We start from the raw sequence: 57,671 nt of genomic DNA, 5'->3' as shown, positions 1-57,671 counted from the left end.
AACGAGGACGGTAATGGAATCGGTCTGCGGAATGTGGACCAACGTTTAGTGATGAGCTATGGGGTGGAATATGGGATTCGGATCGAAAGTCAGGAAGGAAGCTATACACGCATAATCATGACTTTGCCGTACCGGGTCATGGGAGGGGGATAGGACATCTATGATTAGCTTGCTGATCGTCGACGACGAGAAGATCATTCGGAGGGGCTTGCAATCAGTCATTGAGAGGCAGTTCCCCGATCTGTTTAAATATCGATTTGCCGAGAATGGAGAAGAGGCGCTGGAGCTGCTGCGCCAGGAGCCTGCGGATATTATGTTTACGGATATCCGAATGCCCATTATGGATGGGATCGAACTGCTTGACCAACTGCAAGACCATCCGGTTAAACCCGAGGTTGTACTGCTGTCTGGCTATAATGACTTCGTATATGCGCAGAAAGGGATCCGCTTTGCTGTGAAGGATTATCTCGTAAAGCCTGTGATTCGGGAGGAGTTGTTTGCCGTCCTGGAGCGATTAATGCTGGATATAAAGAAAAGAGAAGAGCGAGCAGACCAGGCGGGCGAAGATGCCAGCCTTTTTGCTGCCGAGCTGGTTACCCTGCATTTAACCCAGAAGGATGTGGATGATGCGATCACACCGAACAAGCTGAAGCAGGCCGGCTTAAGCTGGTTGGATGCAGGATATACACTGGGCTTGGTTACGCAACGTGGTGGAAGTTCACAGGCAAGCAGTACGGATGCAGCTTCTTTCAGGAATCAAATCGCTGAGCTGTTACAAGGGCATATGAATTGGATGCTGACGCGTGATGGAAAAGGCGGAACGATTATGATAGCAAGCAATCCCGATATGTTCTACCGGTTGGCGGAACAGTGGGGGTTAAGTGAGTATGAGACACAGCTGCGAATTGCGATTAGTGATTCCGTTCAAGGGATTGAGCAGATAAGGTGGGCATACAGTCAGGCGAAGCAAACTATGAAATACGGGATTCTGCTTCCAGATCTCGATGTGCTGGATTACGCTGGCATAAGTGATCGCAATGAGCGGTATGTCGTCCCTATGGAGTTGATTGGGCGGATATTGAATCTCCTTGGAATGGGACGCGGGGATGAAATCAAACAACTTCTGGATCAAATCCTCGATGTTCGCATCATTAGCAGCAGTGAAATCGGCTATCTGGAACGTATTAGTCAGCTGCTGAACGAGGAGCTGTTCGATAAGTTGTTCCGCATCTACGGCTTTAAGGTATTCGGTCTATTAATGAAGTACGCTCCTGTTGGTCACATCGGAAATTTCGATCGATTTGAGGATTATTACCAATCCGTCGAACAGCTTCTCGATCGTCTGGATCGGTTCATCCAAGATCGGAAAGAGCAGGTGCCAACGGAACAAAATACGATGCAAAAAGTACTCACCTACCTGCAGACGCATTATGCCGACAATTTAAACATGGCGGTGGTGTCCAACCATTTCTCACTCAATTACTCGTATTTCAGCCAAGCCTTCCAAGAATTTACCGGTGAGAGCTTCTCGAACTATGTTCGCCGGTTAAGGCTGGATAAGGCGAAGGAACTTCTGGTGCACTCCGATTTGAAGGTGTACGAAATCAGCGATCAGGTTGGATTCGAAAATGTGAAGCATTTTACGAGAATATTCAAGGATACCGAAGGCATCACAGCGCTGGAATTTCGAAGCCAGCGGAGACGGTTTGAAACCGAGTGATGAGAAAGACTAAAACACAAATGACCCATAAGAGGGTCTTTTTTTTGTGAAAAAGCATCCTCTCATGGGTCAAAGTTCACACCTTTCAATCATTCAGCATTCAGAAAGTTAATTAAAGCTGTATTGAATTCTTCAGGGTGAGTCGCGTTTAGACCATGAGGTCCCCCTTCGATGACGACGAGCTGACTACCTGGAACCGCTTCGTGGGAAAGTTGACCGCTGACTTCAAGCGACACAATTGCATCGGAATCCCCATGGATAACAAGCAGTGGGATATTAAATTTTGCCAAATCGCCACGGAAATCCGTCCGGCCGAAAGCCTCAACACAATCCAGCGTCCCTTTTGGCGAAGCAGAAGAAGCAATTTCAAGGTTGTAATGGCGGAAAGATTCGCTAACCAGATCGGTTCGATCCCCTGCTTTAAAGAAATTGTGAGTGAAGTCGTCAAGGAAGGCGACACGGTCTTTTTTCAAACCGTCTAGGAAGCCTTGAATCGTGGCTTCATCCAGACCACCTTCCGGATGCTCGGCAGACTTGTAAAAGAACGGTGGAACCGCAGCGGCCAGCACGGCTTTTTTGACACGGCTTGTTCCGTATGTACCGATGTAACGGGCTACCTCTCCGCCACCCATCGAGAATCCGACCAGCGTTACATCCTTAAGGTCCAGCTGTTCGATAAGCTTATGAAGATCCGCTGCAAACGTATCATAGTCATATCCGTTCCACGGTTGGGAGGATTGCCCGAATCCACGGCGGTCATAGGTAATCACGCGGTAACCTGCATTGATGAGCGCTGGAACCTGATTCTCCCAAGAGCGTCCGCTCAGCGGCCAACCATGAATCAGAATGACAGGTTTGCCTGCGCCAACATCCTCAAAATTCAACTGAATAGGGTGCCCATTTTCTTCTCCGACTAATAATTTTGGCATGTTTCATTCTCCTCTGTTTTTTAATGATGATGATTAGTTGTGGCTCCCGCCCTCGTGGCCGCCAAACATCGTTTGGGCATATACAATGCCCGCGCCATAAGCACCGGTGTGCTCCTTAGCGATCGACATCACGGCGTCATAGGTTTCCTGGCGAGCCCAATCGCGTTGGTACTCAAGCATAACAGAAACCCAGGTAACGGGGATGGCTCCTGCTTGGATCATGCGTTGAACGGCCATGTTATGCGCTTCCGCAGTCGTCCCGCCTGAAGCATCCGTTACAATGTACACTTCATATCCGTCTTTAATAGCTCCAATAACAGGAAAAGCAAGGCAAACCTCCGTCCAGAGCGCTGCCATGACCAGCTTTTTACGGCCTGTTTTCTTCACGGCTTGTACCAGGTTGTCGTCTTCCCAAGAGTTCATTGTTGTACGGTCGATCGGTACCTGATCTGGAAATACCTCTTGAATTTGCGGATGAATCGGGCCTGAGAATGATTCTGCAGCCACCGTTGTAAGAATGGTGGGCACATTAAAGACTTTCCCGGTTTTGGCCAACCCAACCGTGTTGTTAATGATGGTTTGACGATCCGCGCTTTGAACACCAAAGATCATTTGAGGCTGATGGTCAATAAGAATAATTGCAGAGTTTTCAGCCGTCAGTAAATCTGTCTTGTCATTAAACATAGAGGATCCTACCTCCTAGATTTTGGTTGCAACAGGGCCCGATCCGTTGGAGTTTCTGCTGCATGTATTCAGTCTATGGAAATACCAATGTGCAAACAATCTTCAGTTTTCTATATTTTTCATAGGAAAATCCTATATACTTCGAAAGTTCTATAAGGAATATACATAAGCAATTCCTATGGCTGTTATAGAAAAAGCCATATTGTTAGTAAAAATGTCGACTTTTAGACTTATGGATAAAGGCAGTCTAGCAAGAACATCACAATTCGTATTAAAGGAGGTATTGACTATGAGCACAGGTTCTATAGGTTCTATGGCCTTAGCTCTTGCCGCAGGTATTGTCATTGGCGTTGTTTTTCAATCGCTTAAGATCCCGTCGCCAGCACCGCCTTTTTTAGGACTGCTCGGTCTCGCCGGAATGTTTGTAGGCCAGCGGTTGATCCCGTGGATCCAGCAATGGCTAAACCACAAATAATGCAATCGAAAAGGAGAGCGGAATCATGTCTAGAAAAACGAAAGATGTTGAGGCCAGTCTAGTCATTCACAATGCCAGCATCGTAACGATGGACGATGTAAATCCTACCGCATCGGCAGTTGCCGTTAAGGACGGCCAGTTTCTGGCTGTGGGTGATGATGCCGAAATTATGAAATATGTAGGATCCTCCACGCAGGTTGTCAACGCCAACAAACGAATGTTGATACCGGGCTTGAACGATTCACATATTCATCTCATTCGCGGTGGTCTCAACTATAACCTTGAACTTCGCTGGGATGGAGTGCCATCCGTAGCGGATGCATTGCGAATGCTGAAAAAGCAGGTTGATCGTACACCAGCACCTCATTGGGTCCGTGTTGTAGGCGGATGGACGGAGTTCCAATTCATCGAACGCCGGATGCCAACTCTGGATGAAATCAATCGAATTGCTCCGGAAACCCCCGTTTTTATCCTTAATCTTTACCGCCAAGCCTTTTTGAACAAAGCTGCCTTACGGGTAATAGGGTATACGAAGGATACGCCTAATCCGCCAGGCGGAGAAATCCAAAGGGACAGCCGGGGCAATCCAACAGGAATGCTCATCGCCAGGCCTAATGCAACGATATTGTACGCCACCTTAGCTAAAGGGCCAAAGCTTTCTTATGAGGACCAAATGAATTCAACCCGACTCTTTATGAGGGAATTGAATCGATTTGGTGTGACAAGCGTGATCGACGCTGGAGGGGGCTTTCAGAACTATCCCGATGACTATCAGGTGTTTGAGGAACTGGATAGACGTGGAGAAATTACGGTTCGCACGGCGTATAATTTATTCACCCAGCATCCCAAAAATGAATTAAACGATTTTAAAGCATGGACCGCTTCATCGCAGCCGTACACGGGCAGTTCTTATTATCGTCATAACGGTGCAGGTGAAATGCTTGTGTACAGCGCAGCAGACTTTGAGGATTTTGTTGAGCCTCGCCCGGAGCTTCCAGCTGTACTCGAAGATGAACTCTTTGAAGTTACCCAACATCTCGTTCAACAACGTTGGCCGTTTCGTCTTCATGCCACTTATGGAGAATCCATAACACGTTTTCTCGATGTTTTTGAACGCGTCAACAAAGAGGTGCCGTTCAAAGACTTGCGCTGGATTTTGGATCATGCCGAAACGATTCATGAGAAGGATTTGGAGCGGGTCGTCGAATTAGGAGGTTCGATCGCGGTTCAAAGCCGAATGGCTTTCCAGGGGGAATATTTTGTCGAAAGATATGGGGCAAAAGCAGCGGAGAATGCTCCTCCGATAACCAAGATGATGAAGTCCGGACTGCGCGTTGGTGTGGGAACGGATGCCACCAGAGTAGCAAGCTATAATCCTTGGGTGGCCTTATATTGGCTAGTGACGGGCAAAACACTGGGAGGATTAAGCCTGTATCCTGCTTCTAATCGTGTAGAGAGACACCAAGCGCTTCGGATGTATACGACGGGGAATGCATGGTTTTCAAAGGAAGAAGATGTGAAAGGGCAGATCAAACCGGGTCAATATGCTGATTTTACGATCCTTTCCGATAATTTCTTTCATGTCTCGGAAGAAGCAATTAAAAAAATTGAATCTGTCTTTACCGTCGTAGGTGGTAAGATTGTCTACGGTACCAGCGAATTTCAGTCTTTGTCGCCTCCAGCTCCCAAAGCCAGCCCAGACTGGTCTCCGCATAATGTCTTTGGCGGCTATTACAAGGGGCCGGAATATGGAGGTGGTGGATCAGGTGCCCATACGCCTAAACAGGTCCATCTTCATCATAAGTGTAACCATCATCACGGCAGCGGTTTCTGCGACTTGGATTGCTTTGTCTTCTAAAAGTAAATAAACCTAAGGCGATCCTAGGTCAGACAAAAGGTACAGTCCCCTCATTGAAAATGGGGGACTGTACCTTTTGATTTAGAAGATTTCATCAGCGGCCCCGATCAAAACAGGAGCCATCTTTTCAATGATGCTCAACGTTAGTTTGATTGGGCGGATGGATTGGGGTGGCGGCGGTTTCCTTTTTCTCCAAGCGAATGAAGAATGGGACAATCGTACTTAGCAGCAGTAATCCGGCCAACACCTCGAATGTGAACACATGACCTTTGATGCCGGTCAGATAAACCGAGACGATGGGGCCAAGTGAGGCTCCGATAAATAGCATAAACATATGGAAAGAAAGAGCGCTAGCCCGTAACTCTCCAGCTAAAGTGCCTATTAGAGACAACAAGGCGGGAAGAGCCATAGCTATGCCAGCTGCAAAAACAATACTCGCCAAGATTAAAAACGCAAGGTTCTCCCAGGCGCCTACCAGACCTAGGCCAATACCGGCCAAGATCAGACCGCAACATAGTACATTTTTTACGCCAAACCTAGCAACGAGCTTTCCATCAAACGGGGAAACGAGCATGCCGATGATACCGGCTGCGCGAACCCATAAGATTTCCTGGTGGCTCAGACTGAAGGGAGCGCTGCTTAGATAACTTCCAAGCGTAGAGAAAAAACCGACGAGTGCAATAAAGAGAGTTGAGGAAATGATGTAACAAAAGGGCAGGCTTTTTTTCTTGAAAATACCGCCAATGCGCTTTAACGGAGAAAAGAAATTGCCCTCCGGCTTCTGGATGATATCTTTAGGTATGCATAAGGTAATCAGAAAAAACGAAATAAAATACACGATGCCAAGGATGTAAAATACATATCTCCAGCTTAGTTCCAATATGACGGTGCTGCTATAGATCTGTCCAACGATACTGGCCATCAAAAAGGCGGTGCTTATAAATCCGAGGATCGTTACTCTTTTTTTCGTTGGGAACATCTCTATTGCGTAGGCTAACACAGAAGGGGGAAACATGGATGCTGCCAATCCTTGGATAACCCTCAGCACAATAAGCCACTGAAACTCATGGACCGTTCCAATAAAAGGGGTTGATACCGCGAGCAGGCATAATCCGGATATCATCATTCTTTTCCGTCCGTAGCGGTCGGAAAGCCCCCCGAACAGGAGTCCTCCGCCGGCAAAAGCAAATGAAAAGGCGCTTCCTGCCCAAGCTGCTTTGGAAGATGAAATCTGGAATACGTCCTCAAATAAGGGAAACAGGGGGATCGTTAAATATAGGGATGAGACGACAATTAATGAGCACCAGAATAGAATCAGGGTCGTAAGGTTATAACGTGGTGCCGCTTGCTTTGCTGGATTAATCAATCGTGATTCCCCTTTCTTCTGCAGGCGTCCCTTTTGTTACAGCTGCATTGGTTTCCTTCACATTTAAAAACACGTTGACAGCAAAAACAAGAATGCCGCTTCCGGCAACGGATTCACCTATACGTTTAATCGTGGATAACCATTCCTGATCATAGCCGTTTGCAATAAAGGACAGAGAGACTAACATGATTGGCAAACCTATGCCCTGCAACCAGAAGTGCCATTGGGCCAGACGGGACGCTGCGGCTTTGGGAAAGCGCAGATAAGTAAATCCGCAAAGGGCTAAAGTTGCCCATCCGAAAAGGTTGGTGTGGGCATGAACGCTAGTCAATGCAAAATTCAATGTTGCACCCATGTAGATTCCAATGCCAATACCGAGAACAATATAAATAACAGCCATTTTTAAAAAACGTACTCCCATCCAAACTCTCCTTTGTATTTTACGAGATTCATTCTCCAGTCAAGGAGTTCTATAGATATTGAATTCCAAGAACCAGATATGTATCACAATCGTATTAAACAGCGGTTCGCACGATCAATATCGATATTTCTATGTCTCATATAGCTTTTTCTTATAATCATCGCGACGGCTTGGGAAAATCCTCGGCCTTTTGCGTTATGGGTTTTTCGTACAAAAGATATAGTAAATTCGCTATGCAAGTATAGAAATAATGGAATGGTTCGCTGCTGCTCTTTTCTCTATGATTTGAATCAGGAGTGCTTTTCAGTTATTAGCAGGATCGCAAAAACCTAACAAAAGGAGTCTGGGAAGGATGGGGAATATCATAAAGAAAACGGCAGGCATCCATCATATTACTTGTTTCGTGAAGGATGCGCAGAGAAATGTAGATTTTTATGCTGGAGTTCTAGGTCTTCGTCTTGTGAAAAAAACAATTAACTTTGACGCACCCGAGGTATACCATTTGTACTTCGGCAATGAAAAAGGCAGCCCCGGAACGATTATGACGTTCTTCCCGCACGAACTTTCCCGCAAGGGTCGCATTGGAGGAGGACAAGTAGGTACAACAACGTACGTAGTACCCATAGGCGCAATTGATTTTTGGAAAGCACGCCTCATGGCGTTTGATATTTCCTTCACGGAAAGTACCCGCTTTTTTGAAAACTATATCGAATTTTTAGATCTTGACGGTCTGCAGTTAGAGATTGTTGAACGGGAAGACGGAGCGCTCAGTACGTGGTCATTCGGAGGTATCCCGGCGGATAAGGCGATCAAAGGATTTGGGGGCGCCGTGCTATACAGTGTTGCATCCACCAAGACCATGCAGGTACTTGAGGACGTTTTAGGTCTTGAAAGGGTAGGGCAGGATGGCGACTTTATTCGCTATAAGGCTGAAGGGGACATCGGCAACCTCATTGATGTGAATGCGGAGCCCATGGAATGGGGGATCCCAGGTAGCGGCACCGTTCACCATATCGCGTGGCGAGCCAAGGATTTTGAAGACCATGATGCCTGGAGAAGCCATGTGGAAAGCAGCGGTTTACAGCCTACACCGATTATTGACCGACAGTATTTTCATGCGATCTATTTTCGTGAACAAGGCGGCATTTTGTTTGAAATTGCGACGGATCCGCCAGGTTTCGCAAATGATGAGCCTGAGGATCATCTGGGCGAGGCCATCATGCTTCCTTCATGGTATGAAGACAGCCGCGCTGAAATTGAAAAGAACCTGCCACCTATCCAAGTGCGCGAATTGGAATCAATCAAGCAATGAAACACCCGTTTGATAACGTAAAAAGAGCAGTTACACAGGCTATGATTAGCTGTGATAACTGCTTTTTGTTTAATAGGATAAAGTCTCCATATCTCTTAAACCAAGCCCCGTAGCAACCGCATTTCCCCATTCAGGATCGGCTTTATAAAAATGGGCGATTTGACGAAGTTTGATTTCATCCTTTTCAACCGGTTTCATGGCATTCACAATATTATTTACCAAGCGCCCGCGTTCTTCTGCACTAAGTAACCGATACAAGTCACCAGGTTGAGTGTAATGGTCATGATGGTCATAAGGGACACTGTCGGCTGAACCGGATACCTCAAACGTAGCTGTCTTGTATGCTGCAGATTCAGTCGCCCCGTTGTAACTATTCGGTTCATAATACATTGAACTTCCTCCGTTGCGATCATAACGCATTTGACCGTCACGCTGGTTATTATTCACTTCGATAACGGGTTTATTAATAGGAAGCGTGTTATGATTTGTTCCAACCCGATAGCGGTGTGCATCGGCATAGGCGAATAAACGACCTTGAAGCATTTTATCCGGAGAAGCTTCAATACCGGGTACGAAGGCTCCAGGAGAGAAAGTTGCTTGTTCGACTTCAGCGAAATAATTCTGCGGATTACGATTGAGGACCATACGTCCAACCTCGATAAGAGGGTAGTCTTTTTGCGACCACACTTTGGTTACATCAAACGGGTCGAATCGATAAGTATCCGCATCTTCCAGCGGCATGATTTGAACATACAACTTCCACGCGGGGAAGTCTCCTTTTTCTATAGCTTGAAACAAATCCTCAATGTGATAATCCGGATTTTCGCCGGCCAGTTTAGCAGCTAGTTCGACATCCAGATTTTTAACACCCTGTTCCGTTTTGAAATGGTATTTTACCCAAACTCCTTGCCCATCTGCATTGACCCACTTAAACGTATGGCTTCCATAACCATGCATATGACGTAAAGTAGCAGGGATACCGCGATCAGACATCAAGATGGATACTTGATGCAAGGACTCGGGAGACAATGACCAGAAATCCCATACCGCGTTTGGATTTTTAAGGTGGGTTTGAGGATGTCGTTTCTGAGTATGGATGAAATCCGGGAATTTAATGGCATCTCTTATGAAGAAGACAGGCGTGTTATTTCCTACTAAGTCATAGTTCCCTTCTGCGGTGTAAAACTTGACGGCAAATCCACGAGGGTCACGCACGGTATCTGCAGAGCCAAGTTCGCCTGCAACCGTCGAGAAGCGGATAAATAAGGGCGTGCGTTTACCAACCTCGGATAAAAAGTCGGTTTTGGTATATGAGGACACATCGTGGGTTACTTCAAAATATCCGTGTGCACCGGCACCTTTGGCATGAACAACCCGCTCAGGGACACGTTCACGATTGAAATGGGCCAGCTTTTCAAGAAGATGGACATCTTGAATGAGTGTTGGACCTCGAGAGCCGGCAGTCATAGAATTCTGGTTATCTCCAACCGGGGCTCCCCAACTTGTCGTTAATTGGCCATGCTTGATTTCCAATTTAAATACCCCCAATATGTAAAATTAGTACATTAGAAACATCTTATTATCCATTTTGTATTTTGATCAATATCGGTCTATCTATATTTGACATAGTTATCGTTTATATCTTTTTAGAAGTCAGTGTAAGAAGAGGTGAAGGAGCTGAATTCCCCGCAGATATAAGAAATCCCCATGACAGATATTGACAAAGGCTTATTGATAGATACGAGTGGGAGGATTTAAGCTGTTACTACATAGATAAGCAGACAAATGAGAGGTCCGTCCTGCGATGCAGGGCGGACCATTATTTTTAGCTGTTTACATATTTTTCTGCTGAACGTTTACGAAGGCCGAGGGCGGTAATGCCAATCCCGAGAAGGGAAGCGGCAATCGGAACCATCATCGCTGTGCGGTAGCCGTCGAGCAGGGCTTGCGGGGATTTGTCCAAACCTGTAGCGCCAATCTGCACAGCGGTCACGACCGCCAAACCGAGTGCGGCGCCAAATTGGAAGGAGGTATTCAATAAACCGCTGGCGAGCCCTTGCTCTTCTTCCGCTATTCCGTCCGTGGCGGCGATGGTTAAAGGTCCGTAAGTCAGCGAAAAGGCGAGGCCCGTCAGGATCATCGTCGGGAACATCGCTGCATAGGTCCAGTCCAAACCGATGGGAAGAAAAAGGGCGTAGGCTAATGCAGCGAGGCAGAACCCGCCGAAAATCACCGGAATATTGCCGAAACGGTTTACCAGCTTGGGGGTCAGGGTAGGTGCGAGTATGGAATCGACACCGACGGCGAGCAGGGCAAGACCCGTTTCAAGAGATGACCAGCCGCGCAGTTCTTGGAGGTAGAGCACTGTCACGAATTGGAACCCGAAAAAAGAGCCGGCAAACAACATGGCACCCAGGTTCGCGCGCACGAGTGAGCTGGCAGAAAATATGCCAAGGCGTACCAAGGGGGAAGCCGAGCGTCGTTCGATCGTTGCGAAGAGACCAAAAAGCAGGGCACTGCAGGCCAGGATTCCGGCGGTCCAGCTCCAGCCCAGGTTGGAGGATTCCACGACACCGTAAACCAGAAGCAGCATGGCCGCCGTGACGCTGACTGCTCCGGCCAGATCGAAGCCTTTGGAGGAGGCCTCCGGCCGACCAGAGGCCGGTATGAGGCGAATCGCGGCTAGAAGAATCACGAATGCCAATAGAACCGGACCAAAGAAAACCCAACGCCAGTTAATCTCACTTAAGATGCCGCCGACCACAAGACCGAGTGAAAACCCGGCGGCCGCTGTCCCGGCATAAACGAGTAAGGCCTTGTTACGTGCAGTCCCCTCCGCAAAGCTTGTCGTGATGATAGATAAGCCGGCCGGAGTCATGAACGCTGCACTAATGCCTGTAACAAACCGGGCGGTGATCAGCATCCAGCCTTCGGTCGATAATCCGCCTAACCCGGAGAAAGCAAAGAAAACCGTGAGCCATAGCAGAAACATTTTTCGGCGCCCGAACAGGTCGGCTGCCCGGCCTCCCAGCAGCATGAAGCCGCCATACCCGAGTACATAGGCGCTGACTACCCATTGCAGCGAACCGGTCGACATGCCCAGTTCAGCACGGATCGAGGGCAGAGCCACGCCCATCATCGACACGTCGATCCCTTCCAGAAAAATTGCGCCGCACAAAACGAACAATAAGCCCCAGGAAAGCTTGCCGGAACTTTGAGACGTTTGACCGTTTGCCTTCATTTGATATGTCCTCCTCATTATGAATAATCATCCATTTTCGGAACCGGCTCGATCGGGTCTGCCGATTTCCTTATTGGCACAAGGAGATTATGTATCATATAATCGAGGAACAGAAGTACGCACTTTTTTGTGTCATTTTCACCAAAAGGTAATATAGGAACCAAAAAGTACCTATTTTGATCGGGGGAAAAAGTGCCATGAAAACGAGTATGCCGCAAGCTTTTAATATACCGATAGAAGCGACCCTGGAAGTCATCGGGGGGAAATGGAAAACGCTCATTTTATGCCATTTAACCTATGGAGCGAAACGAACGAGCGAGCTGAAAAAGTTGACCCCGGGCATCACGCAAAAAATGCTGACTCAGCAGCTTAGAGAGTTGGAGGAGGATGGGGTCATCATCCGGACGGTATACAACCAGGTCCCGCCGAAAGTCGTTTACGAATTGAGCGAGCTGGGCCAATCTCTTCGGCCGGTCATCGATGTGATGTGCCAGTGGGGAGAGCGGTACATCCAGGGATCAACCGAGAACCAGGCAAGCTCGAACATGTGACGTAAGCCGCGGAGAAACTAAAAAAAGAGCTCAGCCACCAGGCTGAACTCTTTTTTTTTATTCTATATTTATGAGTGGCGAATGTTATGAATCCGACCAACAGGCACATTTAGGATTGATAAAAATACAAAATAATGGCGGCGGCCACAAGCACGCAGAAAAGGGTGAAAAACGTAATTTTCCATCCGCTGCGCGGGACCTTGCCGCTGATGCTGCCCGTCTCTCCGTTGACCATATACCGATAAACCTTCTCCTTGTACGTATAAGAGGCATTCCAAAGCGGCAGCAGGATATGCTTGTAGGTCCGCTCGGAGTATTGGGTATCGATGCTGAGGTTGCGCAGTTCGTCCCCGCCGATTTGCCGGCGTATCGAATCTTCCAGGCTGTCGTCCATCCGGGATACCGCGTCGCTCCAACCCTCACGCAGGGGCACGGTATACCTTTCGGCCACAAAACCGCTTAAATATTCAGGCTTGTAGGGTCGGAGGTCCTCCAGGCTGAAATCGTCAAACTGCTCCATCAAGCGGGTGTCGTGCTGTTTGGAAGCAGGAACAAGCACATCGTTGAAAAATCGATCGTAGGAGCCGGATGTCCAGTGCCACACGGTGTACCGAACCTGCTCCTCGTACGTCTCTGTTTTCCCGTCAACAGTTCGGGTACGCGTCTCAGTGCGGTAATGATAGGTACCCACCTCTGCCGAATAGTCGGAATCGGTTTGGGCATCAAAGGTCCAGAAGGGGACATAAATGCCGGAAACATTCGAGCGGGTCTGCTGCTTTTTGAAGGCATTGGGCACGAACCATTTTTTCTTCTTCCACTTCAGGAACAGGGCGTTCGCCTCATCCTTCGAGATGTGAAAGGGGATGATGGATTCGGGCCGTATGCTGTCCGGATCCCCTTGGGGCAGGACCTTGGGGGAACCGCAAAATGCGCATAGAGCCGCCGTCTGCGCGACAGGCAGGAGCATTTGGGCCCCGCAGTTCTCGCATTGGACCGCCTGCTGCTCGGTCCCCCAGTCTTTCAAGGCCTGATCTTGTTCATCCGCAAAATCGAGCTCATACTCGGTGGGCTCGGACAGATAACGGGGCTGTTCAATGGGAGCCAGGCTTCCGCAATACGTGCATTTCATCTGCTGGGTTTCGGTATCAAAAATCATTTGCGCCCCGCAGCCCGAGCAGGGGAAGCGGATCGGTGCTTCGACGGACATAAGCGCTCTCCTCTACACTTTATTGCCGCAGCTCGGACAGAACTTCATCGTGCTGCTCAAGCTGCCCCCACACTCTGTGCAAAATTTTTTCTCCAGCCGCGGCGTACCGCATTCCGGGCAAAATTTCTCGGAGGGTTTGAGCCCGTGTCCGCATTGGGCGCAGGGCTCGGTATCAACGGGGGACGCCGGATGGGCAGGCGCGGCAGACTGGGGCTCCACAGCATCCGCCGAGGGCTTCATCGCTTGATTGAACATTTGCCCCATGGCCATGCCCGCCCCGAGGCTTGCCCCGGCGCCAGCAAGCCCGCTGTCGGGATTGTTGGCTGCATCGCGAAGCGATTCGGCGGCCTGAAACTTCATGTACTGATCGAGATTGCCGGCAATGCTCATGGATGATTTCCGGTCAATCATCTTTTCAACTTCCTCCGGCAAGGAGATGTTTTCGATAAAAAATCCGGACAGGGACAGACCCATGCCATTGAAAATCGGCTCCAGCTTGGTCCGGAGGGCGGAGCTCAGCTCGTCGTACTGCACCGCAATATCCATGATCGGAATTTTGGCCTCGCCAATCAGGTCACTCACACCGGACACGATCACCGATTTGAGATAACCGCCGATTTGATCCGAACTGAATGAGGACTGGGTCCCGAAGATTTCCTTAAGAAACAAGGCCGGGTCCTGCACGCGGAACGCGTAGCTGCCGAATCCCCGCATCCGGATAGCTCCGAATTCAGGATCCCGCATCATAATGGGGTTGGTCGTTCCCCATTTCTGATCCGTGAAATTACGCGTGTTTACAAAATACACATCTGCCTTAAACGGCGAATTGAATGCATATTTCCATGACTTTAACGCCGTCAGAACCGGCATGTTCTGCGTGCTTAAGGTATACGTGCCTGGGCCGAATACATCGGCGATCTGGCCCTCGTTCAGAAAAATCGCGGCCTGCGATTCCCGCACCGTCAGCCTCGCACCCATTTTGATCGCTTTGTCGTAGACCGGAAACTGGTGCACGATTTCATTGGTGTCGTCCGTCCATTCAATAACCTCGATAAATTGGCCTTTAATAAAAGAAAACAAACCCATCGTTCAACCTCCATCTTGATTCCAGTTATCTCCATTATACGTGATTCCGGTTTGTCCGTCTCAACGAATCGACGAAGGTTCAGCACCATACGCCACCATTGGACAAAATATGTCGGGGATGATAGGGGAAGTTTACACATTCTTATCTCTAAAAAAAGAACGACCTGTATGGCTTCACCCATACAGGTCGTCTTTATGTTCGCATCCGGAGAACCGGGATAGGCGACTATTCGAGATACATCCGCTTCAGCTTTGTCTGCTCATCTTTGCTTAGCCCCAAGCCTTTTTCCAGGAAGCCCTGGATCGAGCCGTATTTCTTGGCCATTTCGTCGAAAGCAGCGTTGATATATTCCGGGCGGACGTCCATTAACGCTGTGATGACTTCAATCGCATTCTCGTCCGTCAAATTAAACTGCTTCACCATGGCGTCCACAGCCGCCTTGTTGTATGCTTCGCGGTATTTGTTGCTGAGCATGAAATCCTGGACTACGGTTTCTTTCGGAACGCCGAGTGCAAGCAGCATCAAGGCCGAGCCGAGGCCGGTGCGGTCTTTACCTGCGGTGCAGTGCTGTACGAGCGCCGCGGATGCCGGATCCAGCATCATGTCGAACAATTTCACGTAAGCCGAAGGGGAGTCGACCATGTCGCGGTTGGCGGCGGTCAGCACGTCGCCAGGCTTGCCCATTTTGTCGAACTCGCCGCTCTCCATGAAGCTCATGATGTCAGTGCCGCTGCCGGATTGGCCGAAGACCGGGTTGCGGACATAGGCAGTGCCGGGAATCGCCGGATCGGGCTTGGATTTCACTTCATCGTCCGTGCGGTAGTCCACGATCGTCTTCAGGCCGCTCTTTTGCAAATAGGCGATGTCGCTTGCCGTCAGGCCGGCGAGTTCATCCGAGCGGAACAGCTTGCCCCACTTGACTGTTTTGCCGTCCGCCGTTTTGTAGCCGCCGAGATCGCGGAAATTGGTGGCGCCTTGGAGCGGCAGCAGGCGTTCGGCGGTTGTGATGGCGCCGCCGCTTGCCGCCTTCACTTTAAAGTAAACCCGGCTGCCCGGATTCGGATCCTTCGTTGGCAGGCCGCCAAACGAGGCGTAGGTACGGGCAAGCTCCTTCCAGCCGCTGTCCGGACTCTGGCTCCAGTAAACTTTAACCGGTCCCAGATTGGCGGTGGTCTGCCAGTGCAGCGTCAGCGTACCGTCTTTGGCCCGTTCCACGGCAGCCCCGGTAAAGCTGCCCTGCTTGGCCTTGGCTTGAATACCGGACGCGGGCGCTTTGCCCGCAGGTGCAGCTGCGCTGGCCGTGGCTGCCGACAGCGGCGCAGCCGAAAGCAGCAGGGCCGTGCCCAGCAGAATCGTTTTTTTCATCATGGTCGTTGTTCTCCCCCTCTGGTCTTGGAAAAATGCATGTTGTCCTCTTTATGATGAGGGAGAAGTGTTGGCATCATGTTATCCGAGCATTAGCGGAAGGTAAAATTGTGTCAGTATTTACATAAATCACGATAAAAGGTGTCAGATTTAAACGAACCATGATACAGAATTCTTGCGGATGTGGGTCTGAGCAGAGGAAATTCGGCATACAGGGAGGGGGTTCCCGACCAGTGTCGAATAGTTACTTGGAAGTAAAAGGAACAGGGGGGATGGAGATGAAAGTAAAACGGATTGTCACGAACATTCATACGGAGGATCTGGCGGCTGCCCGTACTTTTTACGAGGACGTGCTCGGTTTGGAGAAGTGGATGGACCACGGATGGATCGCCACCTATGGGACCGATGCCCGTATGGATGTTCAGGTCAGCGTCGCATCGGAAGGGGGCTCGGGCACCCCGGTGCCGGACCTGTCCATCGAAGTGGATGACGTCGACGAAGCTCTGAACCGTATGAAGCAGGCGGGCTTTCAGATCGAATACGGTCCGGCGGATGAGCCGTGGGGCGTGCGCCGTTTCTATGTACGGGATCCTTTTGGGAAACTGATCAATATCCTGGCCCACAAGCCGTAAAATAACAACAAGGAAGTGTGATACATCCATGATTCGAAGGTTTTTCGCGTACTACAAGCCGTACAAGGGGCTGTTTATCCTTGATTTCGTGTGCGCGGTGTTCGCCGGGCTGCTGGAGCTGGCTTTTCCGCTGGCCGTCAGCCATTTTATCGATAACCTGCTGCCCAGCAAGGACTGGGCGATCATCGTCGTCGCCTGTCTGGCGCTGCTGGCCATTTACGGGCTCAATATGGTACTGCAGTATATCGTGACCTACTGGGGTCATATGCTGGGCATCAACATTGAAACGGATATGCGTAAAAAGCTGTTCGACCATATCCAGAAGCTCTCGTTCCGTTTCTTCGACAATCATAAAACCGGGCATTTGGTCGGGCGGATCACCAATGATCTGAACGACGTCGGCGAGGTGGCCCACCACGGGCCGGAGGATGTCTTTATTGCGGTTATGACGCTGATCGGCTCCTTTGCGCTGATGGCTTCCATTAACATGGAGCTGGCGCTGCTGACCTTTATTATTATTCCGGTCATGGCCTGGGTGATCATTCACTTCGGGGGACGAATGACCACGACGTACCGGCGGCTGTTCGGGAACGTGGGGAATTTCAATGCCCGGATCGAGGACAATGTCGGCGGAATCCGCGTCGTGCAGTCCTTTGCCAATGAGGAGCATGAGAAGAAGCTGTTTGACGTCGACAACCAGAACTTCCGCCAGACCAAGCTGATGGCTTATAAGACGATGGCGAAAAGCATGTCGGTGACCTACATGATGATGCGGCTCGTCACCGTGTTCGTAATGCTGTGCGGCGCCTGGTTTTTCCTCAGCGGACGGATCGAGCTGGGCGAGTTCATGGCGTTCCTGCTGCTGTCCAACGTCTTTTTCCGCCCGATCGAAAAGATCAATGCGGTCATCGAAAGCTACCCGAAAGGCATCGCGGGCTTTCGGCGGTATTTGGAAATCATGGATACCGAGCCGGACATTGCGGATGCTCCGGATGCAGTGGAATTGGATCGGGTTGTAGGGAATATCCGTTACGAAGGCGTCACCTTCGGTTATGATCCGGCCAAACCGATCCTGAACAATATTGATCTGTCGATCCGGGCGGGGGAGACCGTCGCGTTTGTCGGTCCTTCCGGAGCGGGGAAAACGACGATCTGCAGCCTGCTGCCGCGCTTCTATGAACTGGATGGGGGACGGATTACGATCGACGGCATCGATATCCGGGACATCAAGCTGGATTCGCTGCGGCGGCACATCGGCATCGTGCAGCAGGACGTGTTCCTGTTCTCCGGGACAGTGAAGGAAAATATCGCATACGGCAATTTGAATGCCACCGATGAGGAAATTTGGAAGGCGGCGGAGCGCGCATCGCTGGCCGAAGTGATCCGCTCCATGCCGGAGGGCATGGATACGGTCATCGGCGAGCGGGGTGTGAAGCTGTCGGGCGGACAAAAGCAGCGCTTATCGATCGCCCGGATGTTCCTGAAGAACCCGCCGATCCTTATCCTGGACGAGGCAACGTCTGCGCTCGACACCGAGACGGAAGCCGCCATTCAGCAGGCGCTGACCGAGCTGTCGCAGGGGCGCACGACGCTGGTCATCGCTCACCGGCTGACGACGATCCGCAACGCAGACCGCATTATGGTCGTGAATGAACAGGGTATTGCCGAGGAGGGCATGCACCAGGAGCTGATTGCCGCCGGCGGCATATACAGCCGGCTGCACCTGGCCCAGTCGCAGCATTCGTAATATCGGATTGAACCGCATTTAGCGGAGGCATTTCTTGCGATATAAGGAAGCCAATTCTCCGAAGCCGATACCTTCCTTAATCATCAAAAAGGAGCTCCACGATTCCCGTGGGGCTCCTTTACGTTATTCATCTTTTTGGGCCAAGCTGACTTTGTGCAGCAGCAAGATCAGCTGATCATGCTCCTCCGGGGTCAGATACCGGGCTAGAGTCCGGTTGGATTCATCCAGGATCGCATGCAGCTGAGGCTGTACTTCCTTGGCTTTGGAGGTGGGAAACAGCAGCTGGGAACGCCGGTCATCCGGGTCCGGCTTGCGCTCGATATAACCTGACGCCTCCAGCTGTTTAATGGAACGGGCCGTGGTGGCTTTGTCGAATTTCAACTGCTGGGTCAGCTGTTCCTGCGTAATTCCCGGTTGATGCAGGATGGCCTTCAGGAAGCTGTGCTGTCCGCCGCCGCCGATGCCGTAAGGAGCCAGTTCCTTGGCGAGCCTTTTCTGGTTCTGGCGATGGATGTACGAGATCAGCTTGCCAATCGGTTCTTTGTCTGGCATTACATCGGCACCTTCTTTCATCATGAAGTGGAGGGACAACGGGAACGATAAACTCAAGTTCAGCAAATATTTTATCTCAAAATGGTTGCAAGCGCAACTAATATAAGGTACACTGTTACTGCTAATTAGTTGCGCATGCAACTAATAATGATGAACAGGAGCAGGAGGTACCACATGAGTTCAATACAGCGGACGTACCAAGAAGATGCGAATATCCAGAAGAAGCGCTGGATCATCCTCATTGTTCTGAATTTATTTACATTTATGTCCACACTGGATGGAAGCATCGTCAACATCGCCCTGCCGGTGCTGTCCAAACAGATGGGATTGCCGATCGCCCAGATCGAATGGGTGACGACGGGGTACCTGATGGCGATCTGCGCGGTCATTCTTTTCTTCGGAAAATTGGGCGATATCGCAGGCAAGATCCGTATTTTTAAAATCGGCACGATCATCTTCATTATCGGATCGCTGCTGTGCGGGTTCAGCACAACGCTGCCGTTCCTGATCGTCTCCCGGGTCATTCAGGCGCTTGGAGCGTCGATGACCATGGCGAACAGCCAAGGGATTTTGACTGATATTTTTCCGGCGAAGGAGCGGGGGAGGGCGCTGGGGTTGATCGGCACGTTCGTTTCTCTCGGGAGCATTGCCGGGCCATCCTTAGGCGGCATCATCATTTCATCTCTCGGATGGGAGTACATTTTCTGGGTTAACGTACCGATCGGTTTGATCGCGATCATCATGGGGTGGAAGGTGCTGCCGGCGGATTTGATCCGGGTCAAGGCCAAGATCGACGTGCCGGGAAGCTCGCTGTTCGCGGTATTTATCATCACCTTGTTCGCAGGACTGCTGCTCGGCCAGCAGGCCGGATACGGCAACGTCTGGATTCTGCTCGCTCTTGCCGTCGCGCTGGTGGCGCTGGTCATCTTCCTTCGCACCGAAGCGGTTCGCAAGGACGCGCTGCTGGATCTGTCGCTGTTTAAAAATCCGCTCTTCTCCATCAGCATTCTGTGCGGCTTTCTCGTCTTTACGGCCAATTTCTGCTTCAACATCATCGCGCCGTTTTACGCCCAGAACATGCTGAATTTATCGCCGTTTGCCGCCGGCTTCCTGCTGATGCTCTTCCCGATCTGCATGGTCATCGTGGCGCCGGTGAGCGGCGCTTTATCGGACAAAATCGGCTCGGAGCTTCTCACCTTTGCCGGCTTGGTCGTGATGGTGATCGCCCAATTCGGCTTGGCCTGGCTGCATGAAGGAAGCAGCCTCGTGCTCGTCGGGCTGTGGATCGCCATGCTCGGCATCGGCAGCGGCCTGTTCCAGTCGCCGAACAACTCGCTCGTCATGTCCCAAGTGCCGCGCACGCAGCTCGGCTCAGCCGGGAGCGTCAACTCTTTGGTGCGGAACGTGGGCATGGTCGTCGGCATTACCGTAGCAACGACGATTTTGTTCCACGTCATGAGCCTCCGCGCCGGCCGGCGGGTGACCGGGCTGGTGCCGGGGCATCCCGACATTTTCTTAAGCGGCATGCACGCCGTGTTCAGCACGTCAGCCTGCATCTGCCTGGTGGCCGCCGCCTTAACGGGCTGGCGCATGTACCGGGCGAAGGCGGGGAAGCGCCGGGAGGTAAAGGCTTAATTTTTAAGATGAAAAGCCAGTTTAATACTGAAAACAACCGTCCGAAAAAGGACGGTTGTTTTTTAGGTATAGGAAATAGCGCAACAAAAACTTCAGCAAAATGGGTCCCGCATTACCCCGCGTTAACCTCTGACAGCTCACCGGGTGCTTTTTTAGCCCGGGTGCTTTTTCCAAGCTTGATCCAGATTACAGCCGCGCAGGCCGCCCATACCGCAATGGTAATGATCCCGCCCTCCCCGGCCACGTAAGACCAGCCCGAAGCTTTATCGAAGAACAGCTGCTCCAGCCAGCTCCGCGACAAATTGATGACCATATGAATGACAACGACCGGCCAGATGCTGCGGCTGCGCCAGCGGACCCAGCCCATAAATACGGATAACGGAAAGATCATGACGGTAAACAGCACAAGGTTGATCCACACATTCCCGTCCGTATTGTATTGGTTCAGATAAAAAGGATAGTGGAAGCAGGCCCACACGGCGGCGGTGATCAGAATGGACTTTCGGATACCGTAAGCCTCGGTCAGCTTGGGCTGCAGATAGCCGCGCCAGCCAATTTCCTCTCCGAAGGAAAAGATCAGCATGCTGATCAGCATCTGAGGAGCCCAGGAGCTTTTGGTGATATACCAGGCATATTCGGAAACGGTGAAGCGGGCGGTGCCTTGGCTTAGGAATTCGGCTGACGGAAGTTGAACGATCCCGAAAGCCCACGCGGCAAGAAACCCGATTCCAATCGGGACGATGGACAAGATGGCGGCAAAATACCAGCGGAGACCGCCAAACGTGCGGAGCCCCGATGAACGGAGAGAATCTTTTCTTCCGGATACAAAGATCAGCATCAGCAGCACGGTGATCATTGGAGCAAGCTGGCTGATGGCGACGAGATTCATGCTTCCGGACAGATTGGCCAGCAGGGTAAGCAGCAGCACAGTCACACTGAATGCCGCCGCGGAGCGAACAGATGTTATTTTCATGAATAACTTCCTCTCTTGTTAGTTGTTAATGTTATGGTAAGGGGCAATTATCAAGAATTTATAAAGCTCTGGAGATCATTTGCGGCCTTTTCGAAATACGACATGCAGAGGGAAGACCGGGGTATGCTACAATGGGGTTATACGATATGCGATAGGCTCCAAATAACGGATCGGCGATCCTGGCATAAGGAGAGGTGACTGGGGTGGAACGGGAAGATCAGAACAAAGAAGCGAAAGATCAAGACGAAAAGGCCGAAGCGGAAGACCGCTACCAGAACATGTCCACACGTTACGGGCTGGTGGAATCGGCTATTGACGATTTTGCGAAGCGTGGCGGGTTTGACGATTTGCCGGGCAAAGGCAAGCCACATAAGATCGACGACGAAGACGTGTTCAGCAGCATTTTGAAGAAAAACAATTATCAGCCTCCTTGGGCTGAGCTGCGGAAGGAAATCGCCGCGGATTTGAAGCGTCTGGCTGACAATCCCCGCTCGGATCACGAGCTTCGGGCCGAACTCGAAGCGGTTAACGACAAAATCAGAACGTATAACCGGATCGTGCCGCACCCGATGCTGCAGAAGGGGCTGGTGTCCAGAGCGAATTTGGAGAATGCCTACCCCAAATGGGTTTAATGCTATAAAACGTTCATCCACTTTATGATTAAGGAGATTTATCATTGCAGACACAGGCGGAATTGAACGACGTGAAAACGGCCAAGCCGGCCGGCCGCAACTATATGCTGCAGCTGGCGACCGTTTTTATCGGGTTCATCATTTTTGGGTTTTCGGAAAATATCAAGGGTCCGGCGATTCCCCGCATCCAGGCGGATTTCGGACTCGACGAGCAGCAGCTTGGAACCCTGCTCTCGCTCAATTCGCTCGGGTATCTGCTGGCTTGTTCCTTCACAGGGTATATTACCCGCAAGATCGGGATCAAATGGGTCAGCATGATCTCGTTCGGGTCGATGGTTCTCTCGGGCGTCTTCATCTTATTGTCGCGAACATACTCTCTATTTTCGGCGTCCTATTTTTTCATGTACATCGGCAACGGCATGCTGGAAATCGGCCTGGCGATTCTGGGAGCGCGGATTTTCGTGCGCAATACCGGGACGATGATGAACCTGTCGCACTTTTTCTACGGGCTCAGTTCAATCGTGGCGCCGATGATCGCCTCAGGTTTAATGTCCGTTTCGATCATGGGCGTGACGCTCGGCTGGCGTGAGATGTATATGGTGATGCTTGCGCTGGCGGTGATTCCGATGATCCCGGCGCTGCTCGGCCGGTTTCCGGGCGACGATACCGTCCAGGAGGACCGGATCTCGCTGTGGATGCTGACCAAGGACCGGGCCTTGTGGATGATCGTGCTGCTGCTGACCTTCGGGGTCATTTCGGAAATGGCCGTAGGCAGCTGGCTGGTGAATTTTCTGGAGAAAAGCTATCACTGGGACCAGACCGCAGCTTCGGGCATGCTCTCGATCTTTTTCCTGTGTTTCTCACTGGCACGCCTTTTCCTGGGCCCGGTAACGGACCGGATCGGTTTTATTCTGTCGCTGATGATCCTCTCCGGCTTCTCGGGGCTGTGCACGTTCGCCGCCATTGTCAGCGGGGAAGGGGGCGCGTTCCTGTTTGCGGCCGCAGGCATCGGCATTGCTCCGATTTATCCGACCGTTATGGCGGTTATCGCCAAGCGTTACGTGAAAGGAAGCGATACGGCCATCACCTTCACCGTCACCCTGATGGGGGTCGGCAGCGTGATCGGCAATTATCTGATCGGCGCCATCACGAGCGGCGTAAAGCATATTTTTGGTGCCGGCACCCCTGAAGGCCTGGTCCGGGGACTGCAGGCCGGATATTCGTTTATCGGCTTATGCGCCCTGATCTGCTCGGCGGTCAGCTTCGTGCTGTACCGGTATTTGAAAAAAAGAAACGAACTGCTGTAGGGAAAGCGTGGGGGTTCCTCACGCTTTTTCCTAACGCTCTCTCAGGAGACGATGAACAATCATGAGTGTGAACCAAACTATAAACGATATACAGTGGCAAGAGCTGATCCGCAGCGTTGCGGAGTATTATAACGACCTGACGATCAAACGCGGATTTCAATATTATAAACAGGGCCGGGTGGCGGAGCTGTCGATCGGCGGGGATGGCGAAATTGAGGCCGTGGTGAAGGGCGGGGAGGCTTACCGTGTCCACCTGAATCCCGAGTCGGTTCAGGACAGCCGCTGCAGCTGCCCGGTCGGGGAACGATGCAAGCATTCCATCGCCGCCCTCCTGGAGTATGTCAGCCGGCAGGGCCGGTCCGTGCATGCAATTGTCAATGCGCATACGACCGTCAGGCTCCAGCACCATCTGCCGGAGACGGAAGCTGAAGAAGACCTCGGGCCTGTGCAGCGGGGAAGTGCGGCGGATGCTTTAAAGGAGAAGGCGGCCCATTTGGCGGAGATGAGCCTCTCCGAATGGCATGCCTTCTTCAAGCTGTGCATCACTCCGCTGGAATTTACGAGCCAGAACTCGCACTATGCCCGAAACGCCATACATGCGATCAACGCCGTCAAGCCGGACCTGACTCCGGCCATGGAGCAGCTGTATCAGCTCCATGCCAGGCTGTATATGCTGATCAAGCTGATCAAGCCAATTGTGCCGGGCGGACGGTCTCCGGCATTTTTGGGGTACCACGTGCAGGTGGCCGCGGATGAACTGCGGGGAGGCATGCTGCAGCTGCTTGGCGAAGGGATCGATCTGGCCGCCGAGCCAGATCTGTGGCCGCGCGTGACCAAGACGCTGAACTACCTGCGCCGGCAGATGCTGACGGAAACGGGGCAGCAAGGTTATCTGTTCGATATTTATGACCGGTTTTGGCTGAAATGGATCCATCCGAACGTCACAGACACCCGGATGCATGAGGAAGAGATGCGGAAACTGCAAAGCGCCGAAGAGGAGCTGGGCGATACGCTCTCCCGGCTGCCGTGGATGCTCGCCCAGTCCCGTATTGCGTTCCTGATGGGGGAAGACCGGCTGGCCTGGTCCTGGCTGCAGGCAGCGGACAAGGCTTCCATCATCCCGCACGGCTTCCTGACCTCCTTTCTGGACGAGCTGTCCGCTTCGGAGGATTGGGCCCGCCTGCAGGAATGGCTGGTGCGGCTGGCTCCTCTGTTCAGCAATCACCGGAAGGAGCCTCTGCACGAATATGCCGCCTATTGGAACACCTTTGTCCGGCATGTGCCCGAAGCGGAGGAGTCCATGTGGCATACCCTCGCTGGGATGCTGCCGTATTCCAAGGAAGTTTATGAAGATAACCTGCTGGCTCACGAAAAATGGCGCTTGTGGATGGACGTGCAGCTCAGCTCCGGCAAGGACCCGCTGGAGTTTCGGGTCAGCGTGCTTGCGCCGATCGAGAAGCAGGCACCTGAGCTGCTGCTGCCCTTCTACCATCAAGGCGTGGAGCGGCATGTCCTCCTGAAGAACCGCTCCGGCTACAAAGCCGCGGTCAAGCTGCTCAAGCGTCTGGCCAAGCTGTACAAAAAATTGAAGCGGGAGGAGCGCTGGGAAGAATTCATCATCGTGTTTTCCAGCCGCCACAGCCGGCTGCGCGCGCTTCAGGAAGAGCTTCGGAAAGGAAAGTTGATCCCATGATTCCATACACCGACACCATCACGATCCATACCCGGCTCAGCGGGTACGGCGACGCGCTCATCTACGGCTCGACGCCAACGCGCCGGACCGTGCCCGGCATCGACCTGAAGCATAGGCTGTTCGCCTGGCATGAAGAGACTTTGTACGGTACGCAGCTGGACGTTCAGCAGGTGCAGGACATCGAGCTGGTCATTCTGCCGGCCGAGTACGTCATCGCGTTCTTCGCCCAGCTTGACCTGCTTGCCCACATCCAGTGGGCGGGAGACGAAGGGACCGAGACGTTGATCCGGCTAGCTCCTGCGCTGATGACCTGCGTTCGTGAAAAACGGTACAACCCGAGCCTGCCCGCGTTTCAGTCCGGCAAGCTTCAGTGGAACTGGGATGAATCCCGCCTGGATGCCGAAGCGCGGGAAGAGATCAGGGACCTGGGGCCGGAGTTCGCCGAGGGGCTGCGCGCCGCGTTCTCTTCGCTGGTATTCAGCGAATGCTATGGAACGGAAGCGACGGCTTCCGACCTGCGCCGCGAGTACCCGATGCTCTTCGCGAGAGAGGGGGCCGTCGCCGGCTTGACCGAGCAGGCGTGGCTCATCTCGATCGGCTGGAAAGCGGACGCGGCGCCGTTCCGGCCCGTGCTGCAGCTGCTGGAGCCGGACGAAGCCGAGCCCGTCTGGCGCCTTCAGCTTGTGCTGCAGGACAAGCTGGACCCGTCGGTGCTGGTGCCTGTCCGTCTGGATGCGGACGGACAAGCATCCGGCGTGTGGCCGGACGTCTGGACGGCCCACATCCGCGAGCGCTCCGCCGGGTGGGCGGAGCATCTGCGCGCCAGCCTGCCGGCGAGCGTGCGGGCTGCGGAGCGCAGCGACGTGCTGGGCCAGCCGCTGTCCGACGCGGCGGCGTGGCAGTTTTTGACGGCGGACAGCCGCCGTCTGCTGGATGCGGGCTGGCAGGTGCTGCTGCCCGCATGGTGGGAGGCCGCCAGCCGGCGGAAGCCGAAGCTGCGGGCCAAGGTCAAGGCCGGCGAGGGCGAGGAGGCCGCCGCCAAAGGGCAGGGCAGCTCACTGTTCGGCCTGGACTCGATCATTCAGTTTGACTGGCGGGTGTCGATCGGTGACCTCCAGATTACGGAGGACGAATTCAAGGAGCTGGTCGCCCGCAACGAGCGGCTGGTTCGCTTCCGCGGCGAATGGATTACGCTCGACCCCAGCCTGATCAAGCAGATCGGCCAGATGATGGAAGGAGTCGACAGCTCGCAGGGCTTGTCCCTTCAGGACGTTCTGCATCTGCATCTCCAGCGGAAGGACGAGGATGCCGGCGCCCGGAAGCGGGAGGACGGCGAGGAAGAAGAGGCGGACGAAGATCCGGATGAAGCGGCTCGGATCGAGCTCGAAGTGGAGCTGAACGAGCATCTTCTGACGCTGATGAACCAGCTCAGCCAGAAGTCGGCCTGGCCGAAGCTGGACGTTCCATCCGGGCTGCAGGCCGAGCTGCGTTCTTACCAGTACGACGGGTTCTCCTGGCTTGCGTTTCTGCGCCGGTTTGGGCTGGGCGCCTGCCTTGCCGACGATATGGGCCTGGGGAAAACCATCCAGTTTATCACGTATTTGCTGCACCTGAAGGAGACGGCGGACGCATCCGGAGAACGGCGCCTGCCTTCGCTGCTGATCTGCCCGACCTCGGTGCTGGGCAACTGGCAGAAGGAGATCAGCCGCTTTGCGCCTTCGCTGAAGGTGCTGCTGCATTACGGCAGCCGCCGGTCGGGCGAGGCGGCGCTCCGTGAAGAACTACGCGAGGCCGATGTGGTCCTGACCTCGTACGCGACCGCGACGCTGGATCAGGACCTGCTGAAGGAGTTCGCCTGGGAATCGCTGTGCCTGGACGAGGCGCAGAACATCAAGAACGCCCAGACGAAGCAGTCGGCCGCCGTGCGCAGCTTTCCGGCCCGGCACCGGATCGCGCTGACCGGAACGCCGATCGAAAACCGGCTTTCCGAGCTGTGGTCGCTGTACGATTTTATGAACCCGGGATATCTGGGCAGCCTTCGGAGCTTCCAGGTCCGCTTTATTCAGCCGATCGAGCGGGATCAGGACGAGCAGCGGACGGCGCAGCTGCAAAAGCTGGTGAAGCCGTTTATGCTGCGGCGGAAGAAGAAGGATCCGCACATCCAGCTGGAGCTGCCGGAAAAAAACGAGATGAAAACCTATATCCACCTGACCGCCGAGCAGAGCGCCCTCTACGATCAGACGGTCAACGACCTGATGAACCGGGTGCAGAAGCTCGAGGGCATTCAGCGGAAGGGGGCTATTCTGTCGGCCCTGACACAGCTCAAGCAGGTCTGCGACCATCCGGTGCTCCTGACCGGGGAATCGGTCGACAACTTTGTGGATCCCGCGGATATGGCTGCGGTTTCTGGCACGGCGGGCGCAGCGGCAGGCACGGACGGTGCGGTTGACTCAGGTGTCCTGAGTGATTCAAACGCTCCAGGAGTTTCGGGTAATCTGGAGACTGCCGGAAAGCATGAGACTGAGGGCGGCGAAGCGGCTATAAGTAATCGACGGGCTTCGGCTGGCACAGTTGATGCCGTTGACTTGGCTGCGGAAACTTCAGCCGAAGCAAAGGCGCCAGAGCATGAGGCTGCTGCACGGACAGCAGCTGAATCCTCAGGAGGCCAGCTCGACACCGAACGGCTCATCAGTCGCTCAGCCAAGCTGGAACGGCTGCTGGCCATGGTCAAGGAACTGCGGGAAGAGGGCGACCGCTGCCTGATCTTTACGCAGTATATCGGCATGGGCCAGATCCTTCAGCGGGTCCTGGGTCAGGAGCTGCAGGAGCCGGTGCTGTATTTGAACGGCAGCACGTCCAAGACCGCTCGGGACCGGATGATCGAACAGTTCCAGTCCCAGTCGCTGCCGGCTGCCGAGCAGCCCGGTGTGTTCATCCTGTCGATCAAGGCGGGGGGCGTCGGTCTGAACCTGACTGCGGCCAACCACGTCTTCCACTTCGACCGCTGGTGGAACCCCGCAGTGGAGAACCAGGCGACGGACCGGGCCTACCGGATGGGCCAGACCAAGGACGTGCAGGTGCACAAGTTCATCTCGCTCGGCACGCTGGAGGAGCGGATCGACGAGATGCTGGAGAGCAAGCAGCAGCTCAGCGATAATGTCATTTCCAGTACGGAAAGCTGGATTACCGAGCTGTCGACCGAAGCGCTGAAGGACCTGTTTACGCTGCGGCGTGACTGGTAGGGACAGCAAAGGGAGAAGCTGAGATAGAAGCTGGAGGCATGTATCATTAGTTGAGGTGTGAAAAACAGCTGCAGGATTTGCAGCTGTTTTTTTGCTGTTAGAACGCATGACACGCATTATCCTTGATTCCTGTGCTGCCTGTTTTGGACTGCCTTCATGCCCAAGTGGCCGACTAAGGCTAAAGCCCAACACGCATTATCCTTTGGAGCTCCCAAGCTCCTTGCTCTGATCCGCCCGCACTCCCTGGCGCCGCTTCAGGTTCACACCCATTACGCCGCCGATAATCAGGACAGCTCCCACCCAGTGGTACCAGTCCAGACGCTCGTTCAGCAGCAGCACGCCGCCGGCGATCGTCACGACGGTGGAGAGGCTGCCGAAGACGCTGACGCGGGAGGCCTCCATGCGGGACAGGGCATAGTTGGTCAGAAACGAAGTGACCAGGGAGGACAACACGCCAAGGTACAGCACGGCCAGAAGAAATTTAGGCTCCAGGAACGGCGTGAAATACTGGCTGAGCGTCCCTTGAGATACATGCTTAATCACCGATATGGCGTTGAAAAACACAAAGCCGAAGAAGGTGATGATGTAGGTCATCTCCTTTGGACGCCAGGTTTTGGTCATCCTCCGGGCGCCTGTATTATATCCCGCCATGGACAGGGCGGACAGGAGAATCAGCAGAACACCGCCAAGGCTGGCGGAGGAGATGCTGATCCCGGGCACGGCGAAGATCAGAATGACACCGGCCACCGAAACCAGGGTGAACATTTTTTGGGCAAACGTCGTGTGCTCCTTAAGGAAGATCGCAGCCAGAATCATCGTAAATACCGGCACGACCGCCTGAACGATCCCGGCCACCGAAGACGAGGCGTAGAGCAGTCCAAATGCCTGTAAGGCAAAAAACAGCGAAGGGTAAAGAAGGGCCAGCGGAAGCAGCGCGGCTGTCCGGGGCATGACTTCCTTCATTCGGGCCCGTCCGGGAAAAGCGAACAGCGTTGCCGCCAGAAAGGACAGCGTGAAGCGATGGGCAAGCGTGTCGAGCGGATCCGATACGCTGAGCGCGATTTTAACGAAAATAAAAGACAACCCGATGATCAAAGCGTTGATGAGCGCGGCCGCGACCGCTTTTTTATTCGAAGAAGCATTCATATAGTCAGACCTCCCTAATCACTGCGCGCGCTTTATGGACCGGTCCTGTGGATGGTTTCATTTTACGGGGGGCGCGGCTGTGCTACAATATCAATAATCATCATCTGTACCGGTACAAAAGAGCGGGGGAGGAGGCGTTACGATGTATAAATACGCCGAGCTGATCAACGATTTGGAACTGCAAATCTCGGGTGACGCCTATAAGGAGGGGGACAGGCTGCCGTCAATCCGGGAGCTGTCAAAGCGCTATGATTGCAGCAAAAGCACGGTGATCCGCGCGTTGGAGGAGCTGCAGGACAAGCATTTGATTTATGCCGCCCCCAAGAGCGGTTATTACGTGATGAAGCGGTCCGGAAAAAAGCAGAATCCGGGAAACCGGTGGATCGATTTTACGGCGGCCGCGCCGGATCCGGATATTTTTCCATACCTGGATTTTCAGCACTGTATCAATAAAGCGATCGATATGTACCGCAACGACTTGTTCATTTACGGAACCCCTCAGGGACTGCCGTCCTTGATCCGCGAGATGCAGCGCCAATTGGCCTCTTACCAGGTGTTCACCGATCAGCGCGGTATCTTCATTACTTCCGGGGTACAGCAGTCGCTGGGGCTGCTGGCGCGTATTCCGTTTCCGAACGGCAGGCACCGGGTTTTGGTGGAACAGCCGTGTTATCCGCTGCTGATGGAGTACCTGAGGACGTACGGCATAGAAGCAGAAGGGATCCGGCGGTCGGGCGACGGCATCGATCTGGATGAGCTGGAACGGATGTTTAAGACCAGGGAGATCAAGTGGTTCTATACGGTGCCACGCTTCCACAATCCGCTGGGAGGATCCTATAACCGGTCGCAAAAGAAAGCTATCGCCCGTCTGGCGGCCCAGTACGACGTCTATATTATCGAGGACGATTACATGGCCGATCTGGAGCAGGATGCCAAAGAGGACCCGATCTATGCGTACGATGACTCCGCGCATGTCGTCTATTTAAAGAGTTATTCCAAGATCATATTTCCGGGTCTGCGGATCGGTGTGGCCGTGCTCCCAGAGGCGCTGCGGAACGATTTCAACCAATTCAAAAAACTGGCGGATATCGACAGCTCAATGCTCTCCCAGGCGGCCCTGGAGCTGTACCTTAAGAGCGGCATGTTCGAGCGCCACCGCAAAAAAATGCGCAGCTGCTATGGGCGAAGATCCGCCCTGTTGCATGAAACGATCATGGTGCATGCAGGAAGTACGCAATCGTCTCACTTTACCTACCAGCCGGCCCGGCAGCGGGGTGTCCACACCTATCTGAAGCTGGAGGATGCTGCCCGTGCCCGTCAGGTGATCCAGCGGCTGCACAAAAAGTTCATTCGGGTCGAAACGGCAGACGCGGGTTACCTTGATTCGTTTGTGAAAGAGCCGCTTCTCAAGCTGAATGTGTCCAGCGTCAAGGAGCCGGACATCGAGTCCGGCATTGAGCAGGTGATTCGGGAGATCGGGTAGGACGATCCATGATGAAGGGAGAAGACCGATGTTTTTACGAAGCTTGACCATTCTGCGCAATGAACATACCAAGGGAAACGAGTATCCCTTTTCCATCCCGGCGCTGCGGAATTTGGAGTCCCTGTCGTTTCGGGGAAACGTCACCTTTTTTGTCGGGGAAAATGGGTCGGGCAAATCCACGCTGATGGAAGGAATCGCAGACCGGTGCGGATTCAACACGGCAGGCGGGAGCAGAAACAACGCGTATGAGGTGGATGCTTCCCAATCAGCGCTTGGCGACCATATCCGGTTGTCCTGGATGCCCAAAGTGACGAACGGGTTTTTCCTGCGCGCGGAGACGTTTTATCATTTTGCCAGCCATCTGGACACCATGCCTGCCAGCTTACGTTATTACGGGGGACGATCTCTGCATGAGCAGTCGCATGGGGAGGCCTTTCTGTCGCTGTTCAAGCACCGGTTCGGTAAAAAGGCTATCTACCTGCTGGACGAGTCCGAAGCGGCCTTATCTCCAGCGCGGCAGCTGGCGCTGCTGAAGGTGATCAAGGATTTGGAGAAAGAGGCCCAGTTTATCATCGCGACCCATTCGCCGATCCTGCTGGGCTATCCCGATGCGGATATCATCAATTTTGACGTCCATCCTCCCCAAGAGGTTCAATATGAAGATACGATGCACTATATCATCACCCGCCGTTTTCTTGAAAACCGGAAGCGTGTGCTGAGCGAGCTGTTTGAGGAGGAGGACGGGGACTGAAACGGATATTCCATGTTAAAAGCCCATTTCGAGGAAATGGGCTTGTTTGCGTGGGCTCGATTGTTGTCATGGATCAAACTTACGCATTCCGCCGGACTGCCTCGAAGGGTTCCTCCGCCTCTGCCTGCGGCAGCCCCCGCTGCAGAGCCTCATATAGTCTGGAGGCGGCCAGGCGCGGCGGGTATTCAGCCGACCGGCACACATAACCGCAGGTGATGTTGACGGCATTGCCTTTAAAAGGACGGATTACTGTTCCGGCAGGTGCAGGCTGCAGAACGGTCAGCGGCACGAGGGCAGCGCCCAATCCGCTCTGCACGTAAAATTTCAGCGCAGCCATGCTGCCGATTTCCATCGCATCCATAGGCGGGCCGCCCGGCTCCTGCATGATCATTTCAAGCTTCCGGCGGTAAGGGCAGTCGGCTTGCGTAATCAGCAGGCGATGCCCTCTAAAATCGGCTGGCGTGACGAGCTCCCTGGATGCCAGCGGATGATCCTCCGGCATGAGGACGACAAAATGTTCGGTCAGCAGCGGTTCATAATAAAGCCCGGCACCAAGCTGGGGAGGAGAACAAATTGCCATGTCCAGATCTCCCCGCAGCACCTGTTCGTTCAGCTGGGGCGAGCTGGCAATCGTCACGGATACCCGTATATTGGGGTAATCGCGCAGAAAAGAAGCGAGGATCTCCGGCAGCCGGTAGCTGGCAATGGGCTCTACGACGCCAAGACGGAGATGGCTAGCTTCCCCCGACAGCAGCTCCTTCATGGTGCCTTGAAGCTGCTCCACATCCTTGACGATATGTGCGCTCTGCTCGTGAAAAAGGCGGCCCGCTTCGGTGAGCTGAAAGGTTTTGCCCCGTTCGATCAACCGGACGCCGAGCTCCGACTCGAGCTTCTGAATTTGCATCGTGACAGTGGACTGGGCGTAATTCAGTTCTTCGGCCGCCCGGTTAAAGCCGCCAAGCGCGACGATCCGGTGAAAGGTTTTGACAGCTTTCAGGTCCATGATATGTTTGCCTCCTGCTGTATGGTTCAATATTTTTGAATTCGTCGTTTATTTAATTCAATTATACAAATAGGATCCCCGGGATTACAATATGATTGCCGGCAGAAAGAAAACGGAAGCTACAGGAGGTTATGGAACATGCCATTTGTGCGGATAGATGTGGGGCAGGGGCCCTCGGAAGAAGAACTGGTTATTATCAGCCGCACCATACATCAGGCGATGGTGGATACGATCGACGTCCCGGAGGACGACTATTTTCAGGTGATTACCCGGCATGGGACGGGGGAGCTGCTGTACGACCGCAGTTACTTAAACGTAGAACGGTCCGACGGACAGCTATTTATACAGATTACGCTGAAGCAGGGGCGGACGCTCGTAAAGAAAAAGGCGCTGTATGCCGCCATCGCGGAAAGGCTGCAGCAATCGGCGGGCATCCGGCCGGAGGACGTCATGATCATTTTAACGGAAAATACGGCAGAAAACTGGTCATTCGGCAACGGCATCGCGCAGATGGCCCCGTGATTGGATTTCGGAAAGACATCAACGAATTTCTGACCCAATTTAGGAATTTGAAAGGAGAGCTGATCACATGAACATTCAGCATAAAACAGCGATCGTCACGGGAGGGGGAACCGGAATCGGGAGAGCGGTGTCCATTGAGCTGGCGAAGCGGGGAGCCCGCGTGGTCGTCAATTACTCCCGGTCGCGGGAAGACGCGGAGGAAACGGTTCGGACCATTCAGGAGGGCGGCGGCACAGCCGTTGCGGTCCAAGCCAATGTAGCTAAAGAGGCAGAGGTTCAGGCGATGGTAGGCAGAGCTGCCAGGGAGTTCGGTTCGGTCGATATTTTGATTAATAACGCCAGCATTACCCGGTATATTGCCATGAATGACCTGGAATCCGTGACCGACGAGGCGTGGGATGAGCTCTATCAGATCAACGTGAAAGGGATGTTCTACTGCGCCAGGGCGGCAGCTGCCGAGATGAAAAAGCAAAAACAAGGCGTGATCGTCAACCTGGGGAGCATCGCCGGCATTACGGGCAGCGGCTCTTCTCTGCCGTATGCCGTGTCCAAGGCCGCGGTGCATGGACTGACCCGCTCGCTCGCCCGGGCGCTGGCCCCGGAGATTCGCGTGAGCAGCGTCGCGCCGGGGGCGGTGGCCACTCGATGGTGGGCCGGGCGCGAGCAACAGATGGAGCAGCTGGCAGGCTCCTTGCTGCTGAACCGGATTTCTTCGCCTGAAGATATCGCCCATATGATCTGTGCCGTGGTCGAACAGGATTCGCTGACCGGGCAGGTCATCACGGTGGATGCAGGGCAGACGATGTAAAAAGGACATCTTATCGGGCAGAAGGGGCGGCAGAATTGTAAAAGAGGCGAGCGGCCGGCCGTACGTCTCGAAAACAAGGGGATTTCGGGATCGTAGATGCAAAATCTTCCGCACATCCGAAGCGTTTCACAATATATCCACATCATATCCACAGTAAATAACAACATATCCACAGAATATCCACGGTATATCCACAGCATATCCGTTGCGTGAAGGACTCCAAACGAGGTAACCTGATCTTAGCTCCACTTGGAAAAGACGGATTACACCAGCCGCGGTTAGAATCCGCGGGGTCAGGAGGGATTGCCCGATGCGCGAATGGATCGGCAAATGTCGCGATTGCGGCAGGGACATTTATTGCGAGAACGGTTTTTTGAATGGCGTGGTGCTGGAGGACCAGTCGTTGAAATGCTTCCCGTGTGCGGAGCAGGAGGATGCGGGAACCAGTGACTCGGAGCGGCAAAGTGCAGAAACCGGTGATTCGGTACAGCATTCGGAGAGAGAACCGGATTAGCGCAGGATATACTTGCATACCAGGAGTAACTTCCAAGTGGCAGCCTGAACAGGCTGCCTTTTTGCTTTGCATCCTCTGCATCCTCTTCATCCTTTGCATCGTCAAAAATTTTGCATCGTTAGAAATACCCGCCCGATCCGAAGTTTTTCAGCCGTTCTCAGTCGGTCTAATTTCCCCGGCCTGAGCATCCATACCCGGGTCGTGACCACTCGCTTGGAGGCCTTGCTTGAGTCCTGCACAGGAGGAAGACTTGGGGTCCGGAGTTTTCTCCAGGGCATGCACCGTTAGGCGATTGTGTCTCTATGGCTGATAATGGTAGGATGAAGAAAATAAGGGTGATATCTCGTATGGGGATATCCGACAAGGAGGATGAGCAAGTGGCTGCAGAAGAGTACGACCCGACGCTGATCGCGCGGCTGGAGAGCCCGGAACGCCTGGAGAAGCTTCCCCCGGAGAAGCTGCTGGACCTGCTGGAGTTGTCCGGGCACGAGGACCTGCTGGATGTGGGGGCAGGCAGCGGTTACTTCACGTTTCCGGCGGCAGCACGAACTTCCGGAACGGTCTATGCGCTGGATACCCATCCGCAGATGCTGGACATGCTGAAGACCCGTTCTGAAGAGCGGGGCGTTACGAATATTCGGCTGATTCAGGGGACGGCAGAACAGATTCCGCTAGAGGAAGAAAGCGTGGACGTGATGATCCTGTCCCTCGTCCTGCATATTGCCGAGCCGCATGAGCAGGGATTGAAGGAAGTGCAGCGCGTTCTCAAAAACGGAGGCAAGGCGCTCTGCGTGGAATGGGCTTATCCGGACAGCGAACCGCCTTCGGATCACCGCATCTCCTCATCGGACATGGCCCGCATGGGAGAGGAGCTTGGCCTCAAGGTGCTCAGCAGGCAGCCGTGGTCGGACAAGTATTACAGCATCGTTTTTCAAAAATAACGTGTGTATCGCCCGGCGGAAGCTGTGCAGCGCTAAAAATGCAAACCCATTCACAGGAGAGGTGGCTTGAGAATGAAATACAGACGGCTTGGAAAAACGGAATTGAAGGTATCGGTGGTCGGTGTCGGAACATGGCAGTTCGGGGGAGACTGGGGGAAGGACTTTAACCAGCAGGAGGCGGACGCCATTTTGCATAAGGCGAAGGATCTCGGCATCAACCTGATCGACACGGCGGAATGCTATGGTCCGCATCACCTGTCCGAGAGCCTCATCGGAAACTTTCTGAAGCGGGACCGCCGCGAGGACTGGATTGTGGCTTCGAAATTCGGCCACCGCTGGCATGATCATTGGGAAAACGCCTGGTCTGCAGATGAAGTTCTCGTCCAGTTGGATGAATCCTTGAAAGCGCTGCAAACGGACTATATCGACCTGTACCAGTTCCACTCGGGCTCGGATGAAGTATTTCACAACGACGATCTGTGGACACTGCTGGACAAGCAGGTGCAGGCCGGGAAAATCCGCAACCTCGGCATTTCCATCGGCAGCAACGATAACCTGGAGCAGACTTCCCGGGCGACGGAGCTGAACGCCAAAGCGATTCAGGTCGTGTACAACCGGCTCGACCGGAAACCGGAAGAGCGTGTCTTTCCGTCCTGCATCGAGCAGGATCTGGGCGTCCTTGCGAGAGTGCCGCTGGCCAGCGGTTATCTAAGCGGCAAGTACAAGCCCGGCGCCGTGTTCCAGGATAACGTGCGCAAACGGCATGAGCGCGACAACATCGATGCCCGCCTCCGCGAGGTGGAGGAAATCCAGCGGACCGAGGTGCCCGAAGGCGTGGGCATGGCCCAGTGGGCCTTGGCCTGGTGTCTGCAGAACCCCGCCGTGGACTGCGTGATCCCGGGCTGCAAGAGCCCGGAGCAGGTCGAGGCCAATGCGGCCGCTGCGGACCTCGATATGGTCCAGGATACGCATCCGCGGGCGTGGAAATAAACAGGGAAGCAGGCGTTCGGCACATTCCTGATTAAAGGAGGAGCAGACCGACTTATGTCCAGTAAAACAGGAGAAGGGCGGGAAGAACTGCCCGTGATCTTTTTTGAGAGTCAGCAGGCATGGGAGGAGTGGCTCGAAGCGCATCATGCCGATTCACGCGGCATTCGGCTGCAGATGGCCAAGAAGGGATCCGGCATCCCATCCATCACGTATGACGAAGCATTAGAGATTGCACTCTGCTACGGCTGGATCGACAGCCGCAAGGAGGCCTGGGACGAGACGTATTGGATTCAGCGGTTCGGCCCGCGCGGACCGAGGAGCATCTGGTCCAAGATCAACAAGGAGAAGGCGGAGCGCCTTGTCACAGAAGGCCGGATGAAGCCGGCCGGTCTTGCGGCGATCGAGGAAGCCAAACAAAAAGGCCAGTGGGAGCAGGCCTATGCATCCCAGAGCCGGTCGCAAATTCCCGAGGATCTGGAGCGGAAGTTCGAGGAGCATCCGGATGCGGCAGCCTTTTTTGCGACGCTGGACAGCCGCAACAAATACGCCGTCTTATTCCGGGTCCAGAGCGCCAAGAAGCCCGAAACGAGGGCTAAACGAATCGACCAGTTTATCGACATGCTGGAAAAAGGCGAAAAAATATATCCTTAGATTGTGCACCAGCCCTCAGTCACCATGATCAGCCGAAGCCTCCGTCAACGACGGAGGCTTTGTCCGTTCTTTGACCTGCTGCAGCGCTTTCCTTCCTGAATATTACGGTGCTCTTCCGAATAGGCTGTTTATAGCTGAATCATCGGAAAAAGGCGGAAGGGGCGGGGCGGCCAAACCTGAATAGCCGCATCCAGAAAGGCGGGTTTTGCTTCATGCTGTTAAATATTAGCGTGGTGATGGTTTTGGTGTATACGGCGGTATGTATCGGGTATGTCCAAATTCACCGGCAGCATCTTTTAAACATGACCGGCAACATGGTGGCGATGACGACAGGGCTGATCTCCAACTTGACGATCGGGGTCATCCTGGGCATGATGTTTGCCGGCGACCTCGTACTGTCTACCGGCCTGTCGGTGCTGTTTTGCTTTGCGATTGGCTATTTGGTCGGCAAGCCGCTCCATCTGCTGGCGGTCATTGAGGGCATCGGCGGGGGGATCATGGGCGGACTGCATGGCGCTATGCTCGGCGAGATGATTCCCCGGGCAAGGTGGGACGTCATGCTGTTTATTATGGATGCGCTGTTTATTGCGATGACCGCCATGGTCATGTATTTGATTCATAACCAGAAATACAAGGCCCGGGAGGCTGCGGACGAAGAAGAGCGGACGGAAGGGGCTGGACAGGTGCCCGCTCTGATGCCGATCCGGCTGTCCTTTTGGATGCTGTATATTATCCTGCCGGTCGTGACCCTCTGCGCTGCAGCTATATTCAGCCATTCGGTCCCTGCCGGAGAAGTTCCGGTAACGGGGCATGAGATGCATTCCATGTAAGTCCTTTGCAAAATCGTTCATAAACGGATACAATACAGGTAACGGCTGAATTGTAATGATTTTGGTTACACTTACATCGCCGGGTGTCCGGCAGCCTGCCGGACCGCTGTATACCGACTAATGGACAAAGGGGATAGGATCATGGAACGTATTCAAACGGAAGCCCAATATAACGAACTGATTCAAGGGGACGGCATCACGGTCATCAAGTACGATGCAACCTGGTGCCCGGACTGCAAAACGCTCGATAAATTTATGCCGGACATCATGGCCAAACATCCGGATAAGAAATTTTATGCACTGGATGTAGAGCAGTTGGAGGACGTATCTTCCCAGAACGATGTGCGCGGCATCCCAAGTTTGCTCGTGTACAAGGACGGGAAGAAAATCGCCCATCTGCACAGCAAATTCGCCAAAACGCCTGGTGAAGTATCGGAATACCTTCAAACGCTGGAGTCCAAGCAATAATTTGCAATGAACCGAAGCCATCGGCCAAGCACCCCCGATTCACGGTAGAACGTGAAGACGGAGGGTGCTTTTTCTTTTGGAAAAGCCCGCCCCATCGGGTTATTTGGCATACACCCGTTACGGGATTTTTACAAACATGAAATGAAATGGAGAGCAATACACATAGGGTGAGAACATGATGCCAAGAGAAGGATGTGCAGCCATGGCAACGACAGACGAGATTCTGCAAATGATGGATGAGCACAGCGCCAACAATTACTATCCGCTGCCGATCGTCATTCATAAGGCGGAGGGCGTATGGGTTGAGGATTTGAACGGACATCGGTATATGGATATGCTCAGCGCATATTCCGCCCTCAATCACGGCCACAGGCACCCCAAAATCATGCAGGCGCTGCAGGAACAGGCCGGCAAGGTGACTCTTACATCACGGGCGTTTCAGAGCGAGGCGTTCGGCATCTTTGTGAGCAAGCTGGCGGCATATACCGGCAAGGACAAGATTCTGGCGATGAACACGGGCGCCGAAGCGGTGGAAACCGCGCTGAAAATGGCTAGGCGATGGGGCTACCGGATCAAGGGCATTCCGGAGAATCAAGCCGAGATCATTGTCTGTACCGGAAACTTTCACGGGCGTACGCTGAGCGTCACCTCGTTCTCCTCCGAAGAGGCGTATAAACGGGATTTCGGGCCGTTCACACCCGGCTTCCGGATCATCCCTTACGGCGATGCTTCCGCGCTGGAGCAGGCTATTACGCCGAACACGGCGGCTTTTCTTGTGGAGCCGATTCAAGGTGAGGCCGGGATTGTGATGCCGCCTGAAGGCTATTTAACCCAGGTGCGGGAGCTGTGCCGCCGTCATCAGATCCTGCTGATGGCCGACGAAATTCAGACGGGGCTCGGCCGGACGGGACGCCGCTTTGCCTGCGATTGGGAGGGCGTCGTTCCGGACGTGTACATCCTGGGCAAAGCCCTCGGCGGGGGCGTGCTGCCCGTTTCGGCCGTCGCGGCAGACCGGGAGATCATGGACGTGTTTGAACCGGGTTCGCACGGCTCGACCTTTGGCGGCAATCCGCTGGCTTCCACGGTGGCGGCCGCTGCGCTGGATGTGCTGGAGGAGGAGAAGCTGGCGGAGCGTGCCGAAACGCTTGGGCGCCTGTTTATGAAAAAGCTTACATCGATCTCCCATCCCGATATCGTCTCGGTCCGCGGTCGCGGCCTGCTGATCGGGCTGCAGCTGTCTGTGGCGGCAAGACCTTACTGCGAGGCGCTGGCCCGAATCGGCCTGTTATGCAAGGAAACCCATGATACCACGATCCGGTTTGCGCCGCCGCTCATCCTGTCCGAAGAAGAACTAGAATTTGCGCTCAGCCGAATTGGGGAGGTATTCACCGGTCAAGGGAGGGCGTGAAAACGTATGGGGCAACCAACCATTTCGATTATCAGCGTACCGTTCGGTTACGGGGCGGGACGGCCGGGAAGCGAGCAAGGGCCGGACAGCATCCTGAAGTTCGGTCTGGTCAAAAAGCTGGAGCAGCTTGGCTACGATGTGGACGCCGGGCGGAGGATCCAGCTGCCCTCCAGCCTGACGCCCTATCCCACCACGCGTATGAAGCATGTGGACCAGGTCATGGCAGTCTGCTCACAGCTGGCGCGGGAGGCGGCATCGGCGGCGTCAGCCGGGAGCATTCCCCTCATGCTTGGGGGGGACCACAGTATCGCCATGGGCTCGCTGGCCGGGCTCAGCCGGCATTACCCGAACATGGGCGTCATCTGGGTGGATGCCCATTCGGACCTGAACACCGAGATCACCAGTCCATCCGGGAACATGCACGGCATTCCCCTGGCAGCCGCCCTCGGCTTAACGCAGCTGAAGCTGACGCAGATCCTGCCCGGCGCCGTTCAACTGAAGCCGGAGAACTGCGTCATCATCGGCGCCCGTGATCTGGACCGGGACGAGAAGACGCTCATTCGCTCGCGGGGCATCACCTGCTTCACGATGTACGAGATCGACCGGCTGGGCATCGAGCATGTCGTGCAGGAGGCGCTGCGGATCGCCGGGACCGGCACGGACGGCCTGCACGTCAGCTTCGACATCGACAGTGTCGATCCGTTTGAGGCGCCCGGAACGGGTACGCCGGTCCGCGGCGGGCTCAGCTACCGCGAAGCCCACTTGGCTATGGAGCTGATGAGCGAATCCGGCCTCATCACATCCGTAGATATGGTGGAGGTCAATCCCAGCCTTGACCGGAACAACCAGACCTCGAAGCTGGCGGTGGAGCTGCTCGGCTCCTTGTTCGGCAGCCGGATTTTGTAGGCGAAAGGAGGCGTCTCCTTGGAGAAAGCCATGAAGTCTTTGTTTTTGACGCTGGCCAAAAACCGGGCGGCGAACCGATGGGCCAAACGGTACGGACTCCGGCTCGGGGCCAGGCGCTTCGTTGCGGGCGAATCGATCGAGCATGCGATCGACGCCGTCCGCAAGCTGAACGCCAGCGGGCGGATGGCCACCCTCGATTACCTGGGGGAGTTCACGAGCAGCGAGGAGGAAGTGCGCGAGACGGCCGACATGTGCCTCAAAACGCTGGATGCGATCCATCGGTCCAAGGTGCAGGCCAACCTGTCGCTCAAGCTGACGTCGCTCGGTCTGGATCTGAGCCCGGACTTATGCTTTGAGCTGATGCGGAGAATTTTGGCCAGGGCGCAGAGCTACCGACTGTTCGTGCGCATCGACATGGAGGACCACGCCCACTGCCAGCCGGCGATCGACATGCTGAAGAAGCTGCGAGGCGGGTATGACAATGTGGGTATCGTCATCCAGTCGTATTTGTACCGGTCGGAGGAGGATGTGAAGGAACTGGGCGCCCAAGGGGTCAATCTGCGCCTGGTGAAAGGGGCGTACAAGGAGCCCGCAAGCGTCGCGTATCCCCGGAAGGAAGACGTGGACGACAATTTGATTCGTCTGATCAAGCTGCACCTGCGGTCCGGCAGCTACACGGCGATCGCCAGCCATGACGAGCGGATCCTCAGCGAGGCTAAACGGTTCATCGAAGAGGAGGGGATTCCGCGCTCCCGGTTCGAGTTTCAGATGCTGTACGGCATCTGCGAGGAACTGCAGCTGAAGCTTGTCGAGGAGGGCTACCGGTTCCGGGTATACGTCCCGTTCGGCGTGGACTGGTTCGGGTATTTCATGCGCAGGCTGGCGGAACGGCCGGCCAATGTCTGGTTTGTGCTCAAAAATACTTTTAAGTAAAAAGGGAGTGAGGTAGCCATGAACTCGTTTGCCTGGAGCGCCGCATTTCAAAATGAGCCCTTCACCGATTTTAACCAGCCGGAGCACCGCGAAGCATTTCTGAAAGCTTTGGCCGCCGTGAAAGGGCAGCTGGGACATCGTTATCCTGTCGTGATCGGCGGAAAAGAGGTATACACGGAGCAGGAGCTGGTCTCGCGGAATCCCGGCCATGTGCGGGAGGTGGTCGGCCGGATGAGCCAGGCCGGTACCGACCTTGCGGAGCAGGCGATGCAGCAGGCGCAAAAGTCTTTTGCCACCTGGAAAAGAACGACAGCCACCGAGCGGGCGGCGCTGCTGCTCAAGGCGGCTTCCCTGCTGCGCCAGCGCAAGCACGAATTTTCCGCCTGGATGGTCGTCGAAGCCGGTAAAAACTGGGCTGAGGCCGATGCGGATACGGCGGAAGCGATCGATTTTATGGAGTATTACGCCAGGGAAGCCGTCCGGCTCAGCGAGACGTCACTGCACCAGCCGCTGCCGCGGGTGCCGGGTGAAGAGAACCGGCTGCAGTACATCCCGCTGGGCGTCGGCATTATTATCCCGCCGTGGAATTTTCCGCTGGCCATATGTGCCGGCATGACGACGGCCGCGGTGGTGACCGGCAACACCGTCCTGCTCAAGCCCGCATCGAACACGTCCGTTATCGCCTACCAGTTCTTCAAGCTGATGAAGGAAGCCGGATTCCCGGACGGGGTCATCAACTTTGTGCCGGGAAGCGGGGCCGTCATCGGCGATTACCTGACGGCGCATCCGCAGACCCGGTTCATCAGCTTCACGGGCTCGAAGGAGGTCGGCCTCCGGATCAACAAGCTGGCCGCGGAGCAGGCTGAGGGGCAGATTTGGATCAAGCGGGTCGTCGCCGAGATGGGCGGCAAAGACGGTATCGTGGTGGACGAGACGGCGGATCTGGAAGCGGCGGCGAAGGCCATCGTGGTCTCGGCCTTTGGCTACCAGGGGCAGAAATGCTCCGCCGGGTCGAGGGCGATCATCGTCGAGTCGGTCTACGATCAGGTGCTTGCCCGCGTGACGGAGCTGACCAACCTGCTGGAGGTGGGATCTCCAGAGGATAACGCGCCGGTCGGACCGGTCATTGATGAGAAGTCGCGGGACAAAATTTTGGAGTACATTGGGATCGGCAGGGAAGAAGGGCGTCTTGTGACCGGCGGGGAACAGGTCGGGGAAGCCGGGTATTATATCCGGCCGGCCATCTTTACCGATGTCCCGGTCAAGGGACGGATCATGCAGGAGGAGATCTTCGGACCGGTGCTGGCGGTCGTATCTGCACGGGATTGGGAGGAAGCGATCGAGATTTATAACGATACGGAGTTCGGATTGACCGGATCGTTCTTTTCGACGGACGAGAACCGGATCTCGGCTGCGCTGGAACGCATGCACTGCGGCAACTTGTATGTCAACCGCAAGTGTACCGGTGCGCTCGTGGGCGGCCAGCCCTTCGGCGGCTTCAACATGTCCGGGACCGACTCGAAAGCCGGCGGGCATGATTACCTGCTGCTGTTCACCCAGGCGAAGGTGACCTCCCGCAAGCTTCCTTGAGCCTGCACTTCCGTGGCGGGTCATGCCTGGATAAATGACAAAGCACCTTGACTTGCCGGCGTTTCGCCGCAATTCAGGGTGCTTTTATTGGGTTTGTTCTCGAAAGTACAACGCTTCTAGAGCCCTTTTTCTTCGGATTCAAACTTGTTGCTTCAGATCCACATGTTGAGGGGGATCACTGTGCCTGCCGCTCATTCCGCTGCAGCTGAATGAGCTCGCCAAGCTGACGGATGGTGTCCAGCAGATGCTCGGTTTCATCGTCCGTCAAATTTCCCAGTGTCTCGACGATGCGGACGGCGCTCATTTCTGCCAGCTTCTTCAGCAGCGCAGAGCCTTTGTCCGTAATCGAGATGTTAACGAACCGGCGGTCCTGCTCGCTGCGGCTGCGCACGATGAGCTCTTCCTGCTCCAGCTTGTCGCAGATTTGCGTAATGGCGCTGGTGGTCAGGCCGGTGACCTTGACGATGTCCGTTCCGCGCTGGCTGCCGCTATTTTTCAAATATTGAAGTATAAACGATTCTGTCGTGCTTAGCTTTACCTGGCGAACCAGACCGGCATAATCTATAATTCTTGGAAGTCTGTCCATCAATTCAAAATATCGGGTCGCGAGTTCTGTAGATGTAGAATGCAAATTAATCTCCCTCCTGGAGGCAACGGACAAGCCGGCTCGGCTCGAAACGTCCGTTCATGCATTTAATTGGTCCTAATGACATGTTAGTTTGATTTTAAGATACCGTCAACTTTCACCGGATGGGTTCCATGGGGACGGTATGTGCTTGACAAACCGCTTGTGGAAGATATATACTTTTCCATGCACTTATTAAAAGTAAGCTTATATCCAATAAGCTCTTACTTATCAATCGATAGGATTATGTGATCCGAATGTGCAACCATTCATTCGCTTAATTCGACATCGATTACTCTCTTTATAACTCTCAGGATTCCTTTTTTTATGGCAGCCGCGACGCGGCTGCTCTTTTTTTTGCCTGCAAGTACAATAAGGCGCCCGGAGACCGTGTCTAGAGGAAGTTTTTCTTGCGGGATCAGGAAGCAGAAGCTCCGAAATTTATACTTTCTGATCTCCTAAAAAAAGGATTGACGAATAAGTAACCATTGGTTATATTTATAGCATACAGATTAAGTAACCGTTGGTTAGTTAAAAAAGGCCGAAAGGAACAAACACCCAGATGCCCAGAAAAAAACAAGTTCGATCCGAACAAACCAAGCAGGACATTTTGAATGCGGCCGGCCGGCTTTTCGCGGCCAAAGGGTACGATGTCGTCACCATGAGGGAAGTGGCCAAGGAAGCCGGCTGCTCCCATACAGCGATCTACATTTATTTTGAAGATAAGGAGGCGCTGCTCCACGAACTGTCCATCCCGGCGTTAACGGAATTGCAGCTTCAGATTGAGGAAAAGGTGTCCGGAAAGCTGGAGCCGGAAGAAGCATTGAGGCAAATCAGCCTGGATTTTATCCGCTTTTGCCTGATTCACCGCAATATGCACCGCATCTTTTTTGAGGCACGCTCCGTAAGGGTGGACGAAGCGGAGCCCGAGCTTGAGATTAACCGCGTCCGTAACGGGATGTTCCGTCTGCTGATGCAGGCTGTCCGGCAGTGTCTGGATTTACCGGAGGGAAGCGAGCGGCTGCTGTCGGCCACCCGGATTTATTTTTACCTGCTTCACGGCATTGTGGGCACCTATCAGCTGTCCGAAGAATCGGCCGAGGAATTGATGGAGCGTCTGCTTCCCACGTTTCGTGAAGCGATCGAGGTTTTGCTGCTGGGCTTCCGCGCACAACATGCGCCGGATAAATAACGATCCACAAAGGAGAGGTTGAAGGATGAGCTTTATCGTTCTGATGCTTTTGTTTACGGTGGTTTGCGGTTGGCTTGATTCCCGAATCGGCCGGACGACGAAAAAGGAGGGGAAGTAAGATGTTCGCAGGTCATTTTGGACTCGCCGCAGCGGCCAAAGCCGCAAGTCCCAAAACTCCGCTGTGGGCGATCATGCTGGGCACGCAATTGCTTGACGTCATTTTTGTGCCGCTGCTGCTTACGGGAATGGAGACAACCGTGGAAACGGATGGTGGAGGATACGGCGGAGCCGTTATCCATGCAGACTATACGCATTCGCTGGTCAGTGCGCTGATCATCGCCCTGCTTGCCGGCCTTGGAGCGTGGAGGCTATGGGGAAAGCGAAGTGCAGGGGTTATCGGCGGCGTGGTCTTCAGCCACTGGCTGCTCGATCTGCTGGTGCACCGGAGTGACATGCCGATTCTGCCGGGAAATCTGGGCTCATTGCCTTTAATGGGGTTCGGCTTATGGAAATGGCCTTTCATCAGCGGCGCTTTGGAAGTTCTTCTTATTGCCGTGGGTGCCGTCATGTATTATCGGTCAGTGCGATTAAGGGCACGCAACGCGTCGGAAATCGCCGGAGGCGCCTTTCCTGCCAAAGCGGTATGGGCTGCTGCGGTCATGGCCGTCCTGCTGACGGGCTCGTTTATATCCGATCTGATCGGGATTTGATCTTCCGGACTTTTGCTGAAATTTGGATGTTCTTGATCAGCCTGTCCATGCGCTGCGTTTGGGTCTCACGTTCTCGGATGTATAATTCCAATAAACTTTATCGGATTTATAATAATTTCCTTCTTTTCAAACCTCACAAAGTATGAGAAAATATGAAAAAATTCGCGTGTGGAATCATTTTCCACAGTTACATGAAGGAGGATCCACCTATGTCCGAGAAACGCCCATTATCCATTGAAACGCTCGCCGTCCATGCAGGCCAGGAAATCGATCCAGCGACTTTTTCGCGTGCCGTGCCGCTCTATCAAACGACGTCTTACGGATTCAAGGACAGCGATCATGCCGCCAACCTGTTTGCTCTGAAGGAGTTCGGCAACATTTATACCCGCATTATGAACCCGACCACCGACGTATTTGAGCAGCGCGTTGCAGCCCTGGAAGGCGGTGCCGGAGCGTTGGCGGTTTCCTCCGGACAGGCGGCGATCACCTTCTCCATCCTGAATATTGCCGGCGCCGGGGATGAGATCGTCTCGTCCTCAACGCTGTACGGTGGAACCTATAATTTATTTGCCAATACGCTGGCGAAGCTTGGCATTAAAGTGCACTTTGTCGATGCCAGCAACCCGGAAAATTTCCGCGCGGCCATTACGGATAAGACGAAAGCGCTGTACGCCGAAACGATCGGCAACCCGAAAGGGGACGTGCTTGATGTGGAGGCCGTTGCCGCTATCGCCCATGAGAATGGCATCCCGCTGATCGTGGACAATACATTCCCGAGCCCTTATTTGCTGCGTCCGATCGAGCACGGTGCTGACGTCGTCGTTCACTCGGCAACGAAGTTCATCGGCGGCCACGGCACGTCCATCGGCGGCGTGATCGTCGACAGCGGCAAGTTTGACTGGGCGGCCAGCGGCAAGTTCCCGGGACTGACCGAACCGGATCCAAGCTACCACGGCGTCGTGTATACGGAAGCTGTCGGCCCGATCGCCTACATTATCAAGGCGCGTGTACAGCTGCTTCGGGATATGGGATCGGCGATCTCCCCGTTCAACTCGTGGCTGCTGCTTCAAGGTCTGGAAACGCTGCACCTGCGGATGGAGCGGCACAGCGAGAATGCGCTGAAAGTCGCGCAGTTCCTGGAAAGCCACGATGCGGTAGAGTGGGTCAGTTACCCCGGGCTCGCAAGCCATCCTTCGCATGAACTGGCGAAGAAGTACCTGCCGAAGGGACAGGGAGCGATTCTGACGTTCGGCATCAAGGGCGGCACGGAAGCAGGCCGCAAGGTGATCGAGAACGTGAAGCTGTTCTCCCACTTGGCCAATGTCGGCGACTCGAAGTCGCTGATCATCCACCCGGCCAGCACCACGCACCAGCAGTTGTCGGAAGAGGAGCAGGTGGCCGCCGGGGTGAACCCGGAAATGCTGCGGCTGTCGATCGGTACGGAAGCGATTGACGATATTTTGCACGATTTGGAGCAGGCCATTGAGGCCAGCCAGCAAGCTTAAGCCATCCAAAGCTATATAAAGCTATAGAAAGCTATAGAAATTAAATCCCGTCCTTATCCTGATCAGCCGCCTCGTTTGAGGCGGCTTTTTGTGTTGTGAATCGTAAGCTTGCCCAATGGGGGCTCTCCGCCCGCAGGCTTTCCTTGGGAAACCGCGCAAATTCCGTATATTTCGCCCTTTCGGCTAATATTCTGTAGGGTATATGGATTGAACTCAAGTTTCGAATGAAAACCCTCATTGTAACGGCTTATCCAAGTCTTTCAACATGAATTGCTTGAGTTCATTCTGTACAGCAATTTACGCAAGTGGAAGCTCATTTATCTCTGAAGAGAGGGTGGACAGCCAAAAATGAAGGGTGAACGGTGTCAGAACAGCTTCTGCCAATTCGGCTCCTGCCCCGCACCTTGCGGTGTGGAAGCGGTTCACCAGCCGGCATGCGGACAAATGGGCGGGAGCGCTCGTGACCGGCGTTCCGGCAGGGAAGAGGAGAACGGCCGCCAGGAATCGGATGCCCCCCACTTGGAAGATGCCGGAGACTATGCAAGGGCGGGCTCCCTTCCCGAGATCGCATCCCTGGTAGAGCTTGCATCCATCGGCTCGATTACGAGGGAGAAGGCGCTTCTGTCCGCGGATTCCGAGCGGATTGGGGAAATCCTTCAGGAAGCGGAGGAATACCGGTCCAAGCCAGAGGAAGGCACGACCCCGGAAATGCTGTTGGATTGGAGTGATTCCATGCGCAGTTTGCGGGTATATACGGAAGAAGCTCCTTACCTGTACCGGCAAAACGAACGCCTGGACGGAGCGGCCGGTCTAGTACTGCTTCGGGAAGAAGAGTGGCTGAGAACCGGCCATCTGAAGGAAATTTATGCGGAGTGGCTCAATCGGGATCCGGGAGTTGACGGCCGCGAACGGGAGATTCAGGAGCGGCTGATGAACCGGTGGAAGGGGCATCTGGTGAATCTCCTGCACAGCCTGCAGGGAGCGCCGCTGACGGTGGCTCTCGTGTCCGGACGGCTGAAAGATTACCGTAAGCTGAAAGGCGACGCGGCGCTGGACATTGATATGCTCCGGGATATTCAGCTGGAAGCCCTGTTTCGGGCCGCCCAGTCCTGCCAAATGCAAAGGATTGACTGCAGTCTGGAACTGCTGGTTCCTTATCCGGAGGACGGGGAGGCTTTTCATAGGATTCATGATTTTATCGATCGGGTCGGCGAGGAAACCCTTTGTCACCAGCGCAGATCCTTAAGATACCGGGTCGGAGCGATGCTGGATTGGGACGTTCGCGAAACAGCGGCAGCGGAAATCGCCAGGTTCGCGGATTTCATCGTGATCAACGGGAAGCATGAAGGGGCCTGGCTGATGGAATACCTGGCCAGCGAAGAGGAGAGGGAAAAAGTGCTCAGTGCGGGCATTCCGTACAGCGTGCTGGAGGAGCTGGTGCACAGCATCCGCCGGACGAAGCCGGCCATTCGAATCTGCCTCTCCGGGGCGGTAAAACCGTCGGATCTCGCTTATGTTTATCGTTTGGGACTGAACGCGGTCAGCACGGTTCCCTCCGAGCTGCCGGGCGTGCGGCTCGCCGCAGCGCAGTGGGAGCTCCTGGAAAGGCAGCACGAACTAAGGCGCAGATCCGCGCAAGGAAGAACGTAGGATCGCGCTTTATAGGATAAATAATCAATAGGCTTAATGATTACTGGGGCGGGAAGGCCTGCTTCGGATTCATTAAAGCCTATTTTTTTGCGTAAAAAATAGCATCCCCGTTTACTTTTTATGGGAGGGCGCGTATACTGTTATTAACAAAAAGTTTCCTTAACACAAAATTATTGTATTGACGCAAAAATGATTATCATTCTCATTTAAAAACAACAATCGCGTAGGAAGAAAGGTTCGTCAGAGGCGTTCCGTTTCCATCCGCATACCATGCTGCTCCGGCTAGTCCGGAGCAGCATGTGCCATTTTAAGGGGACTAATAATGCTATTCATTCTCATTAGGAAGGTGATCACTCATGGAAAACATACGAAATGCTCCTGCTCAATCGATTCAGCGTCAGGCCAATCTGAACCGCCCAGGTCCCGGAAAGAAAGGGCGCTTTGATCTGCGCTCGCTGATCCGCAATTCGGAAATGCAGGCGGCGCTGGCGAGCGGACTGCTTATGCTGGGCGGCTGGGCAGCCAGCTGGCTGTCCGCTCCGGCCGTCGTATCGATCGTGCTGTATATTATGTCTTATGCCGCAGGTGGCTGGCTGAAAGCGAAGGAAGGGGTCGAAACGCTGATCCACGAGCGCGATCTGGACGTCAACCTGCTGATGGTGGCTGCCGCGCTGGGTGCCGCAAGCATCGGCTACTGGAACGAAGGTGCGATGCTCATCTTTATCTTCGCCCTGAGCGGAGCATTGGAAAGCTACACTACCGAACGAAGCAAAAAGGATATTTCATCGCTGATGGCGCTGAAGCTGGAAACCGCGCTGCGGATTCAGGACGGGCAGATGAAGCTCGTTCCGATTGGGGAGCTGGCCATCGGCGACCTGGTCTTGGTCAAACCGGGAGAATTGATCCCGGCGGATGGAATCATCCAAAAGGGGAACTCCTCGGTGAACCAATCGTCCATCACCGGCGAATCAGTCCCGGCCGACAAAGCCGCGGGCGACGAGGTGTTTGCCGGAACTCTTAACGGGGAAGGCGTGCTTTACGTCGAGGTGTCGCGTTCGGCAGAGTCTACCGTCTTCGCCAAAATCGTAAAGCTCGTGGAGGAAGCCGAGACCGAGGTTCCGGATTCGCAGCGTTTCATGAAGCGGTTTGAAGCCATTTATGCGCGCATCGTGGTGGCGGCTACGCTGGTCCTCATTTTCCTGACTCCGTTTGTGCTGGGCTGGAGCTTTGGAACTTCCTTTTATAAAGCGATGGTGTTTTTGGTGGTAGCTTCGCCGTGCGCACTGGTGTCTTCCATTATGCCGGCGATGCTGTCCGTTATCTCCAACCGGGCACGCCGGGGCATTCTGTTCAAGGGCGGTGCGCATGTCGAGAACATGGCGCTAACGTCTGTGGTCGCTTTTGACAAAACAGGAACGCTGACGCTCGGAACGCCGCAGGTAACGGATTTCATTCCGGCGGACGGATACGACCGCCTGGAGCTTCTGGGTATTTGCGCATCCGTGGAACAGCTGTCCGAGCATCCGCTGGCTAAAGCCATCGTGGTGAAAGCCGAGGAAGAGGGAGCGATGCTGCCTTCAGCGGAATCGGTGACCTCGTTGACCGGCTGGGGTATGGAAGGCTGGGTTCAGGGCAGACGCTGGCGCATCGGGAAGGCGGATATGCTGGATCAGGCCAACCCGTCTGGCGAACATGCCGCATGGCTCCGGCTGCGTCAGGAGCTGAACGCGGCCGGCAAAACCGTGTCCGTGATTCTGGACGGAGAGCGGGTTGCCGGGCTGGTCGCACTCGCTGATGTGATTCGCCCACAGGCGGCCGCTGCCGTGAAGCAGCTGCAGTCGATCGGCGTCAAGGTCGCGATGCTGACCGGCGATCACAGCCTGACGGCAAACGCCATCGGCAGCAGCATCGGTGTTGATTACGTCTTTGCCGATTTGCTGCCAGAAGAGAAGGTCAACCATGTGAAACGGCTGCGCGAGCAGTACGGCCACGTGGTGATGGTCGGGGACGGCGTGAATGACGCGCCTGCATTGGCTACGGCCACCGTAGGTATGGGCATGGGGATGAACGGCAGCGGCACCGCGCTCGAGGTGGCGGATGTCGTTCTGATGAACGACAACATTGAGGAGATCGCCTCGACGATTACGCTCGCCCGCCGCGCCCGGCGCATCGTCAAGCAGAACATGGTGTTCGCCGTGTCGGTGATTTTGCTGCTGATGGTCAGCAACTTTGCCGCCGGCATCGCCCTTCCGTTCGGCGTGGTCGGCCATGAAGGGAGCACGATCCTTGTCATTTTGAACGGGCTCCGTCTGCTGCGGTAAGTGCGGTGTCGAGACCGAAGCGGCTCATAAATGAAGGAACCTCCGAGAGAGAGTCGGAGGTTTCTTTTTTGCTCGGTAGGAAATTGTTAAACGATTTGTAAAAATTAAATTGTTCACAATTCAGGTGAAAGGCATGTATACTTGATCTATTGACATCTTATGAAAAATGTATGATAATGATTATCAGATAATAATTATTTTAAATTAAATGATAAATAGATCCCGGACGAACCCGCTAAGGGACGATGCACCGGGAACGGGAAGCTTGGAGGGAGATCCTATGTATAAATCCGTAATTATCGGGACAGGACCTGCCGGATTGACGGCAGCGATTTATTTGGCACGGGCCAATATGAGTCCGCTGATTATTGAAGGGCCGCAGCCGGGCGGCCAGCTTACCACGACGACAGAAGTTGAGAACTTTCCAGGATTCCCTGAAGGCGTGATGGGACCGGAACTGATGGATAATATGCGCAAGCAGGCGGAGCGTTTCGGCGCTGAATTCCGCACGGGCTGGGTGAACAACGTGGAGCTGGGCGCGCGTCCGTTCAAGCTTGACGTGGAAGGCATCGGCCATATCGAAACCGAGACGCTGATCCTGTCCACTGGCGCAACCGCCAAATACCTGGGCATTCCCGGGGAGCAGGAGAATGTCGGACGCGGCGTAAGTACCTGTGCGACCTGCGACGGATTCTTCTTCCGCGGTAAAGAAATTATCGTGGTCGGCGGCGGCGACTCCGCGCTCGAAGAAGCCGGCTTCCTGACACGTTTTGCATCCAAAGTGACGCTGGTACACCGCCGTACTGAGCTGCGCGGCTCCAAGATCATGCAGGATCGCGTGCGTGCCAACGAGAAGGTGGAATGGGCACTTAACCGTACTCCGCTCGAAGTTGTGGCTGACGAGCGCGGCGTGAAAGGCCTCAAAGTGCTGAACAACGAGACAGGTGAAGAGGAACTGATCGAAGCAAGTGGCGTGTTTGTTGCCATCGGTCATCACCCGAATACCGGATTTTTGGGCGGCCAAATTACGCTCGACGAGAACGGCTATATCGTTGTGCAGCCGGGAACGACGGAAACGAACATCCCTGGCGTTTTCGCCTGTGGCGACGTTCAGGACACCCGCTACAGACAGGCCATTACGGCAGCCGGAAGCGGATGTATGGCAGCAATCGATTGCGAGAAGTATATCGAAAGTCTGGAGCACAGCGCAGTCGCTCTGTAATGGATGCATGATTTGGACCGATCAGGCCGGCGCAAGAGCCTGTTGACATACACGACATTTTCACGATATGAGGTGACCTAAAGCGATGGAAAAAGTGATTGTATATACCAGCACCAACTGCCCGCACTGCCGTCAGGTGAAAGGATACTTGGCCGACAAGGGCGTCGAGTTCGAAGAACGCAACATCGAGCAAAACGATGAGTATGCACAGCAGGTCTGGGACATGGGCGTTCGCGCCGTTCCTTTGACCGTCATTGGCGAGAACCGCGTGTTGGGCATGAACACAACCCAGTTTGAGAAGTTTTTGAATCAACAATAATTTTCTGTTCATTCTATAACCGCTAAATTAGAGGTCGTCCCTTGGAGCAAAGATGCTTCCGCCGGGGCGGCCTTTTTTTCGTAGGCGCAAAAAATAAGGGATGACCGCCAATGGCAGGCCGCGATCCGGGCCGCTCTGGGGTATCCCTAGGCTTTTTTACTTTTAAAACGCTGTCAAAAGAACAGTTTCCCGACCAGCTGCAGCACGAAGTAGATGATAATGCCCGTCGCGATGAGCGTGAATCCGGCCTTGGGACGGCCCTGAAAAAAACGCAGAATGGCCAGGCTGAACAGCGGGGCGATAATCAGCAGAAACAGCAGCACGGTCACGAATACCTCGACCGATATATTGGAAATATCCACGTAAGTCACGGACAATCTCTCCATTCCTAAGGTAAAATCATCGGGTTTACCAACGTCCACAAACAATCATTTCTATACAACATTCCTATTATATACGAAACCCGGCCTGCATTTCCGTAGATTCGGGGGAAAAATACGTCGATTTTTCGTCAAATCCTGTGCCAAGGACGAAATAAACGGAAGCATGAGAGATCCTGCCGAATTGACATGTCCGGGAAGGAAAACGCCTGTAAAGTCCGAATATACTAAGAAAAATAGATTCGGAAGGAATGAAACGCATGCATACATCACAAGCAATGCAGGAACTGCTGTCCGCAAGAATGGTTGCGATCGTCCGGGGGATCACCCGGGATCAGGCCAGGACGGCAGGTGAGGGACTGATCGCCGGAGGCGTCCGGCTTATGGAAGTTACGCTGAATACCGATGGGGCGCTGCACATGATCGAAGGCTGGCGCTCGGCATACGACGGACGAGCCTACGTAGGCGCTGGAACCGTATTGAACCTGGCCATGGCCAAGGAGGCGGTTCAGGCTGGAGCGCAGTTTCTGATCTCGCCCAATGTCGATCAAGCCGTCATCTCCTTTGCTCTGGAGCAGGGCATCGACGTATGGCCTGGTGCCATGACGCCGACTGAGATTGTGGCCGCTTACGAGGCCGGTGCCAGCGCAGTGAAACTGTTCCCGATGGGCAGCCTCGGAATTGGCTATTTGAAAGAGATCCGTGCGCCGCTGGATCATATACCTCTGATGGCTACAGGCGGGGTGACGATCGGCAATATTGCCGATTATTTCGAAGCAGGGGCGTGCGCGGTCGGGATCGGCAGCTCGCTGCTGCCGAAGGCGGAGCTGGAGTCGGGAAATGTCGAGGCCGTCCAGGAACGGGCCGCGGCGTTTGTTCAGGCGGCTGCCCGAACAGAAACGGATAAGTAATGGAGCGGCAAGAGGTGCTTTAAGCGAGCAGGAGGCAGCAGGTGTGCTGCATGGAATCGTTCGTTAGCCGGTCACAAACCGCCTCAGATGGCCGTTCGCAAAGCAGCATAGAAGCGTTGTGTCATAACTTGCCCATAGCTGGAATAGAGTCATTTGGAAGGGCCATTTTCATGTACGGGTAGGCTCGTTCGGCCATGGGATGACAAAAGCGGTACAGGTGTGGACCGGCATGATGGTCAGGAAGGGAGGGGGCCATATGATTGTAAAGCGCTTCTCGCTCGTTTCGTTGCTGCTCTTTGGAACGGTGGTTGCCGCCGCCGTTTCCCCGAGCATTGATTGGCAAAGGGTATATGCGGCCGCGACCTCTCCGGCGAATGTGGTCACGACCGTGGACGGGATTCAGGCGAAGCTGCTGGCCGCCATGAATCAGCGCCTGGAGAAGATTCAGTTTGTGTACCAGGGCAAGACGTCGGCCCTCAAGAGCCAGCTGAAGAGCGCCCTCGAACAGGCGCTGGAGAGCGATCCCTACATCAATTACACGATCGAAAGCTATGGTTACTCCTACAGCGGCAGCTCGAAATCGGCCACGGTGAGTGTGCAGTTCCGCTACCGGGAAACGGCCGCGCAGACGGCTTACGTCGACCAGCGGGTGAAGGCGGTACTCGGCAGCCTGATCCGGCCTGGCATGAACGATCATGAGAAGATCAAGGCGATCCACGACTGGGTGATACTCCATTTGAAATACGATAGGACCCTTCAGAAATATACCGCGTATGACGGACTCAGCTCGGGCAGCACGGTCTGCCAGGGATATTCGCTGCTGACTTACAAAATGCTGAAGGAAGCCGGAATTCCGAATAAAATTGTGGAAGGCACCGCCGCCCCGAGAGATACGGGCGTGAGTCAGCTGCATGCCTGGAATCTGGTGCTTCTTGACGGCAAATGGTACCACTTGGACACGACCTGGGATGATCCTGCTCCGGACAAGGCCGGTGAGGTCGGTACGGGCTATTACCTGCGCACGGACGCGCAGATGAGGAAGGACCATGCATGGACCAAAGCTTATCCCGCTGCCATGACCTTGTATCGCGATACGCTGTCCGGCCTGATCCGGCAGGGAGGAAGCCATTTGGCGTTTTACCAGAAGCTGCAGGAACAGCTTGAGTACCAGCTGTATGATCCGGCGCAGATCGTATCGACATCCGCCCAGCTCAGTGCCAAGGCCAAACCGGTGGTCGCTGCGGGAGGGCACTCGCTGCTTTTCCGGTTCCACGGGGACAAGGAGCAGCTGCTCGGCGCCCTGCAGGATTTGTACCGGCTTGGGGTGAGCTCGATCTCATACACGCAAAGCCCGCTGGATGAGACGGAGGATTTGAGAATTTACGTCACTTGGAAATAGGCAAAGCGGTGTATTGGCAAGCGAGACTTGCCGCTATGCAGCAGAAAGCCCCCTCACTTCTAAGCCCAGGAGCTTGGCAGGAGAGGGCTTTTTGGCCATCTGGTATTTTGGGAAAGCCATCAGCACCTAAAAAAAGGAGACTCACATTTTCATTTGTGAGTCTCCTTTTTTATGTTACCGCGGGTCGTGGGTGGTCAGGTCGCACTGCTCCAGCGGGGTCAGCTTGGTTTTCTTTTTCCACTTGTAGCCGAACCATACGGCCAGGAACAGCGGAATGCTGACATACGTCACGAGAATGCCGTACCAGTCGATTTTGCTGCCGGTAAACGCTCCGGTGTTCTGCCCCAGGATCGCGATGATGCACAGGATAAAGGCAAAGATCGGTCCGAACGGGAACCAGCGCGCCCGGTAGGGCAGCTCGTCCAGGGAATGTCCCTGGGCGAGGAAAGCCCGCCGGAAACGGTAATGGCAGACGGCGATGCCGAGCCAGTTAATAAAGCCGCACATGCCGGAGGCGTTCAGCAGCCAGTTGTACACGACCCCGTCGCCGAACAGGGAGGCCAGAAACGCCAGCATACCGATCGCCGTGGTGATCAGGAGCGCGTATACGGGAACGCCGCGGCTGTTCAGCCGGCTCAAAAATTTAGGTGCCAGGCCGTCCTTGGCCATGGCATACAGTACGCGGGTGGAGGCGTACATGCCGGAGTTGCCCGCCGACAGCACGGAGCTCAGAATGACCGCGTTCATGACGGATGCCGCAAAGGCCAGACCCGCCTTTTGGAATACGAGGGTGAACGGGCTGACGCCGATATTGTTCAGATCGGTCTTCAGCAGGTTCGGATTCGTATAAGGAATCAGGAAGCCGATGACGATGATCGCCAAAATGTAGAAGATCAGGATCCGCCAAAATACCTGCTTGATGGCGCGCGGCACGTTTTGGCGAGGATTTTCGCTCTCCCCTGCGGCCACCCCGATCAGCTCGGTTCCTTGGAAGGAAAAGCCCGCCGCCATAAAGACGCCGACGAAAGCAAAGAATCCGCCATGGAAGGAGCTGCCGCCCAGGTTGAAGTTCTCGAAGCCGACCGGCTTGCCCCCCATGATCCCGAAGATCATCAGAATGCCGACAATCAGGAAAATAATGACGACCGCGATTTTAATAATGGCAAACCAGTATTCGGATTCGCCGTAGCCCTTGGCTGATAGAATATTGAGGGCAAACATGATAGCGAGAAACAGCAGACTCCACAAAAAGGAGGGAGAGTCCGGAAACCAATATTTGATAATGACCGTCGCCGCAGACAGCTCGGCCGCGATCGTGATCGCCCAGTTGTACCAGAAGTTCCAGCCGACGGCAAATCCGAAGGCCGGGCTGACGAAGCGGGTGCCGTAGGTGCTGAACGAGCCGGAATCCGGCATGTAGGTAGCCATTTCTCCCAGGCTTGTCATCAGAAAATATACCATCAGGCCGACGGCGGCATAGGCCAGAATCGCTCCGCCCGGTCCGGAGGAGGAGATGGCGCTGCCGCTTGCCAGAAAGAGCCCGGTGCCGATAGAGCCGCCGAGGGCGATCATCGTCATGTGCCGGGATTTCAGGCTCTGTTTGAGTGCCGTTGCCGGTGTTTTTAAACGCATAAAAAGAAATCATCCCTTCAAATATGAATATGACTTCATGGAGTGGAAGGGGAACAACCAAAAGGGACCCCAGGTATGAAGTACCCGCGGTCCCGATAAATGACGCTATGGCTTCCGCACCCGTGCTTCCATGAAAGATAGCTCATCACGGCGTCTTCATCTTCCTGCAGGAGGAAGGAACACCGCGACAGTTCTGTCCCTTTCGGAGAACAGACCCAGCATGCCAACCGTA

52 protein-coding genes and 1 riboswitch (2 of these 53 cut by a window edge) are annotated in these 57,671 nt (G+C 54.3%); of the genes, 36 read left to right on the top strand and 16 right to left on the bottom strand.

Going from position 1 to position 57,671, the window contains the following annotated elements:
* Both KI379_RS32475 and KI379_RS32470 read left to right on the top strand, forming a co-directional pair.
* Positions 1-153: the 3' end of a sensor histidine kinase gene (locus tag KI379_RS32475; protein ID WP_212986118.1), read on the top strand. Its footprint begins 1,734 nt before the window's first position; 153 of the gene's 1,887 nt are visible here — the last part of the coding sequence; its start codon lies beyond the left edge, outside the window; the stop codon is at positions 151-153.
* A 7-nt stretch (positions 154-160) separates the two neighbouring features.
* Positions 161-1,720, top strand: a complete 1,560-nt coding sequence (locus KI379_RS32470) for a response regulator (protein ID WP_212986117.1) — start codon at positions 161-163, stop codon at positions 1,718-1,720.
* Between the two features lie 89 nt (positions 1,721-1,809).
* Here the strand turns inward: KI379_RS32470 and KI379_RS32465 are convergent, their stop codons facing one another.
* Together KI379_RS32465 and KI379_RS32460 are read right to left on the bottom strand one after the other, a co-directional pair.
* Complete coding sequence (locus tag KI379_RS32465) at positions 1,810-2,649, bottom strand: alpha/beta fold hydrolase (RefSeq protein ID WP_089549811.1); 840 nt, start codon at positions 2,647-2,649, stop codon at positions 1,810-1,812.
* Positions 2,650-2,682: 33 nt separating this feature from the next.
* Positions 2,683-3,333, bottom strand: a complete 651-nt coding sequence (locus KI379_RS32460; RefSeq protein ID WP_145029765.1) for a hydrolase — start codon at positions 3,331-3,333, stop codon at positions 2,683-2,685.
* Between the two features lie 289 nt (positions 3,334-3,622).
* On the opposite strand from KI379_RS32460, the gene KI379_RS32455 reads away from it, so the two are divergent.
* Together KI379_RS32455 and KI379_RS32450 are read left to right on the top strand one after the other, a co-directional pair.
* Positions 3,623-3,808 (top strand): XapX domain-containing protein, encoded by a 186-nt coding sequence (locus tag KI379_RS32455; protein WP_076176227.1) that lies wholly within the window; start codon positions 3,623-3,625, stop codon positions 3,806-3,808.
* A 25-nt stretch (positions 3,809-3,833) separates the two neighbouring features.
* Positions 3,834-5,666 carry an amidohydrolase gene (locus KI379_RS32450; RefSeq protein WP_089549812.1) on the top strand — a complete coding sequence of 611 codons (1,833 nt, stop codon included), beginning with the start codon at positions 3,834-3,836 and terminating at the stop codon, positions 5,664-5,666.
* A gap of 127 nt (positions 5,667-5,793) precedes the next feature.
* On the opposite strand, the gene KI379_RS32445 is transcribed toward KI379_RS32450, so the two are convergent.
* Both KI379_RS32445 and KI379_RS32440 read right to left on the bottom strand, forming a co-directional pair.
* Positions 5,794-7,032 carry an MFS transporter gene (locus KI379_RS32445; protein WP_212986116.1) on the bottom strand — a complete coding sequence of 413 codons (1,239 nt, stop codon included), beginning with the start codon at positions 7,030-7,032 and terminating at the stop codon, positions 5,794-5,796.
* On the bottom strand, positions 7,025-7,453 hold the full coding sequence (locus KI379_RS32440; protein WP_089549813.1) for a hypothetical protein: 429 nt from the start codon (positions 7,451-7,453) through the stop codon (positions 7,025-7,027). Before KI379_RS32440 ends, KI379_RS32445 begins: the two co-directional genes overlap by 8 nt.
* Before the next feature lie 361 nt (positions 7,454-7,814).
* Between KI379_RS32440 and KI379_RS32435 the strand changes: the two genes are divergently transcribed.
* The gene (locus tag KI379_RS32435) at positions 7,815-8,765 is read left to right on the top strand and encodes a ring-cleaving dioxygenase (protein WP_212986127.1); all 951 of its coding nucleotides are present in this window, start codon (positions 7,815-7,817) and stop codon (positions 8,763-8,765) included.
* A gap of 69 nt (positions 8,766-8,834) precedes the next feature.
* On the opposite strand, the gene katA is transcribed toward KI379_RS32435, so the two are convergent.
* Together katA and KI379_RS32425 are read right to left on the bottom strand one after the other, a co-directional pair.
* Positions 8,835-10,292 carry a catalase KatA gene (gene katA / locus KI379_RS32430; RefSeq protein WP_212986126.1) on the bottom strand — a complete coding sequence of 486 codons (1,458 nt, stop codon included), beginning with the start codon at positions 10,290-10,292 and terminating at the stop codon, positions 8,835-8,837.
* A 298-nt stretch (positions 10,293-10,590) separates the two neighbouring features.
* Entirely contained in the window at positions 10,591-12,006 is a 1,416-nt protein-coding gene (locus KI379_RS32425) for an MFS transporter (protein WP_089549816.1), read from the bottom strand.
* 197 nt (positions 12,007-12,203) lie between these two features.
* On the opposite strand from KI379_RS32425, the gene KI379_RS32420 reads away from it, so the two are divergent.
* Entirely contained in the window at positions 12,204-12,557 is a 354-nt protein-coding gene (locus tag KI379_RS32420; RefSeq protein ID WP_076176215.1) for a winged helix-turn-helix transcriptional regulator, read from the top strand.
* Positions 12,558-12,666: 109 nt separating this feature from the next.
* Here KI379_RS32420 and KI379_RS32415 read toward each other — a convergent pair whose 3' ends face one another.
* From KI379_RS32415 to KI379_RS32405, 3 genes are all read right to left on the bottom strand, one after another.
* Positions 12,667-13,764: a hypothetical protein gene (locus tag KI379_RS32415; RefSeq protein WP_212986115.1), complete on the bottom strand. Its 1,098-nt coding sequence runs from the start codon at positions 13,762-13,764 to the stop codon at positions 12,667-12,669.
* Positions 13,765-13,776: 12 nt separating this feature from the next.
* Positions 13,777-14,850: an SPFH domain-containing protein gene (locus KI379_RS32410; protein ID WP_212986114.1), complete on the bottom strand. Its 1,074-nt coding sequence runs from the start codon at positions 14,848-14,850 to the stop codon at positions 13,777-13,779.
* A gap of 226 nt (positions 14,851-15,076) precedes the next feature.
* A complete protein-coding gene (locus tag KI379_RS32405) occupies positions 15,077-16,219 on the bottom strand; it encodes a tyrosine-protein phosphatase (protein ID WP_244879527.1) in 1,143 nt (380 codons plus the stop codon).
* 275 nt (positions 16,220-16,494) lie between these two features.
* Between KI379_RS32405 and KI379_RS32400 the strand changes: the two genes are divergently transcribed.
* Positions 16,495-16,848, top strand: coding sequence for a VOC family protein (locus tag KI379_RS32400; protein ID WP_089549818.1), 354 nt, complete (start codon positions 16,495-16,497; stop codon positions 16,846-16,848).
* Between the two features lie 28 nt (positions 16,849-16,876).
* Positions 16,877-18,595, top strand: coding sequence for an ABC transporter ATP-binding protein (locus KI379_RS32395; RefSeq protein ID WP_192717493.1), 1,719 nt, complete (start codon positions 16,877-16,879; stop codon positions 18,593-18,595).
* Between the two features lie 123 nt (positions 18,596-18,718).
* Here the strand turns inward: KI379_RS32395 and KI379_RS32390 are convergent, their stop codons facing one another.
* Complete coding sequence (locus KI379_RS32390; RefSeq protein WP_212986113.1) at positions 18,719-19,147, bottom strand: MarR family winged helix-turn-helix transcriptional regulator; 429 nt, start codon at positions 19,145-19,147, stop codon at positions 18,719-18,721.
* 174 nt (positions 19,148-19,321) lie between these two features.
* Here KI379_RS32390 and KI379_RS32385 point away from each other — a divergent pair, with 174 nt between their 5' ends.
* Positions 19,322-20,782: an MFS transporter gene (locus tag KI379_RS32385; RefSeq protein WP_200634434.1), complete on the top strand. Its 1,461-nt coding sequence runs from the start codon at positions 19,322-19,324 to the stop codon at positions 20,780-20,782.
* Positions 20,783-20,894: 112 nt separating this feature from the next.
* On the opposite strand, the gene KI379_RS32380 is transcribed toward KI379_RS32385, so the two are convergent.
* Positions 20,895-21,755: a CPBP family intramembrane glutamic endopeptidase gene (locus KI379_RS32380; RefSeq protein ID WP_212986112.1), complete on the bottom strand. Its 861-nt coding sequence runs from the start codon at positions 21,753-21,755 to the stop codon at positions 20,895-20,897.
* A 203-nt stretch (positions 21,756-21,958) separates the two neighbouring features.
* Between KI379_RS32380 and KI379_RS32375 the strand changes: the two genes are divergently transcribed.
* From KI379_RS32375 to KI379_RS32360, 4 genes are all read left to right on the top strand, one after another.
* Complete coding sequence (locus KI379_RS32375) at positions 21,959-22,387, top strand: DnaJ family domain-containing protein (RefSeq protein ID WP_244879526.1); 429 nt, start codon at positions 21,959-21,961, stop codon at positions 22,385-22,387.
* 104 nt (positions 22,388-22,491) lie between these two features.
* The gene (locus KI379_RS32370) at positions 22,492-23,694 is read left to right on the top strand and encodes an MFS transporter (protein ID WP_212986124.1); all 1,203 of its coding nucleotides are present in this window, start codon (positions 22,492-22,494) and stop codon (positions 23,692-23,694) included.
* A gap of 61 nt (positions 23,695-23,755) precedes the next feature.
* Entirely contained in the window at positions 23,756-25,387 is a 1,632-nt protein-coding gene (locus KI379_RS32365) for an SWIM zinc finger family protein (protein WP_212986111.1), read from the top strand.
* Entirely contained in the window at positions 25,384-28,629 is a 3,246-nt protein-coding gene (locus KI379_RS32360; RefSeq protein ID WP_244879525.1) for a DEAD/DEAH box helicase, read from the top strand. Before KI379_RS32365 ends, KI379_RS32360 begins: the two co-directional genes overlap by 4 nt.
* A 195-nt stretch (positions 28,630-28,824) precedes the next feature.
* Here KI379_RS32360 and KI379_RS32350 read toward each other — a convergent pair whose 3' ends face one another.
* Positions 28,825-29,775, bottom strand: coding sequence for a DMT family transporter (locus KI379_RS32350; RefSeq protein WP_212986110.1), 951 nt, complete (start codon positions 29,773-29,775; stop codon positions 28,825-28,827).
* Between the two features lie 142 nt (positions 29,776-29,917).
* Here KI379_RS32350 and KI379_RS32345 point away from each other — a divergent pair, with 142 nt between their 5' ends.
* Positions 29,918-31,258, top strand: coding sequence for an aminotransferase-like domain-containing protein (locus KI379_RS32345; RefSeq protein WP_212986109.1), 1,341 nt, complete (start codon positions 29,918-29,920; stop codon positions 31,256-31,258).
* Positions 31,259-31,286: 28 nt separating this feature from the next.
* A complete protein-coding gene (locus KI379_RS32340; protein WP_212986108.1) occupies positions 31,287-32,009 on the top strand; it encodes an AAA family ATPase in 723 nt (240 codons plus the stop codon).
* A 79-nt stretch (positions 32,010-32,088) separates the two neighbouring features.
* Here KI379_RS32340 and KI379_RS32335 read toward each other — a convergent pair whose 3' ends face one another.
* On the bottom strand, positions 32,089-33,012 hold the full coding sequence (locus tag KI379_RS32335; RefSeq protein WP_212986107.1) for a LysR family transcriptional regulator: 924 nt from the start codon (positions 33,010-33,012) through the stop codon (positions 32,089-32,091).
* A gap of 138 nt (positions 33,013-33,150) precedes the next feature.
* Between KI379_RS32335 and KI379_RS32330 the strand changes: the two genes are divergently transcribed.
* The 12 genes from KI379_RS32330 to pruA all read left to right on the top strand — a co-directional run bounded on the left by KI379_RS32330 (position 33,151) and on the right by pruA (position 43,573).
* Entirely contained in the window at positions 33,151-33,534 is a 384-nt protein-coding gene (locus KI379_RS32330) for a tautomerase family protein (protein ID WP_212986106.1), read from the top strand.
* Positions 33,535-33,601: 67 nt separating this feature from the next.
* Complete coding sequence (locus KI379_RS32325; protein WP_212986105.1) at positions 33,602-34,342, top strand: SDR family NAD(P)-dependent oxidoreductase; 741 nt, start codon at positions 33,602-33,604, stop codon at positions 34,340-34,342.
* Positions 34,343-34,652: 310 nt separating this feature from the next.
* Positions 34,653-34,856, top strand: coding sequence for a hypothetical protein (locus tag KI379_RS32320; protein ID WP_212971439.1), 204 nt, complete (start codon positions 34,653-34,655; stop codon positions 34,854-34,856).
* A 377-nt stretch (positions 34,857-35,233) separates the two neighbouring features.
* Positions 35,234-35,797 (top strand): class I SAM-dependent methyltransferase, encoded by a 564-nt coding sequence (locus KI379_RS32315; RefSeq protein WP_212986104.1) that lies wholly within the window; start codon positions 35,234-35,236, stop codon positions 35,795-35,797.
* 72 nt (positions 35,798-35,869) lie between these two features.
* The gene (locus KI379_RS32310) at positions 35,870-36,787 is read left to right on the top strand and encodes an aldo/keto reductase (RefSeq protein ID WP_212986103.1); all 918 of its coding nucleotides are present in this window, start codon (positions 35,870-35,872) and stop codon (positions 36,785-36,787) included.
* A 54-nt stretch (positions 36,788-36,841) separates the two neighbouring features.
* Positions 36,842-37,438 carry a YdeI/OmpD-associated family protein gene (locus KI379_RS32305; protein ID WP_076176175.1) on the top strand — a complete coding sequence of 199 codons (597 nt, stop codon included), beginning with the start codon at positions 36,842-36,844 and terminating at the stop codon, positions 37,436-37,438.
* 212 nt (positions 37,439-37,650) lie between these two features.
* Positions 37,651-38,268 (top strand): hypothetical protein, encoded by a 618-nt coding sequence (locus KI379_RS32300; RefSeq protein ID WP_076176173.1) that lies wholly within the window; start codon positions 37,651-37,653, stop codon positions 38,266-38,268.
* 141 nt (positions 38,269-38,409) lie between these two features.
* Positions 38,410-38,736, top strand: a complete 327-nt coding sequence (locus tag KI379_RS32295; RefSeq protein WP_076176171.1) for a thioredoxin family protein — start codon at positions 38,410-38,412, stop codon at positions 38,734-38,736.
* A gap of 202 nt (positions 38,737-38,938) precedes the next feature.
* Positions 38,939-40,144 carry an ornithine--oxo-acid transaminase gene (gene rocD / locus KI379_RS32290; protein ID WP_212986102.1) on the top strand — a complete coding sequence of 402 codons (1,206 nt, stop codon included), beginning with the start codon at positions 38,939-38,941 and terminating at the stop codon, positions 40,142-40,144.
* A 6-nt stretch (positions 40,145-40,150) separates the two neighbouring features.
* Positions 40,151-41,050 carry an arginase gene (gene rocF, locus KI379_RS32285; RefSeq protein ID WP_212986101.1) on the top strand — a complete coding sequence of 300 codons (900 nt, stop codon included), beginning with the start codon at positions 40,151-40,153 and terminating at the stop codon, positions 41,048-41,050.
* Positions 41,051-41,068: 18 nt separating this feature from the next.
* Positions 41,069-41,983 (top strand): proline dehydrogenase family protein, encoded by a 915-nt coding sequence (locus tag KI379_RS32280; protein ID WP_076176165.1) that lies wholly within the window; start codon positions 41,069-41,071, stop codon positions 41,981-41,983.
* 18 nt (positions 41,984-42,001) lie between these two features.
* A complete protein-coding gene (pruA, locus tag KI379_RS32275) occupies positions 42,002-43,573 on the top strand; it encodes an L-glutamate gamma-semialdehyde dehydrogenase (RefSeq protein WP_089549832.1) in 1,572 nt (523 codons plus the stop codon).
* A gap of 175 nt (positions 43,574-43,748) precedes the next feature.
* Here pruA and KI379_RS32270 read toward each other — a convergent pair whose 3' ends face one another.
* Complete coding sequence (locus KI379_RS32270) at positions 43,749-44,204, bottom strand: MarR family winged helix-turn-helix transcriptional regulator (protein WP_145142454.1); 456 nt, start codon at positions 44,202-44,204, stop codon at positions 43,749-43,751.
* 556 nt (positions 44,205-44,760) lie between these two features.
* On the opposite strand from KI379_RS32270, the gene KI379_RS32265 reads away from it, so the two are divergent.
* The 7 genes from KI379_RS32265 (at position 44,761) to KI379_RS32235 (ending at position 53,117) form a co-directional block, all read left to right on the top strand.
* Positions 44,761-45,390, top strand: coding sequence for a TetR/AcrR family transcriptional regulator (locus KI379_RS32265; RefSeq protein WP_212986100.1), 630 nt, complete (start codon positions 44,761-44,763; stop codon positions 45,388-45,390).
* Between the two features lie 119 nt (positions 45,391-45,509).
* Positions 45,510-46,100, top strand: coding sequence for a permease (locus tag KI379_RS32260; RefSeq protein ID WP_212986099.1), 591 nt, complete (start codon positions 45,510-45,512; stop codon positions 46,098-46,100).
* A gap of 209 nt (positions 46,101-46,309) precedes the next feature.
* Complete coding sequence (locus KI379_RS32255) at positions 46,310-47,605, top strand: homocysteine synthase (RefSeq protein ID WP_076176155.1); 1,296 nt, start codon at positions 46,310-46,312, stop codon at positions 47,603-47,605.
* Positions 47,606-47,953: 348 nt separating this feature from the next.
* Positions 47,954-49,255, top strand: a complete 1,302-nt coding sequence (locus KI379_RS32250) for a putative PEP-binding protein (protein WP_212986098.1) — start codon at positions 47,954-47,956, stop codon at positions 49,253-49,255.
* Between the two features lie 356 nt (positions 49,256-49,611).
* Positions 49,612-51,576, top strand: a complete 1,965-nt coding sequence (locus tag KI379_RS32245; RefSeq protein WP_212986097.1) for a heavy metal translocating P-type ATPase — start codon at positions 49,612-49,614, stop codon at positions 51,574-51,576.
* Positions 51,577-51,856: 280 nt separating this feature from the next.
* Positions 51,857-52,798 carry a thioredoxin-disulfide reductase gene (gene trxB, locus KI379_RS32240; RefSeq protein WP_076176148.1) on the top strand — a complete coding sequence of 314 codons (942 nt, stop codon included), beginning with the start codon at positions 51,857-51,859 and terminating at the stop codon, positions 52,796-52,798.
* 85 nt (positions 52,799-52,883) lie between these two features.
* Positions 52,884-53,117 (top strand): glutaredoxin family protein, encoded by a 234-nt coding sequence (locus tag KI379_RS32235; RefSeq protein ID WP_076176146.1) that lies wholly within the window; start codon positions 52,884-52,886, stop codon positions 53,115-53,117.
* 173 nt (positions 53,118-53,290) lie between these two features.
* Here KI379_RS32235 and KI379_RS32230 read toward each other — a convergent pair whose 3' ends face one another.
* Positions 53,291-53,488: a hypothetical protein gene (locus tag KI379_RS32230; protein ID WP_076176143.1), complete on the bottom strand. Its 198-nt coding sequence runs from the start codon at positions 53,486-53,488 to the stop codon at positions 53,291-53,293.
* 269 nt (positions 53,489-53,757) lie between these two features.
* Between KI379_RS32230 and KI379_RS32225 the strand changes: the two genes are divergently transcribed.
* Both KI379_RS32225 and KI379_RS32220 read left to right on the top strand, forming a co-directional pair.
* On the top strand, positions 53,758-54,408 hold the full coding sequence (locus KI379_RS32225) for a bifunctional 4-hydroxy-2-oxoglutarate aldolase/2-dehydro-3-deoxy-phosphogluconate aldolase (protein ID WP_244879524.1): 651 nt from the start codon (positions 53,758-53,760) through the stop codon (positions 54,406-54,408).
* A 256-nt stretch (positions 54,409-54,664) separates the two neighbouring features.
* Positions 54,665-55,807, top strand: a complete 1,143-nt coding sequence (locus KI379_RS32220; protein ID WP_212986096.1) for a transglutaminase domain-containing protein — start codon at positions 54,665-54,667, stop codon at positions 55,805-55,807.
* 174 nt (positions 55,808-55,981) lie between these two features.
* Here the strand turns inward: KI379_RS32220 and KI379_RS32215 are convergent, their stop codons facing one another.
* On the bottom strand, positions 55,982-57,439 hold the full coding sequence (locus KI379_RS32215; protein ID WP_076176136.1) for an amino acid permease: 1,458 nt from the start codon (positions 57,437-57,439) through the stop codon (positions 55,982-55,984).
* A 130-nt stretch (positions 57,440-57,569) separates the two neighbouring features.
* A riboswitch (Lysine riboswitch) is annotated at positions 57,570-57,671 on the bottom strand; it runs 105 nt beyond the window's last position.

Origin of the sequence: Paenibacillus cineris, from assembly GCF_018333335.1 — a bacterium.
Lineage (GTDB): Bacteria > Bacillota > Bacilli > Paenibacillales > Paenibacillaceae > Paenibacillus_AQ > Paenibacillus_AQ favisporus.
Note: the sequence above shows the minus strand (reverse complement) of the source record. Positions and strands in the feature narration are given on the sequence as shown.

What these genes read in the sequence shown, in the direction of transcription:
- KI379_RS32470 (WP_212986117.1), top strand. Translation starts at nt 161, where the DNA reads ATGATTAGCTTGCTGATCGTCGACGACGAGAAGATCATTCGGAGGGGC.
- KI379_RS32465 (WP_089549811.1), bottom strand. Translation starts at nt 2,649, where the DNA reads ATGCCAAAATTATTAGTCGGAGAAGAAAATGGGCACCCTATTCAGTTG.
- KI379_RS32460 (WP_145029765.1), bottom strand. Translation starts at nt 3,333, where the DNA reads ATGTTTAATGACAAGACAGATTTACTGACGGCTGAAAACTCTGCAATT.
- KI379_RS32455 (WP_076176227.1), top strand. Translation starts at nt 3,623, where the DNA reads ATGAGCACAGGTTCTATAGGTTCTATGGCCTTAGCTCTTGCCGCAGGT.
- KI379_RS32450 (WP_089549812.1), top strand. Translation starts at nt 3,834, where the DNA reads ATGTCTAGAAAAACGAAAGATGTTGAGGCCAGTCTAGTCATTCACAAT.
- KI379_RS32440 (WP_089549813.1), bottom strand. Translation starts at nt 7,453, where the DNA reads ATGGGAGTACGTTTTTTAAAAATGGCTGTTATTTATATTGTTCTCGGT.
- KI379_RS32425 (WP_089549816.1), bottom strand. Translation starts at nt 12,006, where the DNA reads ATGAAGGCAAACGGTCAAACGTCTCAAAGTTCCGGCAAGCTTTCCTGG.
- KI379_RS32420 (WP_076176215.1), top strand. Translation starts at nt 12,204, where the DNA reads ATGAAAACGAGTATGCCGCAAGCTTTTAATATACCGATAGAAGCGACC.
- KI379_RS32415 (WP_212986115.1), bottom strand. Translation starts at nt 13,764, where the DNA reads ATGTCCGTCGAAGCACCGATCCGCTTCCCCTGCTCGGGCTGCGGGGCG.
- KI379_RS32410 (WP_212986114.1), bottom strand. Translation starts at nt 14,850, where the DNA reads ATGGGTTTGTTTTCTTTTATTAAAGGCCAATTTATCGAGGTTATTGAA.
- KI379_RS32405 (WP_244879527.1), bottom strand. Translation starts at nt 16,219, where the DNA reads ATGATGAAAAAAACGATTCTGCTGGGCACGGCCCTGCTGCTTTCGGCT.
- KI379_RS32400 (WP_089549818.1), top strand. Translation starts at nt 16,495, where the DNA reads ATGAAAGTAAAACGGATTGTCACGAACATTCATACGGAGGATCTGGCG.
- KI379_RS32395 (WP_192717493.1), top strand. Translation starts at nt 16,877, where the DNA reads ATGATTCGAAGGTTTTTCGCGTACTACAAGCCGTACAAGGGGCTGTTT.
- KI379_RS32390 (WP_212986113.1), bottom strand. Translation starts at nt 19,147, where the DNA reads ATGCCAGACAAAGAACCGATTGGCAAGCTGATCTCGTACATCCATCGC.
- KI379_RS32385 (WP_200634434.1), top strand. Translation starts at nt 19,322, where the DNA reads ATGAGTTCAATACAGCGGACGTACCAAGAAGATGCGAATATCCAGAAG.
- KI379_RS32380 (WP_212986112.1), bottom strand. Translation starts at nt 21,755, where the DNA reads ATGAAAATAACATCTGTTCGCTCCGCGGCGGCATTCAGTGTGACTGTG.
- KI379_RS32370 (WP_212986124.1), top strand. Translation starts at nt 22,492, where the DNA reads ATGCTGCAGCTGGCGACCGTTTTTATCGGGTTCATCATTTTTGGGTTT.
- KI379_RS32365 (WP_212986111.1), top strand. Translation starts at nt 23,756, where the DNA reads ATGAGTGTGAACCAAACTATAAACGATATACAGTGGCAAGAGCTGATC.
- KI379_RS32360 (WP_244879525.1), top strand. Translation starts at nt 25,384, where the DNA reads ATGATTCCATACACCGACACCATCACGATCCATACCCGGCTCAGCGGG.
- KI379_RS32350 (WP_212986110.1), bottom strand. Translation starts at nt 29,775, where the DNA reads ATGAATGCTTCTTCGAATAAAAAAGCGGTCGCGGCCGCGCTCATCAAC.
- KI379_RS32345 (WP_212986109.1), top strand. Translation starts at nt 29,918, where the DNA reads ATGTATAAATACGCCGAGCTGATCAACGATTTGGAACTGCAAATCTCG.
- KI379_RS32340 (WP_212986108.1), top strand. Translation starts at nt 31,287, where the DNA reads ATGTTTTTACGAAGCTTGACCATTCTGCGCAATGAACATACCAAGGGA.
- KI379_RS32335 (WP_212986107.1), bottom strand. Translation starts at nt 33,012, where the DNA reads ATGGACCTGAAAGCTGTCAAAACCTTTCACCGGATCGTCGCGCTTGGC.
- KI379_RS32330 (WP_212986106.1), top strand. Translation starts at nt 33,151, where the DNA reads ATGCCATTTGTGCGGATAGATGTGGGGCAGGGGCCCTCGGAAGAAGAA.
- KI379_RS32325 (WP_212986105.1), top strand. Translation starts at nt 33,602, where the DNA reads ATGAACATTCAGCATAAAACAGCGATCGTCACGGGAGGGGGAACCGGA.
- KI379_RS32320 (WP_212971439.1), top strand. Translation starts at nt 34,653, where the DNA reads ATGCGCGAATGGATCGGCAAATGTCGCGATTGCGGCAGGGACATTTAT.
- KI379_RS32310 (WP_212986103.1), top strand. Translation starts at nt 35,870, where the DNA reads ATGAAATACAGACGGCTTGGAAAAACGGAATTGAAGGTATCGGTGGTC.
- KI379_RS32305 (WP_076176175.1), top strand. Translation starts at nt 36,842, where the DNA reads ATGTCCAGTAAAACAGGAGAAGGGCGGGAAGAACTGCCCGTGATCTTT.
- KI379_RS32300 (WP_076176173.1), top strand. Translation starts at nt 37,651, where the DNA reads ATGCTGTTAAATATTAGCGTGGTGATGGTTTTGGTGTATACGGCGGTA.
- KI379_RS32295 (WP_076176171.1), top strand. Translation starts at nt 38,410, where the DNA reads ATGGAACGTATTCAAACGGAAGCCCAATATAACGAACTGATTCAAGGG.
- rocD (WP_212986102.1), top strand. Translation starts at nt 38,939, where the DNA reads ATGGCAACGACAGACGAGATTCTGCAAATGATGGATGAGCACAGCGCC.
- rocF (WP_212986101.1), top strand. Translation starts at nt 40,151, where the DNA reads ATGGGGCAACCAACCATTTCGATTATCAGCGTACCGTTCGGTTACGGG.
- pruA (WP_089549832.1), top strand. Translation starts at nt 42,002, where the DNA reads ATGAACTCGTTTGCCTGGAGCGCCGCATTTCAAAATGAGCCCTTCACC.
- KI379_RS32265 (WP_212986100.1), top strand. Translation starts at nt 44,761, where the DNA reads ATGCCCAGAAAAAAACAAGTTCGATCCGAACAAACCAAGCAGGACATT.
- KI379_RS32260 (WP_212986099.1), top strand. Translation starts at nt 45,510, where the DNA reads ATGTTCGCAGGTCATTTTGGACTCGCCGCAGCGGCCAAAGCCGCAAGT.
- KI379_RS32255 (WP_076176155.1), top strand. Translation starts at nt 46,310, where the DNA reads ATGTCCGAGAAACGCCCATTATCCATTGAAACGCTCGCCGTCCATGCA.
- KI379_RS32250 (WP_212986098.1), top strand. Translation starts at nt 47,954, where the DNA reads ATGAAGGGTGAACGGTGTCAGAACAGCTTCTGCCAATTCGGCTCCTGC.
- KI379_RS32245 (WP_212986097.1), top strand. Translation starts at nt 49,612, where the DNA reads ATGGAAAACATACGAAATGCTCCTGCTCAATCGATTCAGCGTCAGGCC.
- trxB (WP_076176148.1), top strand. Translation starts at nt 51,857, where the DNA reads ATGTATAAATCCGTAATTATCGGGACAGGACCTGCCGGATTGACGGCA.
- KI379_RS32235 (WP_076176146.1), top strand. Translation starts at nt 52,884, where the DNA reads ATGGAAAAAGTGATTGTATATACCAGCACCAACTGCCCGCACTGCCGT.
- KI379_RS32225 (WP_244879524.1), top strand. Translation starts at nt 53,758, where the DNA reads ATGCATACATCACAAGCAATGCAGGAACTGCTGTCCGCAAGAATGGTT.
- KI379_RS32220 (WP_212986096.1), top strand. Translation starts at nt 54,665, where the DNA reads ATGATTGTAAAGCGCTTCTCGCTCGTTTCGTTGCTGCTCTTTGGAACG.
- KI379_RS32215 (WP_076176136.1), bottom strand. Translation starts at nt 57,439, where the DNA reads ATGCGTTTAAAAACACCGGCAACGGCACTCAAACAGAGCCTGAAATCC.